Genomic DNA, 56,849 nt, shown 5'->3' on the forward strand with positions numbered 1-56,849 from the left:
TATAGGTTTTATTATGTGAAATCTGCCATGGCCGGTCTGTATCCCTCGCTCAGGAAATCGCAAACGCGTTGTACATTTACCGGTTTCGCCAGCAGCTTGAGGCCCAGCCGTTTGCAATGCGCCCTGAGTTCCGTGGTGCGGTCGGCGGAGACGATGGCGGCGGGTACATCGCCGTAGCGCCACAGGATGTCCTCGTAAAGCTCAACGCCGGTCATACCGGTGCCGAGTTGGTAGTCCAGCAGGAAGACATCGGGCACGAGGTCGATCTCGGAAATCGTCGCGAGCGCTTCTTCACCTGTTTCGGCTAGGATCACCTCGCCACCGCAGCTTTCGATCAGATGCATGATGGCTTGCGCCACGCTGCGATTGTTTTCGACCAGCATGACAAGAAGGCCGCTGAGGTCGCGCAAGGCGTTGGATGGTGCTGCGCGGTGCGGGTCGAGCAACCGTGCTGCAGGTGCTGACACGGGCACCATGAGAGAAAAACAGCTGCCGGTGCCGGGCTTCGACCACAATTCGAGCGGATGGCGCAGGCCCTTGCAGGCGCGCTCCACAATGGCGAGGCCGAGGCCGAGGCCAGCATTCGCGGCCCCCGGCGCAAGCTGTTTGAATTCTTGAAAGATCGCATCCTGATCTTGTTCCGGGATGCCGCAACCGGTGTCCCAAACCTCGATCCGGGCATAGTCGCCGACGCGGCGCACCCCGGCCAGCACGCGCCCTTCATCGGTGTAGCGGATGGCGTTGGACAGCAGGTTTTGCACGATGCGGCGCAGGTAGCCGGGGTCGCTGACCACCGTCAGGCCGCTGTGGACCATTGAAAAGCTCAGCCCCTTGGCCCGCGCGCTCGGGGCCAGTTCGTCGCGCAGCGGGTTGAAGATTTCGGTGAGCGAAACGGGTTGGACATCGAACACCGCCTTGCCTGCGTCGAGTTTTGAGATGGCCGACAGCGCCTCGATTATCTGTTCGACCCCTTGCAAGGCGGTTTCGGTCTTGGCCACCACTTGTTTGATGGACCGGTTGTCGGTCTGGTCGGCGATGGAGGAAACGAACAGCTTGGCCGCTGACAAGGGCTGTAGCAGGTCGTGACTGGCGGCCGCGACAAAGCGGGATTTGGAGGCGTTGGCGCGTTCGGCCTCGCTCAGCGCTTCTTCCAGTTCGGCGGTGCGTTCCTCGACCCACCCTTCGAGGCGTTCGTTCACCTCGGACAAAGCGCGGGTGGCGGCGCGTTCAGATGTGACGTCCGTCAGGCTGATCACGAACCCCCGGTCGGGCATTTCCTGCGCGAAGATGCTGTAGATCTGGTCGCCCTTGCGCGTCACCTCGAAGGCGATGGGTTCGCGGGTGCGGGTGCGGTTGGTCCAGTCGATGAACCGTTCGGCAGGAAAGCTGGTATCGAACACCAGCTCTTCGCGGAACTGTTCCATGAGGTCGTCGAAGTTCAGCGTGTCGCGCAAGCGAATGGGGGCGATGTCGAGTAAACGGTCCATCCGCTTGTTCCAGCCCACCAGTGTCTTGTCGTGGTCGAAGATGCAGACGCCCTGGTTCAGGTGGTCGAGCGTCGCTTGCAGTTTGCGCGCCTCTTGGTGGCGCATCTTATCACGTTCCTGCCGCTCCATCCTGATGATGTCGGTCACATCCGTTTGCAGGATCACGGTGCCGTTGCGCGACGTGCGGTGCTCGGAGGCTTGCAACCAGCGGTCCCAGATCAGGCTGACGTTGAACACCACGTGTTCCTCGCGGTGCCGTTCGAGGCGCAGCCTTGCCCACTCGTCGGCGGTCTGACCGTCTGGCAGGGCCAGGAAACGGCTGGTCGAGATGTAGTTTACGTAGTCCTTGAATGTCAGACCTTCCTTGAGAAGTGGCTCCACATCCTGCAAATCCCGGCAAAAGCGGCTGTTGTAGAGGACGAGCCTGTCGTCCTGATCAAAAAGCGCAAAGCCTTCGTTGATGGTCTCGATCGCTTCGGTCAGGTTAGCCTGCGCGTTTTCAGTTTCACGGTTGGCCTGTTCCAGCCGGGCGTTGGAGTCCTGCAACAGGTCCAGCGTGCGTTCCAGATCGCGGGTGCGGTCGCGCACTTCGGATTCGAGCAAGGCGGCGCGTTCGAACTGCTGGTAGGCAAAGCCGGATTGTTCCGTCTTCTGCTCCACCCGCCGCATCAGGGCGTGCGAGATTTGCAGCAGCTTTTCGTTCTGCCGTTCGAGCGAGTCGTTGGGGTTGATTAGCGACATCAGACGCCCGCCTTGCCCGGCACCGTTGGGTGGTAGAAGGCAACGCCGCTCATTGTGTGGTTCACGTGCAGCGGGCCGATCTGTTCACCATAGGTGGAAAAGCCGGTGACACGGTGCGCGCTGAGCACGTCAGAAATTTGGCGGGTCTGTTGTGACTGCTCGGCCTCGATCCGCCGCAGGATACAGTCGCAGCCAATGATGTTTGCAGGTGCGTCCGGGCGGCCCAGGTCCGACAGCTTGTCCTGCAGGTGGGCCGACAGGTTTTCCTGCGACGCGACGGTCAGCACCATGCCTTCGTCGATGGCGGAGAAGAAGACCAATTCGCCTTGGTCGTTGACCTGCTGGATAGCGCGGACATGGTGCGTGTCGCCGATGCGCACGACCACGGGGTGCGAGGCAAAAGTGAAGCGATCAAGCTGGTCAGGATCCTTGCCGACTAGTCGCGCATATTCGCGCGCGGCGGGTTCGGCGTTGATTTCCTTGACGATGCGTCGGGCAGGATCAGCGCCTGTCACGACCATTTGCGTGTCGCCCGGCACAAGGTGGTTCAGGCTGAAGACCCGCGTCTCATATTTGCTGCGCGCAAGCGTAAGGATGGCCGCGTTGCTGACCACCTCGCCGTTCAGCGCGACAAAGGTCTGGGAAAAGGCGGTGCCGTCCCCGGCCGAGCCGCCAAAAATCGGGAAATCACGCAAGGCGGGCGCGATGGTTGCGGCGAGCGTATCCTCACTGAGCGACAGGCCATCGACGACGAGAAAGGCGAAGTTTTCGTTGAGGTCGGGCGTCTTGTCCCTCAGGGCGATCCGTTCCAGTGTGATCTGGTCAACGGTTTCCTGTATGTCGAGCGCGTCGAGGTCGTGGATCATCAGGGAGGTGGTGGCAAACCCGTCCTCGGGAAAGCCAACGGCGACCACCAGACCTTCTTCGTAGCCTGTCGTGCCGATCTCGCCCGCTGTTGTGCAGGCCAGTACGTCGACGTCTGGAAACAGCGCCTCAGCCTCGGCCACGACGCCGTGAAAGTCGACGGCTGGGGTGACAAAAAGTGCGACTAGCGCAAATGGGCCTTCGCCCAGCTTGCGTTTCAGGTGTTTGACGGGCGACGTCGTTGAAGCGCGCACTTCTGCGGTATGAAGGATGTCATACCTGTCTGCCACAGCACGTCCTTCGAGCCTTCCGGCCTTGGACTGCAATGTCATTTACTCTCTCCCTGACGCTAAAGATATGAGCGTCAGTCGCCGGTTGGCAAGACATTTGAGTATTTGGCTTCCTGCGCGACAAGCACCGCCTGTGTCCGGCTTTGCACCCCGAGCTTACGCATGATGGCGGTCACGTGAGCTTTTACCGTGGTTTCCGCAATCGACAGGTCAAAGGCGATCTGCTTGTTCAGCTTGCCCTCGCAAATCAGGTCTAGGATGCGGGCTTGCTGGTTCGTAAGGGACGACAGGCGGGTAAGGTGGTCGTCCGTGGCATCGGTCCCGTTGCCTTCGACAAACCCGGCGGGTTTATAGATGTCGCCCGCTGCGATGGTTTCGATGGCGTCGCGGAACACCGACCGGTGCGAGTGTTTCGGTACAAAGCCCTGCGCCCCGGCCACGATGGAATTCGCGATGATCGAATTGTCGGTCATGGACGACACGATGATCACCGGCGTCGCCTCTGCCGTGCGCTTGAGCCGCATCAGCCCGTCAAGGCCGTCGACGTCTGGCAGGTTCAGGTCCAGCAGGATCAGCGCGGGCGGGGTGTCATCGACGAGCCGTTCAAGCCCGCGTTCCAGGCTGTCGGCTGTCACCACCTTGTCGAAATTCGCAACCGACCGAAGCGTGAGTTCCAGCGCGTCGCAGAACAGTGGATGATCGTCGATCACCAGCGCCCAGCCTTGCGGCATCTTGGTTTCGGACGGATCGGACAGGGGTGATGTTTGTAGCGCCATACATGCAGCTTAGCCTGCGTGGCTTCCTGCGGTCACCTGTCAAAAGGTCTTACATCACAAGACAAAACGCCCCCGCTGATGCGAGGGCGCTTCGGTGGTGTCAAAGGATCAGTTGGCGGAGGCCAGCTGTTCCGGCAGACGGAAGGTCCAGAGCATGCCGCCTTGGTTCAGGTAGTTGACCTTTTTGGCCACTTCCCCACCCCAGAGCGGAACCGCACCGCCCCAGCCGGAGATGATCGTGACGTATTGCTCACCGTCCTGCTCCCAGGTGATGGGCTGACCCACGATGCCCGAGCCGGTCTGGAAGGACCACAGTTCTTCGCCGGTCTCGTCGTCAAAGGCGATGAACTTGCCCTCTGGCGTGCCGGTGAACACCAAGCCACCTGCGGTCGTCATCACGCCACCCCAAAGCGGTGCGTCGTTCTTGAACTCCCACTTGGTTTCACCTGTGTCGGGGTCGATCGCCTTCAGGCTGCCGATGTGGTCCTCGTAGTTGGGCTTGATGGTAAAGCCCGAACCCAGATAGGCAGCACCTTTCTTGTAGGTGATCGGCTCGTTCCAGATGTCCATGCCCCACTCGTTCGAGGGTACATAGAAGTTGCCAGTGCGCTGGCTGAAGGCCATCGGCATCCAGTTCTTGCCACCCAGGAAGCCTGGGGAAGAGAACACAACCTCACCTTTCTTTCCATCGGCAGAAGCAGCGGGATCGCCGGGACGGTTGGCTTCGGCAAAGATCGGTCGGCCGTTCTCATCAAGCCCTTCGGCCCAGGTGATGTCTTTGACGAAGGGGACGCCGCGCACGAACTCGCCGTCTTCGCGGTTCAGCACATAGAAGAACCCGTTGCGGTCGGCGGTGGCAAAGCGCTGCTCGCCCGCGCGGTTTTCGTAGGCCACAACCTCGTTCACGCCGTCATAGTCCCAGCCTTCGCGTGGGGTGGTCTGGAAGTGCCACTTGATCTCGCCCGTTGCAGGGTCGATCCCCAGGCGCGATGCGGCATAGAGGTTGTCGCCCATGCCATCTTCGCTGGGTGCACCGGCACCGCGCAGGTGGCTATTCCAGGGTGCGGGGTTACCCGTGCCAAAGACCAGCGTGTCGGTGTCGGCATCGTACGACCCGCCGAGCCAGGTCGCACCACCGCCCGTTTTCCACATATCGCCCGGCCATGTCGCGTTCAGCGTGCCGGTCATGGTGCTTTCTTCGCCGTTGAGCATCCCCATGTGACCTTCGATCACGGGGCGTTGCCAGACCAGTTCACCTGTTTCGGCGTCGCGCGCTTCGACGGCACCAACGATCCCGAACTCACCGCCGGAGTTGCCGGTGATGACCAGACCGTTCACGATCAGCGGCGCAGCGGTATAGCTGTAGCCCGCCTTGTAATCGGCGATCTTCTTGTTCCAGACCGTGTCGCCCGTTTTGGCGTTCAGAGCCACGATGCGGGCATCGAGTGTACCGAAATAGACGTTGTCGCCATAGATGGCAGCGCCACGGTTCACCACGTCACAGCAGGGCAGGATCCCTTCAGGCAGGCGGGCGTCGTATTGCCAGATCTCTTCACCCGTTTTGACGTCGATCGCGTACATCCGGGAATAGGAGCCGGTGATGTACATCACGCCATCATGCACGATGGGCTGCGTTTCCTGACCGCGCTGCTTTTCCCCGCCTAGCGAGAAGGCCCAGGCTGGCACGAGGTTTTTGACGTTGTCCTTGTTCAGCGTGTCGAGCGGCGAATAGCGTTGCAGGTGGCGGCCCATGCCGTTGGTCAGCACGTCGCCCGTGGACGCGGCATCGTTGGCCAGCATGTCTTCGGTGACGCCTTCGGCAAATGCGGCTGAGGTCGCAAGGACCCCCGCAACTGCGGCGGCGATAAATCTGTTCATATGTAGTCCTCCCAAAACCCTTTGCTGGGCAGTTCTTGCGAAAGCAGTGAACAGATGTGGCACCGCCCTCGCCATGCCGAGAGTATTTGCGCAAACGGGTCATGCAGGTATTGGCCAATGGTCGTAAGACCCCAAGGAACTTGACAGATGGCGTGCGACTTTGGTCGTGGAGCGAGTCGCGAAATCGGGTTTTGGGCTTCAAAAGGATAAGTTTGCGCACATCGGTGGCAACACGTTATGGCATGCGACTCCCCGGCAAAGTTGCGGCTTTGGTCGTATTCCAGCGCGCGCCGATATTGGTAGGTTTAAGGCGATACGGGAGGATCAACGCATGTTTTTCAAAGCATTTGGCGGGGCCATCGCCGCTGCTCTTCTAGCTGCCGCTGCCTTGGCAGACACGCCTGTGTTGCGCGCGTCGGTCCTGAAGTTCGGCACCGTGAATTGGGAACTCGACACGATCAAACATCATGGCTTTGACACCGCCCATGGTTTCGACTTGCAGGTGCAGGGTGTCGCGGGCGGGTCCGCAGCCAAGGTCGCCTTTCAGGGTGGAGAGGCCGATGTGATCGTCTCTGACTGGCTGTGGGTCGCGCGCCAACGGGCGGCAGGCAAGGACTATGTTTTCATCCCCTACTCCAAGGCTGTGGGTGGTGTGATGGTGCCGCAAGACAGCCCCGCGCAGTCGCTCGCTGATCTGGCGGGATCCAAGATCGGGATCGCCGGTGGACCCTTGGACAAGAGCTGGTTGATCTTGCAAGCCTATGCTGCCCAAGCCCAAGGCGCTGATCTTGAGGCGCAAACTGAACAGGTCTTTGCCGCGCCGCCGCTGATCTTCAAGTCGGCGCTCTCGGGCGAGGTCGATGCTGTCATCAACTTTTGGCACTTCCTCGCCAAGATGGAAGCGTCGGGCATGCGCAAGCTGGTCGATGTCGCCGATGCGGCCACAGCGCTCGGTCTTGATCCGAACACGCCACTTCTCGGGTATGTGGTCAAGGGTGAGATGCTGCGCGACAATCCTAATCTCGTGAATGGTCTGGCCGCTGCGTCGCGCGACGCCAAGGATCTGCTGGCCGCCGATGATACCGAATGGGACCGCCTGCGCGACCGGATGAATGCTAAGACCGACGCGCAGTTCGACGCGCTTAAGGCCGGGTTCCGCGCGGGCATTCCCGACGCTGGTCCGGTCGATGAAGACGCCGCCGCCCGGATGCTCGCCCTGATGGTCGAGCTAGGAGGTGAAGACCTGGTGGGCGATGCAAGGGAACTGCCTGCCGGCACTTTCCTGCACTCCGGCAGTTAGGTGATTGCCCCACTGCTTGATCTGCGATTGCAGGCGCTGGCCTATCAGGGCAAGCCCGTTCTGCGGGACATATCCTTTCAGCTGGATCGTGGTGACACGCTTGCGCTGGTCGGGCCATCCGGGATCGGAAAGTCATCCTTGTTGCGCGTCATTGCAGGGCTGAATACGGATTTTGATGGCAGGTGCGGTGTGCGCGGCACCTGCGCGATGGTGTTTCAGGAACCGACCCTCCTGCCCTGGCGGACTGTTGCCGACAATATTGCACTGCCCACCGGGGCATCGGATCAAGACGTTATGGCGGCCTTGCAGGATGTGGGTCTGAAAGGGCGCGGCGCCGATTTTCCGGGCCAGTTGTCCCTGGGCCAGCAACGGCGCCTCTCCCTTGCCCGTGCTTTTGCCGTGAAACCTGACCTTCTGCTGATGGACGAACCCTTTGTCTCGCTCGATCCCGATCTGGTGGAAGAGATGATGGCGCTTTTTGCCCGTCTCCGAGAGGCGCACGGTGTTGCAACGATCCTCGTGACGCATGCGGAGGAAGAGGCGAAACGCCTGGCTGACCGCATTGTGACGCTGGGCGGTCAGCCCGCGACAATTGTGAGTGACATGGCGCCCTAGCCCCTGCGCCCGATCCGAGTCCGCGCGGGATCGTAGCCGACCAGCGCGGCAACCGCGAAGATCGCAGTCGCCAGCAGGGTCCATCCCAGTGCGCCCGGGTTCAATTCGACATAAAGCGCAAAGCGGATCAGCTCGACCGCGTGGGTAAATGGATTCACCGCGCAGATGTCATGCAGCAGTTCCGAGCTTTCGGCCATTTTCCACAGCGGGTAGAGCGCCGATGATAGGAAGAACATCGGGAAGATGACGAAGTTCATCACGCCCGCGAAGTTTTCAAGCTGCTTGATGAAGCTCGACAGGAGCAGGCCAAGCGCGCCCAGCATCAGCCCCGCCACAAGCAAGGCAGGCAGCGCGGTGACGTAGCCCCACGCGGGCATTCGAATGTCGAAGAGGGCGGCGATGGCGAGGAAGGCATAGACCTGCAGGATCGAAATAGCTGTCGAGCCCACCAGCCTGCAAAAGAGCAGCCACCCGCGCGGCAGTGGCGAGGTCAGCAGCAACTTCATCGACCCCATCTCACGGTCGTAAACGAGGCTGAGTGATGATTGCATCCCGTTAAACAGCAGGATCATGCCGCACAGGCCGGGGACAATATACGTCTCGTAGGTGATATAGGTCTGGTATGGAGGGATGATACTGAGGCCGAGGGCCGCGCGGAACCCGGCGGCAAAAACGAGCAGCCAAACTAAGGGGCGGACAAGGGCCGCGATGAACCGTTCACGCTGGTGGATAAACCGCAGCGCCTCGCGCAGCACGATGGCGCGCATGGAGGTGAGGTAGGCGCTCACGCCTCCGCTCCGGTCATGGACAGGAAGCGGTCTTTCAAACTCATGTCGCCTGCAACGTCACGCGCTTTGCCGTGTGCCAATACCTTTGCGCGGTGCAGGACGATCAGGTCATCGTCGGGTCGCACCTCGTCCGTCAAATGTGTGGCCCACAGGACTGTCTTGCCCTGATCTGCCAGTGTATGCGCATAGTCCGTGATCGACGCACGCGCAGCAGCGTCTAAACCCACGGTCGGCTCATCCAAGAGCAGCACACTGGGATCATGCAGCAAGGCGCGCGCAATCTCGCTCCGCCGCCTGTGCCCGCCGTTCAGGGCGCGGGCCTTCTCCCCTGCCCGCTCGCGCATATCGAGTTGATCCAGTGCGGCGTCAATGTGGGCGCGTGCGGCGCGGCCCGACAGACCATGCAGCGCTGCGAAGTAGTTCAGGTTCTGTTGGACCGTCAGATCGAGGTCGAGGGTCGTTTGTTGAAACACGATGCCCAACTCGGCCAACGCTGCACGCGGGTTCGTGCGCAGATCGTGGCCTGCAATGATAATCCGCCCCTCTGGCGCCACGAACAACCGGGTCAGCAGGTTGAAGAGCGTCGACTTCCCCGCGCCGTTCGGCCCGAGCAGCGCGCAGAACGCACCAGAAGAGACGCTGAAGGAGACATCCTCCAACGCCTTTTTCGCTCCGTATGAATAGGTGAGGCCCGTGGCCTCAAGCCCTGTCATTTAATGGTGATGTCCAACCGTTGCGTTTCGCCCGATGTCCCCGGGATCTTGATGTAGTATGCGCCGGGTTTGATCGCGACGAAACCGATCTCCATTTCGCCCGCTTCGTCAAACTCGATGCTGTCGAGGCCGAGGGGGCGGATCTCAAGACCCTCCACCACAATCTCGTCAATCCAGATCGCGCGGAAGAACTCGGGGCCAACCAGCGCCAGTTCCTGACTGCCGTCACCTTGGATTTCAAACTCGTAGTAGGTGCCGGATTTCAGCTCCCACGCGCCTTCGGGTGCGATGGGTTCACCCGCCGACAGGATGATCGGCGGCAGGTCTTCCTTGTTGCTGCCGCCCAGCAGGCCCGCAGCGCCAAAGCCTGCGTCGTCATCATCATTGTCCGCCAGGGCAAATGTCGGTGCGGCAAGCGCCATTGCGGCGATCAAAGCCAGGGTCTTCATTGGGTTTCCTCCCGAAATGTAGTGAGTATTAGGAACCGGTGGGCCGGAACGCGGCCCCCCAGGGAAAGCGGCCTACCTTGATGGACTTGATGGCCTCGCGTTTTTCCACGTCGATAACCGTGACATCGCCCGACACACCGTTGGTGGTGAACAGCATCGACCGATCCTCGTTGAAGTCCATGTGCCAGACGCGGCGGCCGACGAGGATGTAATCCTCAACCTCATACGTTTCGGCGTTGACGACCGCGACGTGGTTCGATGGCCCAAGCGCGACAAAAGCGTGGGTGTCACCGGCTGTGAACTCGAACCCCACGGGCTGCACGCGGTCGGGGTGGACACCCTGCACCTCAAAGCTCATCTTGGCCTTTTCGGTTTGCGTGGCGGTGTCGAACACGGTCAGCGTCCCGCCAATCTCGGAACTCACCCACATCTCGGCACCGTCCTTGATGAATTCGGCGTGGCGCGGGCGGCTGTCGACAAGCGTGTTGGCAAACAGCTCCTGCGTTTCGGTGTCGATCCAGTGGGCCATGTTCGTCGTCTCAGACGTGGTGATGGCGATCTTACCATCGGGGGAAACGGCCATGCCCTCCGGCTCCACGCCCACGTCGATCTGGGCCACGACCTTGCGGGTTTCCACGTCCACAACAGTTGTGATCGCATCATCCTCGTTCGCTATATAGAGGTGCCGGTCATCCGGGTGCAGCACGAATTGCTCCGGGTCATCGCCGGAGGGCAGTTCATGCAGGATCTCGCCCGAGTTCGGGTCCATCACCTGCACCGCATTGCTGTCGGAAGCGCAGATATACAGGCGGCTGTAGTCGCTGTTGAACAGGATGCCACGCGGGCGCTCGCCCACATCATAGGTCTTGATGACCTCAAGCGTCTCGGTCGAGATGACAGAAATCGTGTCGTCTTTCTCATTCGTCACCCAGATCTCGCCCGCCATCGCGGTGGACGCCAACAGGGAAAACATCGCAGTCAAACGGATCATTGGAAGGCCTCGCAGTTGCTTTCGGGGCGGTCGAGCCCCAGGCTGTCAAGTTCGTTGGTCTGGTGAAGGAACCCCTCGAGCGGGGCTTGGGCCACCAGCGCACGGGGGTGCGCGATGGCAATGGGTTGGCGCAGCTGACCATTCCAGTCGCGGTAAGTCAGGGGCCGGCCCTTGAAGCCCGCCAGTTCGAACTGGTCGGACATGATGTATGCGCGCAGTGTTTCGGGGTCGGTCGCATTGGTGCGCGTCACCGCCTCGCCCAGCGTGCGCACGGCGGCCCAGGCTGCGTAGTCTTGCGCCGTCATCTCGCGCTCGTGTTCTTCCTCGAACCGGGAATGAAGTTGCGCCGCGCCCCATTGCTCGATGACGGGTGACCAGCCAACCGACGACAACCCTTCGGACCCGACAACGGGCCGGGCTTCCCAAGTGTTGTAAAGGACGTAGCGCCCGAAATCGTGCACCTCATCCGCGATGATCAGCGCGTCGTAGTCACCGAAGTCCTGGGTGAACAGCGGCACTTCCTGGCTGGCATTGCGACGCATGTCGGCGTCGAAGGCCCATTCCTTCTCTGCCTCCAGCGAAAGACCGAACTTGGTCAGCGACCGGCGCATCGCCTCGGCATAGCTGGTGTCGGCTGCGTGCGTGCCTGTGATCATGACCAGATCATCCCAGCGCTTCTTCACAAGCATCTGAGCCAGCGCATCCGTACGCATCGCATCTGAGGCGAGCGTGTGCAGCAAGTTGCCTCGGCACTCTGCATCGCGCAGGGCCAGATCACCGGCGGACGTATTGAACAATACTGCACCTTCCGCCTCGGCCAGATCGGCAATTGCAGTGATGTCTTCCGGGCCCGCGTCGATCACAAGATAGGGCGACGCGGTTAGCAAATCGCGCGCGGTGGCCAGTGGGTCTTCGCCTTCGTACACCTCTGCCACGGTTAATTCGTATGTCTGGCCGAGAAACTTGCCCGTTGTCAGATTGTCCGCCAGCCCCGTCTGCGCCCCCGCAAGACCATTGCTTTCAGGGATCGGATCAAGGTTGGACAGAGTTGGGGGTGCAGGCTGCTCGACCCGCAAGTACCCGATATTCAGTGTAATTTCCGCACAGACAGGTACGGCCAGCGCACCCCCAAAGAGCGCACCCAAGACAAGGTGTTTCACGTATTTTCCTCCCGTTCCCTCAAGGCTAACTTGAGCGGGAATTGGGTGTGTATAGGACCATGGTCTTACTCCCTTTGGCCCACAACCAAAGTCGAATATCCCGCCCCCGCCCCGTGCCTTAGGACAGAAGGCAAGAGGAGCACTCATGTCAGGGAGGCATGTGATGAAAAGCACATCCAAGAATAGATTTCTGCTGGCCGGCGCGTTGACGGCTATTGCAACACTTGCCGTCGCCCATGGCGATGTCGCACCGCAAGCCGTGGACACCTCGGACCTGCCCGCGATCGAAGGGGATTGGCTGACCGAGAACCCCTACCGCGCCGACAAGGTGGGCGAGGAAACCTGGCTGCGCGCCATCGAAATCGGCGCCTCGGGCTACAATCAGAACTGCGCGCGCTGCCACGGGCTGGAAGTCGTCTCGGGCGGTCTGGCACCCGACCTTCGGTTCCTTGAGGCCGAAGAATACGGCGACGAATGGTACATGGAACGCTTTGTCGAGGGCTACACCCAGAACGGCATCACCAAAATGCCCGCTTTTGGTGAGCTTCTGGGGCAAGAAGCCGCCTGGGCCATCCGCACGTATATCGAGGCGCGACCAGATGACGTTGCGATGGAAGAGGTTGCGGACGAGCTGAAAACGCTGCGTGACGAATTGGCGGGATACATCAGCGATGCCAGCGGTGCCGATGCCGACGCTCTCAAGGCGCGGCTTGGTGAAATCGCGGGCGAAATCCCGACGCTGTCCGGTGCCCCGGTGGCCGACAGCGTGGCCTTCCGCGCGGCCAACCTGATCGACGGGACGCCCGGCGCATACAAGTCGGCCTCCGAAGCCTTGACGATTGGTCTGTCTGCCGCAAACTGACGGCATGACATTTCGACAAACAATCTTCTCCCTGGTGGTTGTGGGTCTGTCCTTGGGGCAGGCCCACGCTGCTGATCCATGCGCGGATCACGTGCCGCAACCTAAGCCCCAGAACGTGGGGCGGGACATCGTGGGCAAGGAGCTGGACCAGATCCAGGACCAGGGGCACATGCTGTTCGCTGTCTACGAGGATTACCCGCCCTATTCCTGGAAAGAGAATGGCGAGCCGATGGGCGTAGACATCGAGATTGCCCGTATCATTGCCGAAGATCTGGGGGTCGATGCGCGGTTCAACTTCGTGGCTGCGGGCGAGAACCTGGATGCGGACCTGCGCAACAATATCTGGCGCGGTGCCCTGATCGGCGGACGCATCGCGAACGTAATGATGCGCATCCCTTATGACAGCGCCTTTAAGTGTCGGGTCGAGCAGGTGGTGTTCACCGGCCAATACGCGGGCGAGAGCATCGCGATTGCCTATGACAAGGCGACCTACCCCGAAGAAAAGCCGGTTCCGGCCTATTTCCGCTTCGACACTGTAGGGGTCGAGAACGATTCGATCTCTGACTTCTACCTGTCAGGTTTTGTAGGCGGTCAGCTTCAGCCAAACATCCGCCGCTTCACCACAACGGCAGAGGCGATGGAGGCGCTGAACGCAGGCGAGGTGAAGGCGGTCATGGGTCCCTTGGGAGAATTGGAGCACGGACTGAGCGACACAAGCGGTGTGCACCAGCCCCCGCTCGCAGGCTTTGCCGTCAGCCAGTGGACCCTCGGCGTGGCCGTGAATTTCCGCTACCGACCGCTGTCCTATTCCGTCGATGACGCGATCAATTACGCGCTGCAAGACGGGCGGATTCCGGCGATTTATGAGAAATACGGCCTGACCCACCAAACCCCTGAAAGATAAGCACGACTTTGGTCGTACACACTTGGTCGAATGGTGCATGGGCCCCCTGCGCCATAGGCTTTCAAACAAGCAAAAGGGGGGCATTCCATGAATCTCAGCGACTCACGTGTCATCGACGCCGACCGGGCCACGGTCTGGGCCGCGATCCTCGATCCAGAGGTGCTGAAGGCCTGCGTGCCCGGCTGCCAGGAGATGGAGGGCACGGCGGAGGAAGGCTTTACCGCGACAGTCGTGCAAAAGGTCGGCCCGGTGAAGGCGACATTCAAAGGGGCAGTCACCCTGTCGGATATGCAGGCCCCCGAGAGCGTGAACATCGCGGGCGAGGGCAAGGGTGGCGCCGCGGGCTTTGCCAAGGGCGGCGCCAAGGTGCGGCTTGAGGCGCAAGGTGACCAGACCGTGCTGCACTACGATGTCGAAGCAAAGGTCGGCGGCAAGCTCGCCCAGCTCGGCAGCCGTATTATCGATGGCTTTGCCAAGAAGATGGCGGACCAGTTTTTCAACAATTTCCAGGACCACGTGGGCGCCCCTGCGCCTGCCGAAGAACCAGAGCCGGAGACGTCAGAAGACGCACCCAAGAAGGGCTGGCTTAAGCGCCTCGTCAGCTAGGCGCGGACCAACATATCAGACATTCCAAGGGAGGAACGAATGACCAAGGTAACCATGACGGTGAACGGCAAGACCGTTTCCGGAGACGTGGAAGGACGCACATTGCTGGCGTCCTTTCTGCGCGACGATCAGGGCCTGACGGGCACGCATATCGGCTGTGACACATCGCAATGTGGCGCCTGCGTCGTGCATGTGGACGGCGTGGCCGTAAAGTCCTGCACAATGTTGGCGGCGGAAGCCGACGGTGCGACCGTTGACACCATCGAAGGGCAAGCGAATGCTGATGGCTCGCTGAATGTGATCCAGCAGGCGTTTCAGGATCACCACGGCTTGCAATGCGGTTTCTGCACACCCGGCATGGTGATGTCGGCGGCGGCCCTTCTCAAGGAGAACCCCAAGCCGTCAGAGCAAGAGATCCGCGAGTACCTCGAAGGCAATATCTGCCGTTGCACCGGCTACCACAACATCGTCAAGGCAATCATGGCGGCGTCCGGTCAGGACGTCACAGCCATCGCCGCTGAATAAGGGGAGGATAGACAATGCCCAAGGACACAGGGATTGGCGCCGCCACAGTGCGCCGCGAAGACGTCCGCTTCCTGACCGGAACCGGCGAATACACAGACGACATCACGCTGGCGAAACAGACCTACGCGGTCTTTGCTCGCTCGACCGTCGCCCACGGCACGATCAAATCCATCGACACCTCTGCCGCCGAAGTGATGCCCGGCGTGCTGGCCGTGTTCACCGGTGAAGACTTCGCCGAAGTGGGCGGCAACCCCGCTGGCTGGCTGATCAACTCGCGTGATGGTGAGCCGATGAAGGAACCCAAGCGGCCCGTCCTGGCACACGGCAAGGTGCGCCACGTGGGTGACGCCTATGCTGCTGTCATCGCCGAAACAGTGCAGCAAGCTCGTGATGCAGTTGAGGCCATCGAGGCAGATATCGAAGAATTCGACGCCATCGTCGACATGAACGCAGCCCTGTCTGGGTCCAACTATGTCCATGACGAAATCGGCACCAACCAGTGCTTTGACTGGGGTTGGATCGAAGATAATCGCGAGGCAACGGACAACGCTATCAAGAACGCGCATCATGTCACCACGCTGGAGCTGGTGAACAACCGCCTCGTCCCCAACGCGATGGAGCCGCGCGCGTCCATCGGTAGCTATAAGGCGAGTACGGGTGAATACACCCTGCACACAACCTCGCAGAACCCACACCTGACGCGGCTGCTGATCTCGGCCTTTGTCCTCGGCATCCCCGAGAACATGCTGACCGTCATCGCGCCCGACGTGGGCGGCGGGTTCGGCTCCAAGATCTATCACTACGGTGAAGAAGCGCTGGTGCTGGCGGCGGCCAAACGGCTCAATCGCCCGGTGAAATGGACGGCAGATAGGACGGAGTCGTTCCTGACCGATGCTCATGGCCGCGACCACGTGACCAAGATCGAACTGGCGCTGGACAAGGACGGAAAATTCCTCGCCTTCCGCACCGACACCAAGGCGAATGTCGGTGCGTATCTGTCGAACTTTTCGACCGCGACGCCGACCTTCCTGCACGGCACGCTGATGGCCGGGAACTACACGGTGCCGCTGGTTTATGTGAACGTGAAGGCGGTGTTCACCAACACCGCCCCTGTTGATGCCTATCGCGGTGCCGGACGGCCCGAGGCGACCTATTCCATCGAACGGGTCATCGACAAGGCCGCGCGCGAGTTGGGGATGGACCCGATCGAGCTGCGGCGCAAGAACTTCGTGAAGCCTGACCAGTATCCCTTCGCTTCTGCGGCAGGGCTGGAATATGACGCGGGCAACTACGACGCGCTCATGGACAAGATGGAAGAGGTCGCGGATGTGGCCGGCTTTGCCGCACGCCGGGCCGAAAGCGAGAAGAACGGCAAGCTACGCGGCTTTGGCGTGAACGCATACATCGAGGCTTGCGGCATCGCGCCGTCGAACCTCGTCGGTGTGCTTGGTTCTCGCGTGGGTCTCTACGATGCGGCCACGGTGCGTGTAAACGCCACTGGCAACCTGAGCGTCATGGTCGGCGCGCACAGCCACGGGCAAGGACATGAAACGGCCTTCCCGCAAGTGGTGGCCGAGATGCTGGGCATCGACCCCGCCGTCATCGACATCGTGCACGGCGACACATCCAAGATCCCCTTCGGCATGGGCACCTATGGCTCGCGTTCGCTGGCGGTCTGCGGCTCTGCCGTAGTCCGGGCCACCGAAAAGATCATCAACAAGGCCAAGAAGATCGCAGGTCATATGTTGGAAGCGTCCGAGCACGACATCACGCTCGCGGACGGCGTGTTCTCGGTCTCGGGCACCGACAAGTCGGTGACCTTTGGCGAGGTCGCGCTCAAGGCGTACATCCCCCACGAGTACCCGCTCGAAGACATCGAGCCGGGGCTGGAGGAGACGGCGTTCTACGATCCCGCGAACTTCACCTATCCCTCTGGCGCCTATGCCTGCGAGGTTGAGGTCGACCCGGAGACCGGCAAGGTAACCGTGGAGCGGATGACGGCCGTGGACGACTTCGGCAATGTCATCAACCCGATGATCGTGACCGGTCAGGTGCAGGGTGGTCTGGCTCAGGGCATCGGGCAGGCGCTGCTGGAAAACACGTCCTACGACGAGAACGGCCAACTGCTGAGCGCGTCCTACATGGATTACACCATGCCGCGCGCCGATGACTTGCCGATGTTTGCGGTGGATCACAGCCAGGGCACGCCCTGTACCCACAACCCGCTTGGGGTGAAGGGCTGCGGTGAGGCTGGTGCCATTGGTTCGCCGCCCACGGTGGTGAATGCGGTGATCGACGCGTTGCAGTCGGGTGGGAAGGATGTGACCCATATCGACATGCCCGTTTCGCCCGCCCGCGTTTGGGAAGCGATGCAATGATCTGAGAGGGCAGGACCGGGGGCCAGCCCCCGGACCCCCGGGATTTTTTGAAACAGGGAAGGGGGGAACCCACGCCCTGTTTCAGATGAAAGGACAAAAAATGTACAACTTCGATGTTGAAAAGCCGGGCACGGTTGCAGACGCCGTCGCAGCCATGAGGACAGAGGACGCGCAAGCGCTGGGTGGGGGGCAGACCCTTATTCCCACGCTGAAGCAGCGGCTTGCCAGCCCGTCCACGCTTGTGTCGCTGAAAGGCGTGGCCGAGATGCAAGGGATCACGCGGGATGGTGACAGCCTGCGCATCGGTGGGGCCACAACCCACGCGACTGTCGCAGCGGATGGCAACTACGCGGCGCTGTCGGCGCTGGCCTCGCATATTGGCGACCCTGCGGTGCGCAACCGGGGAACCATTGGCGGCTCGCTCGCTAACAACGACCCCGCGGCCTGCTATCCGGCGGCTGCTCTGGCCTCGGGTGCGACGATCGTCACTACCTCGCGCGAGATCGCGGCAGACGACTATTTCCAGGGCATGTTCGACACCGCCTTGGAAGAAGGTGAGATCATCACTGCTGTCAACTTCCCGATCCCGCAGGCGGCAAACTACCAGAAGTTCGTCCAACCTGCCTCGCGCTTTGCCTTGGTGGGTGTGTTCGTTGCCAAGTATGCAGACGGCGTGCGCGTGGCGGTCACCGGTGCTTCGAACGAAGGTGTGTTCCGCTGGACCGAGGCCGAAGCGGCGCTGAGCGCTAACTTCGCTGCCTCGGCGCTCGAAGGGCTGAGCGTTTCGGCGGACAACATGATTGCCGACCTGCACGGATCCGCCACATACCGCGCGCATCTGGTCAAGGTGATGACGGGCCGGGCCGTGGCTGCTGCAAGCTGATCCTCGGTGACATCAAACAGAGAGGGCGGGGATCATCCCCGCCCTTTTGTCATTTCAGAGTGTGATAAGGTCACCGCTCGGATCCACCAACGTGATCCGGTGCACATAGGGTTCGCGGCGCACCTGTTTCACCTGCTCAAGATCTGCCAGCACCAATCCGGTCGACAAAGCGTCGGCCATCGCAGCAGTATCTGCTTCGACTGACACAGTAGACCAGCGCGGCGACTGAACCGAATGGACGATGTGACCGTTCGGGCCGACCGGCGTTGCCATGGGGCTCGACGTGGCTACTGCCCGATTTTCGATGGTGCGCATGGCAAGCATGCCATGGATCGGATCAGACAGGCCCAACCGCCACGGCCCGCCCGTACCGCGATGCTCACCGATGTTGACCAGCGTTCTTTCAAAGCCTTGCGCCCGCAGCATGTCCGACACGAGGTCGGTCGCAAACCCCTGTGCGATGCCGTTGAAGGTGAGCGACTGTCCCGGCGCAAGCGTCACATGGGAACCCTGACATGTGACCTGATCCCATCCGATGCGCGCGTGAGCCGCCTCGACATCACCGCCGTCGACCAGCGCGCGCCAGAGGGGCTGAACCGTCGGGTCAAATAGGCCGCTGGTAACCTGATGCGCCGCATCCGCAATCCGCATCAGGTCAATAAACCGCGTGGGAACCTTCCGTGCGCCTTTGGCATTAAGCCTAGCCAGCTCCGACACCGGGTCGTAAAGCGAAAACAGCCCTTCAACCTCGGCAATCAGGGCGCGCGCCTCTTCCAATGCAGGACCGGCGATATCTGCAGGCCCATGCAATTCGATCGACACCTCGGCACCAAAGGCCCGACCCGTCCACGCATGCCGTTGCGCCAACGCAGGTGTGGCAGCGAAACAAGCGGCAACAGCCAGGAAACGACGTCGAACCATCATTCCGCGGCCATCCCCAGCTTGCGCCCCTTCGCGGCGAGGACCAGCGGCACGCATTTGCGTTCATCCTCGTGAATCGTCACGCAATCCAGACACTGGAAGCACTCCGAATACTGGACCTCGCCTGTCTTCTTGATGGCGCCGTAGCTGCACTTGACCTTGCACAACTGACAGGGCGAGCCACACTCGGCCCGCCGCGCGATCCAGTCGCGGCCCCGCACCAGTCCACCTATCGCCATGACCGCACCCAGTGGGCAGAGGTAGCGGCAAAACCCTTTGAACAGGACCATCGACAGGAGCAGCAGTGCGACGGCATAGACGACATAGTACCATTCGCGGATAAAGAAGGTCGTGATGGCCGTCTTGAACGGCTCCACCTCGATCGCCTTGTCCAGCGCGGCGGGCGCTGTGACCATCAGCGTCACCAACACCGCTAGCACGACATATTTCAGGTTCTTCAATTGCGCGTCCCAGAACGCATTTGGCTCGATTTGCGGCAGGCGCAGCAGGCGTCCCAGATGGTTGGCGAACTCTTGCAACGCACCGAACGGGCACAGCCAACCGCAAAATAGCCCCCTGCCCCACAGGACAAAGCCGAGGACTGTTACGCCCCAGACCGCCAGTGAAAACGGATCATAAAGCAGGAAGGCAAAACTGCCGCCATCGAGCACGGTGCGGCCAACGGCAAGTGGCGTCGCGATAGACAACTGCCCCTGCCCCCACCAGCCGATGAAGCCCACGACAAAGGCCAGTACACCCAAGCGCAGCGGTGTGAACCAAGGCGACCCGGCCAGACGGTTCTGCCCAAAGAGCAGCAAGGCGACAAGGCCAGCCAGAAACAAACCCAGCACCGCCAAGTCCACCGCCCGATTGCGCAGCGCATCGACCCAGGGCGGCGCTGGCTTGATGACCTCGGGACGTTTGTAAAACCGCTCGGGCGTCACATGCGGCACGTCCAGTGTAACCGATCCGATCTCGGGCTGGAAAGACCCGTGCTCGCGCAGCGCTTTGACCTTCAGCACCCACTCACTCGCCGGATCAAAGCCCAGCCGCCGGTCTGTTCGCAGGATCAGCGCCGCCCCGTCATAGACCGCATTATGCAACTCGTTCGGCAGCGCGTCGTTCAGCTCGACATAGATGTCGCTGTCGCGAAACGCGATGGGAAAGCCACCTTGTTCCGCGCTGATCAGGTTGGGCGCGGTGTTGCGCACGAACTCGTCGGTGACCAGCCCGTGCCGCCCGGCCTCGATCACCAGAACCGGCTCGTCCGTATCCGCAATCTCCATAAAGCTTTGCAGCTCTTCGAAACTGCTGGGGCTCAACACAGCCTCAGCGACGGAGGGCGCACCGATGTCGACCACCCAAAGGTCCAGATAGGTGCCGTCAGGATCATCTTTGGCCTCCGGGTCGTCATCCTCCCAAAGCGTGCCGTCAAAGGCGACATCCATGTCAGCATTCGTCACCACCTTGCGCGTGGCGATCCCCTGTTTAACCAACGCATCCCAGGTCAAATCCTCGCGATACTCCGGGTCGGGATAAGCCGGCGGACCGGATGAAATCCCACCCATCTTCTCTCGTGCGACCTGCAAGGCGGCGGCCAGAATGCTCTCGTGCGCGATCCGAACCGACGCCGTCCCCTTGGTCACGCCGTCCAGATAAACCAGCGCCGATCCGTCCCCGCCCGCGCCATAGGGCGAGCCGACAACCAGCGTGTCCGAAATCGAATGTCCACGATACTGCTTGAAAAAATCGTAAAACAGCTTCTCCGGCAGGCCGGAGACAAAGATCGGCTCGTTATGAGAGATCAGCTGCACGTCCAGAAACCGGCCGTCCAGATCCAGCACCACAAGCATGTTGATCGCCGCCCCGGAAAAGCCGGGCAGAGGCGCCATCGGCTCAGTCTCGAACACATATCCCGCCTCGGCCCCGCCCGAATTCAAAAGCTGCCAGACGCCCTGATCGTTGATCTGTTCACCAAGTGACATGGGCGGCACGATGTAGGGCTCGAGCACCTCGCGCGTCAGCGGTTCCGCCATGCTCGCGATCAGCGACATACTCCACAGTATGGCACTCAGCAGACAAGCAGATATGCGTTTGATCCCTGACATCTTGCGCAGCCTATTCCGGTGCGCCATGCGACCCTATGCGACTAAGGTCTCACCAAGGCCCGACACGCCTTTGGCGCAGGTCACATTTGTGACAGGCTTGGCCCATGAACGACGCCCGCTTCGACATCACGGCCCTCGCTCTTTCACTGCTCGGCTTGCTTGCCCTGTGGTGGGCGGTAGCGTGGCTCGGCAGCGACCCAACGGTCCTGCCCTCCCCGGCGGACGTCTGGCGCATCTTCCTCGGCGAAGTTGCAGACGGCGAGATGCAGGTCCACTTCACCGCCACGCTTTTACGGGTCGCCGCGGCCTTCTCACTCGCCATGGGTTTCGGGTGTCTGATCGGCCTAGCCATGGGGTTCAACGACGGGGTCAACCGCTGGTTTTCGGCCTGGCTGGTCGTGCTTCTGAACGTGCCAGCGCTGGTAGTGATCGTCCTGTGTTACCTCTGGATCGGCCTGAACGAAGTGGCCGCCATCACCGCCGTCGCCCTCAACAAAACAGCCATGGTCGCCGTCGCCATCCGTGAGGGTGTCCACGTACTCGACCCCAAGCTGCGCGACATGGCACAAGTGTTCCGGATGTCACCCGTGACCCGGCTGCACCACGTCATCCTGCCGCAGCTTTGGCCTTACATCGCGACCTCTACCCGCAACGGGCTCGCCATCATCTGGAAAATTGTTCTGGTGGTCGAGTTTCTGGGCCGCAGCAACGGCATCGGCTTCCAGATCCACCTCTATTTCCAACTGTTCGAAACGGGATACGTACTGGCCTATGCGCTCAGCTTCGTTGCCTTCATGCTGCTCTTGGAATTCACACTTCTGCGCGCGATGGAGGTCCGCGCCACCCGCTGGCGCCAGCGCACGGCTTAGAACAGCAGGTTGCAGCCCAGCGTCCGGTTCATCGCCGCGATCAACTCGTCCACCGTCTCAGTCCCAACATATTCCCCGCCCGTCTGGTTGGCGAGGCACTGGGCCACGCTGACCGAATTCAGGTAATCGGTATCCCCTTCCGTCTCCCAACCGAAATGCTCACCCCGAACTTTGAAGCCAATGACATGGACCGTCAGCGCGGTGCCTGAAAGCTGCGCTGCCAGCGCACAGGTTTGCCCGCCACAGGTTTCCTTGCCATCGGTGACCAGAACAACGGTCCCCGGTTTCTTCGGCGACCCTAGGGTTTTGGCCGCCAACGCCACGGCTTCGGTCAATGCCGTGCGCCCCTCCGGCTGCAAATTCTCGACGGCAGCAATCACGGCCTCCGCCGCACCAGCGCGCGGGCCAAAGCGTAACTCAATCCCCGAACACTCACCCACACCGCCCGCGCCGCCGGGGCCATAGACGATCAACCCGATGCGTCGGAATTGCTCCACCTGCGGCATCACGGTCCGCATGGCCCTGCGCGCTTCAAAAATGCGCGGTTCGTCAATCTGGTTGAACCCCATTTCCGCCATGGAGCCGGAGCCATCGAACACGATCATCGCGTCATCCGTGCAGTCGGCATGCGCAGCGGTGGACACAAGAACTGCCGCAATGCCAAGCGTCGCTGCAATCCTCTGTCTCATGCCAGCCCCCCTACCGCCGATACACAAACGCGGGTGCAGCAACCTCCTGCACCTCTTCCACCAATAGCGCATCCAGTGCCGCGCGTCCCGGTGACTTGGTGCACACCGGATCGGGGGCGGCGGCATCGCCCAGTAGCGCCATCGCCTGACACCGGCACCCGCCAAAATCAATGTCGCGCCGGTCGCAGGACTGGCATATGGAAGGCATCCAATCGGTGCCGCGATAGGCGTTGAAGGCATCACTTTTATACCAGATGTCCGACAGCGCCCGATCCGTCACCTTTTCGAACCGCAAATGCGGGATAGTCTCTGCCGCGTGACACGGAAGTACGGTGCCGTCCGGTGTGACGTTCAGGCCCGTCGATCCCCACCCGTTCATGCAGGCCTTGGGAAAATCGGAGTAGTAATCCGGCGGCACAAAGTCGATCACCAGCCGGCCCTTAAGCGTCTCAATGGCCCGCGCCACCGTCCTCTTGGCCGTCTCGACCTGCTCCCTGCTGGGCTGCAACACCGCACGGTTGATCAGCGCCCAACCCTGGAACTGCACGCACGCCACTTCGATCCGCCGCGCGCCCAGGCGCAGCGCCATATCGATGGTCTGCGGCAGATCATCCAGGTTATCGCGGTGCATCACAGCGTTTAGGGTCAGGGGAAAGCCGATGTCCGCGATGATCTCGGCCACGTGCATCTTGCGGTCAAACCCGCCTTTGTACCCGCCGATGCGATCAGCCATGGAAGCGTTTACGCCCTGCAAGGACAGCTGCACATGGTCGAGACCCGCATCATCCAACTCACGCAACCGTCGTTCGGTCAGCCCGATGCCCGAGGTGATAAGATTCGTGTAAAGCCCCGCCTCACGCGCTGCGATGACCAAGCCCACCAAATCACGCCGGGACGCAGGTTCACCCCCTGACAGATGCAATTGCAGAACACCCAAGCGCGCCGCTTGCTGGAACACATCGGCCCAAGCCTCGGTACTCAACTCGCTCTCTTTGGCCAACAACTCCGTCGGGTTCGAGCAATAAGGGCACGCGAGGGGACAGCGATGCGTCAACTCGGCCAGCATTGCCATGGGGGGATCAACGCGGACGGACATGCACCATCCCCCGGTCCCGCAAATCCTCGACAAAGGCCGTCACATCCGGCGCGATGGCGTCCAAGGGGGCGTCATAGATCTGCGCCAGATCGGCTGAAATCTCGGCCAGACTCGCTTCGCCATCGAGCCGCCCAACCACAGCCTTGCCCACCTGATCCAACACCAGCACCCGTTCTGGCCCAAGGATCACGTCGACATTCCGCACCGCATCAAACTGAGTGCGCACGCCGCGCGGCAGGTATGGGACGTCGTCCTGCGTCACCGCGCCAACCCCTCGCCCGGTTGCCAGCCACCGGGCGGAATGCGCCCCGGCTCCACATAGGCCGACCAAAGCGCATCGAGCTGCGCCCAAAGCACCTCGGTCTTGAAGGTCAGCGCGCGGACAGCAGCATCCTGATCGGCCTTGGTCACGGCGTGATCCATCACCCAGCCAAGGCCAAACGCCACATCCTTCGGCGCCTCGCTCAACCGGTTCTGGAAGTAAGACAACGTTTCGGAATTGGCGAACTCATAGTGCTCCAGCAACCCCGCAATCCGGTTCTTGTGAATGGCGGGGGCGAAGAGCTCTGTGAGCGATGAGGCCACCGCCGGCAGCAACGGCTCGTCCCGCACGAAGCGCACATACGCGTCCACGGCAAAGCGCGTCGCAGGCAGTATCCCGACCTCGGAAGCGACATAATCCGGGTCTAGCCCCACGCCCTCGGCCAGCTTCAACCAGCGGGCAATACCGCCCTCGCCCGGAGCCGAGCCATCATGATCCTCGATCCGCGACCGCCACGACCGACGCAGCGCCGGGTCGTTCACGCGCGACATGAAGGCCGCGTCCTTCATCGGGATCCGCGTCTGATAGTAATAACGATTGATCACCCAAGCCCGCACCTGATCAGGCGTACAACCGCCGGAGTGCAGCTTGTGATGAAACGGATGCTTGTCATGATACTGCGCCTCGCCCACGGCGCGCAGCCGTGCCTCAAAAACCTCAGGGCTGTCCGGCATGTCCATCACAGCGCAATCTCCATCCCGTCAAAGGCAATGTCCCACCCTTTGGCCGTTACTTCCGCACGCTCCGGGCTGTCCGGCTGCAGGATCGGGTTCGTGTTGTTGATATGGATGAACACTTTGCGGCCTTCCACACCCGATAAACGCTCAAGACTGCCCAGCTCACCGTTCAGCGGCACGTGGCCCATCCGTGCGCCCGTTTTCTCTCCGGTGCCGGTGCGCTGCATGTCATCATTGTTCCATACGGTTCCGTCAAAGAGCAGCAGATCAACACCGCCTAAGCGGTCGAGCAGCCAATCCGGAATAGCCGCACAGCCTGGTACATATGCTGCCCGCGACGTCCCGCTATCCAAGAGCAACCCCACGGTCTGCTCCCCCACCTCTTCCAGGTTCAGCGTATCGCCTTCCAGGAACAAGGCCACCTTTCCCGGCACCGCAAAGGGCGTGATGGTCAGGCCACGCACCGGCTCGAATGGCATATCCAACGCAATCTGATGCTGCGCCACAAGCGCCGGGTCCAGCACCCCAAACACCGAATTCGACCTCAGAATATCCAAGCCCGCAGATGTCGCATAAACATCAAACTCGGTCTTCTCCCGCAGGGTCAGCAGGCCCGCAATGTGATCAATATCCCCATTCGTCAGCACCACCGACACAATCGGCGAGCCGCGCAGTTCGGGCGGGTGCATCGCGGCACAAGCGTCCACCTGCGCCCGGATATCAGGCGAGGCATTCAGCACGACCCAAGCCGTCCCGTCCACCGACACCGCAACCGACGATTGCGTCATGCGTGGGATCACCCCGGCACGCGCATCGGCGCAATTGCGGCAGCCACAATTCCATTGGGGCAGCCCCCCACCGGCGGCTGCCCCAAGAACAATCAGTCTCATGAACTGAAAAGTGGTTTAGATCACGTCACGCTCGGCGCCGCGGTCATCATCTTCACCGGGGCCATACATGTTGATCTCCATGCCGCACTTCACTTCGCGCGCCTTGGGTTTTGTCCATGCCATTGCAGATTCCTCCTCTTTCACTCAGCCAAGATAGCGTCGCACCCCGCACCACCATATGCGACTTTAGCCCTAGGCCGTTCACAATCACTCGAGCCAAGCCGCCATGCGGCGATCAATGGTCTTGCGCGACACGCCCAAACGGCGGGCCGCCTCGGCCCGGTTGCCATCGCACAGATCCACCATGCGCAGGATGTGGCGCTGCACCACCAGCTCCAGGTTCTCGATGGCCTGCGCGCCGGTGACGGTCCCTTCGCCCGCAAATTCCTCGGGAAAGGCGCCAAGGATCACGGATCGCTCAATCATGTTGCGCAGCTCCCGCACATTGCCCGGCCAGTCGTAGCGCCGCAGCTTCAGCAGTGTTTCCTCGTCCAACTCCAGCGACGGCATGGCAAGCGAGGCCGAAAACTGCGCCATGAAATGCGCGGCCAGTTCGACGATGTCGTCCATCCGGTCCTTTAGCGGCGGCATGTCGATCTTGACCACATGAATGCGGTGATAAAGGTCCGCACGGAAGCGACCCGCCGCCACCGAGGCTTCGATGTCGTCATTTGTAGCGAACAGGAAGCGGACATTGAGCGGAATCTCACGCTCTGCCCCGACCGGGCGCACCTTCTTGTCCTCAAGCACACGCAACAGAGCAGCCTGCACCGTCTCGGGCATCTGCGCAATTTCATCGAGCAGCAGCGTGCCGCCATCGGCCAGCAGCAGAAGCCCCGGCTTCAACCGATCTTCCGACTCGACCACGCCAAACAATTCCTCGGCAAAACGATCCGGCTGGATCGTCGCGCAGTTCACAGGAACAAAGGGCGCTTCCGCCCGGTCCGACAGGTCGTGTAGGTGCCGCGCCGCCATCTCCTTGCCCGTGCCGCTGGCCCCGGTGAACAGCACCGGCGTGGGCAAGGGGGCCAACCGCGCCAGCATCGCGCGCACATCTTCCATAGGTTCGGAATTGCCCAACAGCTTGCCATGCCCCTGGCCCGAAGACAGCTCACGCCGCAGCAAGGTGTTGTCGCGCTGCAAATACTTCCGGTCCAACGTTCGCGCCACAGCGCTCAGGATCTGGTTCGCCCGAAACGGCTTCAGCACAAAATCACTCACACCCGCCCGCAGCGCTGCAATCGCCGTCTCAAGATCAGCATAGGCGGTGATCAGGATCGCATCGGCAAAGAACCCCTTGCGCTTCTGCTCCGTCAGCCAATCCAGCCCCGTGCCCCCCGGCATCAGGTTGTCGAGGATCACCAAATCATACTGCGCCTCGTCCAGTGCCTTGGTTGCCTGCGCGGGCGAGCCCACGGCATCGACGCGCTTCACGCGGGTCTCAAGCGTTTTGACCAGGAAATGGCGCATCCCCGGCTCGTCATCGATGACCAGCACCTTCGCGCCAGCCAGCGACTTGCCGTAAATGTCCGGAGTGGAACGAGGCGCGTTCATGCGTTCAATCCAGCCTCACCGCATCGCCCGAGCCAACGGCCCCTGCCGTCAGACCCAGCTCCTGCAAGCCAAAATACGCTCCCACCGAAATCACGATCATCACGGCAAAGCCCATCATCATGGCCTTCATTCTCTACTCCTTGTTCGTTGCTCCGCGCAGGTACGCGATCAAATCGGCGCGGTCCTGCGGTGCGGCAATCACCTGCATCGGCATTTTTGAGCCGGGGATATAGTGATCCGGCCCCTCGTCAAACAGCGCGTCAATGGTGGTGTCGTCCCACACTATGTCCGACCCGTCGAGCGTTGGCGAGTAGCGATAGCCCGGCACCACCCCCGCCTTGCGCCCAAACACCCCATGCAACGTTGGCCCCGCCTTGCGCGACGGGCCATCCTCAAGACTGTGGCAGATCGAGCATTTGCGCATGAACTGCCGTTCGCCGTTGCTCATCGTCTCGGCATCGCGCAGGAAGCTGCGCGTCTCGCCCCCTGCAGGATCATATGTGTCCAGCAGCGCCACCGGCCAAGCATAGATCACGTCGTCGATCCCCCCGGCATGGATCACAGTCCCGTCGGTCGAAAAGGCCAACGCCCAGACCGGCCCCTGCCGCATCGCGCGAAAGTCGCGGGTGATGCGCCAGTCATTCGTGTCCACCATCATGATGTGGCCCTCGCCATCGCCAATGGCAAGTTGCCCGGTCTGCACGTGGTGGTCCATCGACAGGATCGGACGGCGGTCTAAGGTGAAATCATAGAGCGCTTCACCCGTCTCCGCATCAATCACCCGCGTGCCGCCATCGACGGCGCCATAGGCCAGCCAGCCATCGCCCACGATCAGCCTGTTCACCCCGAACCCATGCCGCACCAACGGGCGCGGCGTGTCGCGGGTGGCCATTTCATAGCGCAGCACATCACCCTTGGACGTCGCCGCATACAGAAACGCACCATCCGCAGAATAGGCAACCGCGTTCACCCCGGCACCGGGATAGGGCAGCGTCTCTGCCTCCCCTGCCCCAAGCGGCCACAGCACGATGTCCCCATCCCACGACCCAGCAGCTACTGCTGCCCCATCGGGCGACGGGGCAAGCGACGTCACCTTGCCCTTGTGCTGGCCGATCTTGCGCGGGGTCTCACCCCAGTGCCAGACGGCGAAATCGTCACCGCCAGTCACAAGCGCACCGTTCATAGCTTCAGAGATAGCTGTCACAGCAGCATCATGACCCTCAAGCCACGCTGGCACCGCACCGTCCCATACCCCGACAGAATTGTCGAAACTGGCAGACGCAAGCGTGCCATCCCCGGTCACGATCAGCCCCATCACGGGTCCGCCGTGGCCTTTATATGTGGTAAATTCCTGTGCCCCGACCGGCAGGGCAAGGCACAGAAACAGGCTACTCAGCAGGCGTCGCATCTTTGGGCGCGGCCTTGTCCTTTGCCTGCAATTCCTCCAGCCACAGCGAGTGGTGCTGGCGGGCCCAGGCCTCGTCCACCTCGCCCGACCCCATCGCGTCATACGCACCTTCCATGCCGACCGACCCGATGTAGATATGCGCGATGATGATCGCCATCAGCACGAACGCGACGATGGCGTGCCAGGCTTGGGCGTACTGCATCTCTTCATGCGGGGCCATCGCCGTGGGCAGCGGCCCATAGATCGGCAGGCTCTCGATCCCGACGCTGCGCATCAGGTCAAAGGTTTTCATGAACATCGGGAATTCGAAGGGGAAGAGCAGCGACACGCCAGACAGAGAAATCGACCCCCCGAGCAGGATCACCGACCAGAAGATGATCTTCTGTCCGCCATTGAACTTCTTGGCGGGCGGGTGCTTCGACCCGACGATACCACCCGCTTGGGCAAACCACGTAATGTCGGTGCGGTTAGGGATATTATGCCAGACCCACATGACAAAGATGGCGACCAGAGCGACCATAAAGGCCCAGGCGACATTGTTGTGGATGTATTTCGATACCATCAGCAGCGTCGCATTGAATTCCTTGGAAATATACGGCGCGATGAACATCCGACCGAACAGGGTCAGCAGCCCGGTGATACCCAGCAGAATAAACGACCCCGCCAGCAGCCAGTGCGCCGCGCGTTCAAAGCTCTTGAAGCGGGTGACAGTGCGCCCGGTCTTTTCATAGTCCAGCTTCACCTTGCCGCGCAGGACGAAGAAGACAAGCAGCAACGCAATCGTCCCAAGCAGCAGGTAACCACCATAGGTCGCCAGCGGCCCCTTGCGGAACTCCAGCCAGCCCATGCCACCATCCTGCACCAGAACAGTGGCCACCTCACCGCCCGACGACACGGTGATGTCAGCCGACCCGTAGCGCAACGCACGCCACAGGTCGGGGTCGGAAGAACCACCCAACGTGCCAAGCTGCCCCGACAGATCGCGGGCCTTGCTTGCGGCATCGCCGGTCTTCGGCGCCACCTCTTCCCCGCGCTGACGGGCCAGGATGTCTTCGAGCGTTTGCGCCCCGCCAGTGGCGGAGCGGTCAATTGTTTCTTGCGTCTCTTGAGCGGCGGCATAAGGCGCTGCAAAGGGCATCAGCCCCAGGCAAAGCACCAAAACCAGAAATGCGCGTAGCATGTCATGTATCTCCATATGCCGCGCAAGGACGCGGCGTTAGCTGTCGATGCTGATCAACTCGATGGTGAAATTCAGCACTTCGTTGGGGCCAATCGCCTGACCCGCACCTTGGGGGCCATAGGCAAGCTCGGACGGAATCCAGACCTCCCACTTGGCACCCGGTTTCATAAGTTGCAGGGCCTCCTGCCAGCCCTGAATGACGCCGTTCACGGGAAAACTCGCAGGCTCCCCACGCTCGATCGAGCTGTCAAAGACGGTCTCGTCCAGCAGACGGCCCTCATAGTGCACAGTCACGGTGTCGGTCTCGGCCGGGGTTTCGCCTGTGCCTTCCTCGACCACCTGATATTGCAGGCCGCTGTCGGTTGTGGTGACGCCATCACGCGCGCCGTTTTCTTCTAGGAATTCCGTATTCTCGGACAGCTTCGCCTCAGACGCGCGGGCATTCAGTGCCTCGAACGCAGCAACAATCGTTTCCTGATCCAGACGCGGATCGGCACCCGCCTCGACGTCCGCAATGCCCTGCACAAAAGCGTCGAGGTCAAAGTCCAACTCATCATTCTGAGCCAGGTTTTCGCCGATCTGGAGGCCAAGCCCATAGCTGACACGGGAATCCACGGACTCAAGAGCTGGCGTATCCTGCGCCACAAGCGGAGCGGCAGACAAAAGCAGGGCGCTGACAGTCAGCGCAGAGGTAAGACGATGCATGGTGAACCTTTCACGATAAGAAAACATCATGACGCCGTTGCTAGTCCCTGCATGGGTCAAACCCAAATCAACAGAAGCGGAGCGCGCGAAACCTCGCTGCACACCGGTGCGGAAACGGGCATGCGCCCGCTGTTAAGTCTTGTGAGTGCCCGGACGACCTTGCCGTCGTCCGGGCCAGAGGGGATCACCGTGGCTGGCTAAGCGCACTGGCCAGTGATCCCCCGTCGCTTAGCCGTCCTGACGGCCGTAGGCAGAGCCCCAACCCCAGGCGCCGGAGCCGAAGCCACGCGCCACGACGCGCTCGCGGTAGATGGCCGACACAACGTCGCCGTCGCCAGCGAGCAGTGCTTTTGTCGAACACATCTCGGCGCAGATGGGCAGCTTGCCCTCTGCGATCCGGTTGCGCCCGTACTTGGCGAACTCGGCGGTCGAGTGGGTCTCTTCGGGGCCACCAGCGCAGAAGGTACATTTGTCCATCTTGCCGCGGCTGCCAAAGTTGCCGGCCTGCGGGAATTGCGGCGCGCCGAAGGGGCACGCATAGAAGCAATAACCACACCCGATGCAGAGGTCCTTGGAGTGCAGAACCACCCCTTCCTCGTTCTGGTAAAAGCAGTCTACCGGGCAGACCGCCATACAAGGTGCATCAGAACAGTGCATGCAGGCCACGGAAATCGACCTCTCACCGGGATCACCATCATTGATGGTGACCACGCGGCGACGGTTGATGCCCCAGGGCACTTCATGCTCGTTCTTACAGGCCGTGACACAGGCGTTGCATTCAATGCAGCGCTCGGCGTCGCATAGGAACTTGGCTCTCGCCTGTCCTCCTAATGCCATGTCGTCTCCTCCTTACGCTGTCCAGATTTTGCAGAGAGTCGCTTTGGTCTCCTGCATCTGGGTTACTGAATCATAGCCATAGGTCTGGGCGGTGTTCGTGGATTCACCCAGCACGTAGGGGTCAGCCCCCTCCGGATACTTGCTGCGCAAATCCTCGCCCTGGTAATGACCACCGAAGTGGAAGGGCATGAAGGCCACGCCTTCGCCCACCCGGTTGGTGACCATCGCCATCACCTTGACCTTGCCGCCTTCGGGCCCTTCGACCCAGACCTGCGCACCGTCCCGCACACCAAGGTTGTTGGCGTCACGCGGGTTGATCTCGATGAACATGTCCTGCTGCAGCTCGGCCAGCCACGGGTTCGAACGGGTCTCGTCCCCGCCGCCCTCATACTCGACCAGACGGCCAGAGGTGAGGATGATCGGGTAGTCCTTCGAAAAGTCCTGTTTCTGGATCGACGCATACAAGGTCGGCAGCCGGTAGGCATGACGGTCCTCGTATGTCGGATAATCCGCAACAAGATCCCTGCGGTTGGTATAGAGCGGCTCGCGGTGCAGCGGCACCGGATCGGGGAAGGTCCACACGACCGCGCGGGCCTTGGCGTTCCCGAAGGGCGCACAGCCATGCTTGATCGCCACCCGCTGAATGCCGCCCGACAGGTCGGTCTTCCAGTTGGTCTTGGGTCCCGCGATGGCGTCGATGGTCGCCCGCTCTTCGTCGGTCAGGTCACCGTCCCAGCCAAGATCCATGAGCATCTGCATCGTGAATTCAGGATAGCCATCCTGAATTTCCGACCCAACACTGTAGACCCCTTCGGCCAGCAGGTTGTCACCGTCCCGTTCCACACCGAAACGCGCGCGGAAGGTGAGACCACCTTCGGCCACAGGCTTCGACATGTCATAGAGGTTCGGCGTGCCCGGGTGCTTCATGTCAGCTGTGCCCCATGCGGGCCATGGCATGCCATAATAGTCACCGTCGGCAGGACCCCCGATGGCTTGCAGCGTCGTCCGGTCGAACGTGTGCTGATTGGCCATGTGGGTCTTGATCCGCTCAGGGCTTTGACCGGTGTAGCCGATGGTCCACATGCCGCGATTGATCTCGCGCAGCGTGTCCTCGGGGTTCGGGGTCAGACCATCCTCTTCCAGCTGGATGTTGCGGAACATCCGGTCGTGATAACCGAACTTCTTCGCGAACAGCGCGATGATCTCGTGATCGGGCTTGGACTCGAACAGCGGATCAATGATCTGCTCACGCCACTGGATGGACCGGTTGGATGCAGTGACAGACCCGCGCGTCTCGAACTGGGTCGAGGCGGGCAGCAGGTACACCCCATCGGTGCGGTCATGCAACACGGCGGAGACGGTCGGGAAGGGGTCGATGACAACCAGCATATCCAGCTGCTCCATCGCCTTCTTCATTTCCGTCATCCGGGTCTGCGAGTTAGGCGCGTGGCCCCACAGCACCATGGCACGGACCTTGTTCGGGTTGTCCGTGTTCTCCGGATCTTCAAGGATACCGTCGATCCAGCGCGATACCGGGATACCGCTCAGGTTCTGCAGCGCCTTTTCCTTGCCATCCGCACCGGTGGTGGTGGCGAACTGAGCGGCCAACCATTCGGGGTCTTCACCCCAGACGCGGCTCCAGTGACCCCAGGCCCCTGCCGACAGACCATAGTAGCCGGGCAGCGTGTGGGACAGAACGCCAAGGTCCGTCGCACCCTGCACGTTGTCGTGGCCGCGGAAGATGTTGGTGCCGCCACCGCTTGTGCCCATGTTACCCAGGGCAAGCTGCAGGATGCAGTAGGCACGGGTGTTGTTGTTGCCGTTGGTGTGCTGCGTGCCACCCATGCACCAGATCACGGTGCCGGGGCGGTTGTTGGCCATGGTGCGGGCCACACGTTTCAGCTGCGAACCGGGGGCGCCGGTCACACGCTCGACTTCCTCGGGCGTCCACTTGGCGACTTCATCCTTGATCTGGTCCATGCCCCAGACGCGGGTGCGGATGAACTCTTTGTCCTCCCACCCGTTCTCGAAGATGTGCCAGAGGATGCCCCAGACCAGCGCCACGTCGGTGCCGGGACGGAAGCGCACATACTCGTCCGCATGAGCTGCGGTGCGTGTAAAGCGCGGGTCACATACGATGACAGGGGCGTTGTTCTGCTCCTTGGCGCGCAGCAGGTGCAGCAGGGACACGGGGTGTGCCTCGGCCGGGTTGCCACCGATGATAAAGATCGCCTTGGAGTTGTGGATGTCGTTGTAGCTGTTGGTCATGGCGCCGTAGCCCCATGTGTTCGCAACACCCGCAACGGTGGTCGAGTGACAGATACGCGCCTGGTGATCCACGTTGTTCGTGCCCCAATAGGCCGCGAACTTGCGGAACAGGTACGCCTGTTCATTGTTGTGCTTGGCTGAGCCCAGCCAGTACACGCTGTCCGGGCCACTTTCTTCCCGGATGTTCATCATGCCGCCGCCGATCTCGTCGATGGCTTGCTCCCACGAGATACGGACCCATTCGCCGTTCTCTTTCTTCATGGGATACTTCAGGCGGCGTTCACCGTGGGCGTGCTCGCGCACCGCGGCGCCCTTGGCGCAGTGGGACCCGAGGTTGAACGGGCTGTCCCAGCCGGGCTCCTGCCCGGTCCAGACGCCGTCCTGCACCTCGGCCACGACCGTACAGCCGACCGAGCAGTGCGTGCACACCGATTTCTTCAATTCCACCTTGCCCGCTGCCGCTGTGGCAGCGTTGGCCTGGGTGACGGTTCCGCCCGTGGCGGCAATGGCCGAAAGGCCTCCGATCACCAGTCCCGATCCACGCAAAAACGCGCGCCGGTCTACCGAAGCGTTGGCTGCTTCAGTCAGGATACTTGTCCGCTGGGGGCGTCGCGCAACCCCGTTGGTCTTTTTCCTAAGCATATCGCTCTCCCTTGCTTGCACCCCCGTGTCGGGGCCGCTCGCTTGGTTTCTTCTTTGGCTCTCAGCAGTCGGGCGTCACGCAACCAGTCGCTGATCCCCTGCCCCGTCCGGGCTTATTCCCGGGCGCGGCGTCCTCCCATCCGGCGTTAGAACCGGGCGCTGTCAAAATACGCGCGGGTGTGCGCGGTATCCTGCATGGTCTCTTTGCTCAGGTCGGGCTCTGCCGCCTCGGCCTGCTGCGCACCGGTCGCAACCGCCACCGCCGCAACGGGCGCCGTAGTTCCGGCCAGCTTCAGAAAGTCACGGCGCGATGCCCCGTCCTCTTTCTTCGTCATGCGATCGTCTCCTCTCGCTGTTTCGGGCAGGTCACCCCACCCCTTCTGACGCCTCAGTCGGCGCCGCTCATCCGGAAGGCTTCCGCCTCCACGGCCATGAAAATCTTCCCCACTGTCCCGACCGGCGTGTAGAAAACGGACGTCTTCGCCTCTTCCAGATCGGTAAAGAAGTGGCCCCCCCAGGAGCCGATATGCTTGTTGAAGAACTCTTTCTGCGCGCCCAGATCGGCGGGCGTGCCAAAGCGGCCCACGATCATGGCGGCCATCATCTCCATAAGGCTGGCAATGCTGTCTTCGGGCTCGAACACCGTTTCCGACCGCTGCATCCCGATGCGGCTCATGTCCTGACGAAGCACGGCCAGCGGCTTTTCATTCAGGAACCCGGTCAGGTAATAGCTGGCAAAGGGCAAGAGCTCGCCACGACCCAGACCGATGAACAGTTTGTTAAACTCGGACTGCGCCGCGCGTGGCTTGGTCACGCGCGCCAGCTTGGCAAGTGTGCCAATGGCCTGCCCCAGCTCCGTCTCGTCCCCGGACAGACCCGCTGTCTGCGCCAGCAACATCTCGTCTGGCGGTCCGGCCAGCAGCGCGCCCAGAAAGTTGTAAAGATCGGCGCGGGCCCGATCCATGTCTGCGATTTGAATGTCTTCAGCGGCTGTCATTTTCGGGTCGTCCATCATGCAGTGTCAAAGGCAAAGCGCATCCGGCGTTGCGGCATCGCTGTGGGTTCGGGGTCTGGGTCTGGAAGGGGCGCAGGTTCGGCGGCCAAGATCATCGGCGCCTCGTCCTCGACGTCTTCTATCTCTTCGGCGGGGGCCTCTTCGGTGTCCTCATCGGCCTCGTCCTCAAGGAACGCCGTCGCCATGCCCTTACCTACCTGATACACGGTCTGCATCTTCTCGATGACCATGGCCGCGTCGGTGAAGTCCTCACCGTAGTCCACCAGCCCATCCAGATTGGCGAGCACTGGGTTCAACCGCCACAGACGGCGCAGCGCGCGTGTCTTGAGGCGTTGGGGCAATTCAGCCTTGAGAAAGTCACGGACCGCATCGGGGCTATCCAGCGCCTCCGGTTCCGGCAGGTTCAGTTCGGCGAGGATCTCTTCATCTGGCCGCTCTTCCAGCTTGGCCGCTTCAGCCTGAACCGCACGCGCCTCCAACGCCTGCTCTTCGGCTTCCACGCCAGCACGACGCCGAGACCAGAAATCCCGTGGTTTATGTGTTGGGGCGCTCAATGCACCCGCCTCCGCTGACGCGCGGGCGACGCATAGATATCCGCCGCCGTCGCAATCCGCGGATCGCCGATGCCATCCTGCGTCAGATCTGTCCGCTTCTTGTCGCGCTTGCGTTTGATGAACACCTCTTCCTCGTGGAAGTTGGTGACAAAATTCTGCACCCAGGCCACGAGACCAGCAGGCATCGCGACCTTCTCGACGATCTCTTCACCGCTGTCGGTGTAATCCTGCGCCTCATAGGGCGACGCCGTGACCAGAACGACGTCCAGCGGCTGATCACTCACACCCTCGCGCATCACCACGTAGATGCTGGGTACCTCGGCAGACAGGCCATGCAGATACGCCTCTGTCTCCGCCCCGTGCAGGTCCAGCGGCAGGGTCGCGGCATGGTATTCCACCGCCTCGCCCTCGCGCCGCAGCTCCTGCCAATCGGCAGGACTGGCACCGGGCAACACGGCCACAGCTTTCCAGGAATAGGAGGCCCAACGCGTCACGCCGGGCAGTCGTCGCAAAACAACGCCCAAGGGCATAGATTGGTACTTGTCTGGGTTTCGGATCAACCTATCTCCTCCGTACAGTTATCAAACTGCCTAATTTCTGATCCGAGAAGCGTCTTATGTGAGGTTTCACGGTGTTTGCGAAAGCAAAGGCAATTTGGCCACCCTGTCCCACCGATCCGCAACGCAATGGACGAATTGTCCATCATGAGCGTTTCAGTCGGGAATACCGCAGTATACCGAATCACGAATCACTTGAGCCAATTCGGCACCGTCTGGCCCGGTCGCGACACAAGAAATCGGTTTGTGAACGCCTACGAATCGGGGCTACGCTACGCCAAACATCAAGCCGGACGACGGGATTTTCAGCCGTCGCAGCAAGGGGAAAACACGTGGCCAAGTCACTGATTACATGCGATTGTTTGGGCACCCAGACCATCGACGCCGAAGGGTTGTCACAGGCCACCGGCCTCGACGTCCGCCCCCCCTGTTCGGCGCTTTGCACCACTCAGCTAGACCGCGCCCAAGCCGCGCTTGAGGCGGGCGATGCAGTTTTTTGCTGCACCCAGGAGACACGGGTTTTCGAGGAGTTGGCAGAGGGTCTGGACCTGCCTGCACCCCCCACCCTCGACCTGCGCGACCGGGCGGGGTGGAGCGGTGATGACGTTCCAAAACTGCCCAAAATGTCCGCACTCATCGCCGATGCGATGCTGCCGGGAGAGCCGGAAAAGACCCTCGATGTGGTCAGCGAGGGGCTGTGCCTCATCCTCGGCCCCGCTGAGGTGGCGTTGGACGCCGCCGCGCAGCTCAAAGATCACCTCGGCGTCACAGTCCTACTGAACGATGCGAATGACGTCCCGGACACCCGCGATTTCGACGTGGTCGTGGGCAAGCTGCGCCGCGCCTCTGGTGCCTTCGCCAACTTCGAAGTAGTCATCGACGCCCTGCAACAGATCGAACCGGGTGGGCGCGGGGCCTTCACCCTCACCGACCCGCAAAACGGCGCGAAATCGCAATGCGACATCATCCTCGACCTGCGCGGCGACACACCCCTGTTTCCGGCCCATGAAAAGCGCGACGGCTACCTGCGCGCCGACCCCAGCCACGCACCGGGCGTCGCGGCGGCCATCCTCGCCGCCTCGCACCTGACCGGCACGTTTGAAAAGACACTCTACGTCAAAACCACACCCCTGCTCTGCGCCCATTCCCGTGCGGAACAGACCGGCTGCACCAACTGCCTCGGCCTCTGCCCGACCGGGGCCATCACCTCCGCCGGCGAACACGTCGCCATCGACCCGATGATCTGCGCGGGCTGTGGCGCATGTTCCGCCGCCTGCCCTTCCGGCGCCATCATCTACGATGCGCCACCGGTCGACCTGACGATGCGCCGGGTGCAGACGATGGCTAAAGCCTTCCTCGACGCAGGCGGCACAGCACCCCGCCTGCTGGTCCATGACAGCCACGGGTCCGAGATGATCCGCCTCTCCGCTCGTCACGGACGCGGCCTGCCCGCCGACGTCATCCCGCTGGAGATGTCAGCCATCGGCGCCTTCGGCCATGCGGAAGCGGTCGCCGCCCTCGCCGCAGGCTTTGCAAGCGTCACACTCCTGCCCGGCCCCAAGGCCGATGTCCCCGCACTAGAGACACAAGTCGCACTCACCAACGCCATCGCAGGCGCGGGCAAAGCGACCCTACTCGACACACCCGACCCCGACGCGATGAGCGATGTACTCTACGACGCCGAGGCCCCTGCCCCCGTCGCAACGCCTGTCCGCCCCATGGGCACACGGCGGCAGATCACCCGGCAAGCGGCCAAGGCCCTGCACCCGGGCACCGACACCATAGCCCTGCCCGACGGCGCACCTTACGGCGCCGTGTTGGTCGATACCGATGCCTGCACGCTCTGCCTGTCCTGCGTGTCGCTCTGCCCCTCAGGTGCGCTTGGCGACAACTCCGACAAGCCGCAACTGCGCTTCCAGGAGGACGCCTGCCTGCAGTGCGGACTGTGCGCCAACATCTGCCCCGAGGATGCGATCACCTACGAGCCACGCCTGAACCTCACCGACGCGGCGCTGACGCAAGAGGTATTGAACGAGGAAGAGCCCTTTCCCTGCATCGAATGCGGTGCGCTGTTCGGCTCAAAATCCGCCATCGACCGGATCACCGAAAAGCTGCAGAACCACGCCATGTTCTCGGGCGACAAGTTGCGGATGATCCAGATGTGCGACAATTGCCGGGTGCAAGCGCAGTTCCACGCAGACGACAACCCGTTCCAGGGCGGCGAACGCCCCCGCGTACGCACCACCGACGACTACCTGTCAAAGCGGCGCGATCACTGATGCTCCAGCGGCTTGCCAAGATCGGCGGGGTCCAGCACGGCCACGTAGGCCAGGATCGCCTCAAGGTCATCGAGCGTCAGCTCGATGGGTGCAATGGGCGACGGACGGTCGATGGGGAACGGGTCGGTCACGCCCTCAAGCTGGGTAAAGGCGGCGTGCGGCTTCAACACATAGAAACTCGCAAAGCGCGCCTGCCAGTCTTCAAACCCGCGCATGACGAAAAAGCTCGGCGTAGAGCCTATTCCAAAACTGTCCTTGCCCCGCTCAGTCACGTGACAGCGCCCGCATTTGTCCCACGAAACCCCCTGCCCCGCGATAGCATCACCGGTCATCTCGACCTTCGCCACGACGCGCTCCTGCACCTGCGGCTCGGTAAACAGCGGCTCTCCGTCGGGCGAAAAACCCTGCACCGTGCGACGCCCAACATCGGACGTCAGCCAGTCGGCAAAGCGCTGCGCGCCCTTGCCTTCGCCACGCAAATCCATGTGCCAGGTCTGACCGAGACCCGAAAACAACGCGCGCCCATCAGGGCCCAACACGAGATCGGCCGCAGCAGGGTCATCCACAATTTCGACCCTAACCTGGGTTTTCAGCGAAAAACGCGGCGCGATGTGCTTGATCAACCCGCTTTCAACCAAGGCAGGCGGAGCATAGAACACCACCCGTTTGTCATCGGCCATTGCCAAACCGGGCAACAGGGCCAAGATCAGTACCAACATGCGCATGGGTCCAGCCTACGGCCCGCCCACGCGCTGCGTCAACAATAGGGAGGGGGAAGCCCCATGAGCGACGATTTCAACATGTCCATGCGCAAGTTCCTGAAACAGGTGGGCGTGACGTCCCAGCAAGCCATCGAGGAAGCGATGCGCGAGGCCGAAACAGGCGGCAAGACCTACAAGGTCAAGGCCGTAGTCACCATCGAAGAGCTTGATATGACACATGAAGTGTCGGGCGAGATCACCGGACAGGACTGACACGTGACGACAAGCAGGGATGAGGTGCTGGAGGTCCTAAAAGGGATCGAGGCACCGGGCGGTGACATCGTATCGACAGGTGTGATGCGCGCGCTGAATGTGGACGGCAGCACGGTGCGCTTCGTGATGGAGATCAACCCGGCGCAGGCCTCCGCCTATGAAGGCGTGAAGGCGCAAGCCGAGGCGGCCTTGGGTGCGCTGAACGGGATCGAGAGCGTGGCGATTGTGCTGACCGGTCATACCGAAAAAGCGCCCCCGCCTGATCTGAAACCACAGCGCCCGGCCGAGCCGAAAGGGCCACAAAAAGTGCCGGGGATCGACCGCATTCTAGCGGTGGCCTCTGGCAAGGGCGGCGTGGGCAAGTCGACCGTGTCCGCGAACCTTGCCTGCGCATTGGCTCAACAGGGTCGGCGCGTGGGCCTGCTGGACGCGGATGTGTACGGACCGTCCCAACCGCGGATGCTGGGTGTATCCGGTCGTCCTGCTTCACCCGATGGCAAGACAATCCTGCCCATGCGAAACCACGGCGTCACGATGATGTCGATTGGCCTGATGATGAATGACGATCAGGCAGTCGTCTGGCGCGGGCCTATGTTGATGGGCGCGTTGCAGCAGATGATGTCTCAGGTGCAGTGGGGTGCGCTAGATGTGCTGATCGTGGATCTGCCGCCGGGCACCGGGGATGTGCAGATGACGCTCGCGCAAAAATTCGCGGTGGATGGGGCCGTAATCGTCTCTACACCGCAGGATGTGGCCCTTATCGACGCGCGCAAAGGCGTCGATATGTTCCAGCAACTCCACGTGCCCATCGTTGGCATGATCGAAAACATGAGCACGCATATCTGCTCCAACTGCGGGCATGAGGAACACGTATTTGGCCATGGCGGGGTGAAGGCCGAGGCTGAAAAACTGGGCGTGCCCCTGCTGGCCGAAGTGCCCTTGCACCTGCAGATCCGCCTCGCCGCCGATGGGGGCGCGCCGATCACTGTCAGCCAGCCCGACAGCGCGCAGGCGCGCGCGTTCCAAGAGGTCGCGGCCGACCTGGTCAAGAAGGGTGCCGCATGAGCCAGCCAGCCGTCACCTTCCCCCCGCTGATGTGGGGCGAGGAAGCGCCGGACAGTGCGTTTGACCACGCCGTCATGCGGGCGACTTTGGGCTGTGACGCGGGCCTGATCGCTTACAAATTGGGTGCAGCAGAGATGGAGGCGGCGCTTGTCTTCGCCCCCGAAGTGTCGCTGTCGAAGGCCATGACGATGCTGCCGCTGTGCGGTGTGGGATTTCAGAACGCGCTTGGTGCACTGGCCCCGCCGGAGGTCGCCGTGCACCTGGATTGGTGGGGCGGCATTCGCGTAAACGGCGCGCGCTGCGGTGGGTTCAGGGCGATGGCGTCAGGGACCGATCGCGATGCTGTGCCCGACTGGCTGGTCATCGGATTTACCCTGCCGCTGATCCCCGCCTCCGAAGACATGGGACACACGCCGGATGAAACCGCGCTTTTCGCGGAAGGCTGCGCCGAGGTTGATCCCCCTACCCTTCTGGAAGCTTGGGCGCGGCATACACTCAACTGGTTGAACCGGTGGGAAGATGAAGGGTCAGCGCCTTTACACTCAGAATGGCGCGGGTTGGCGCATCGGATTGGGGAAGATGCGGAAAATCAGTCTCTAAAAGGGACGTTTTTAGGCGTAGACGAGGATTTCGGAATGCTTCTGCGCGACGATACCACCACCCACCTGATCCCGCTGACCAAAGTGCTGGAGGCACAGACATGAAACTCGCCCGCGCGATCCATTTTGACGAAAGCGACATGAACGTCTTCGCCTCCCCTGCCCGCACGGGCGAGTGGTGCATTTCAGGCGGGTTCGAGTTTTCAAACTGGGGCGAAGGCGACCTGACCGGGAAGGCACGGCAAGCCTTTGCCAACGGCTGGTTCGGGCTGGAAACCGGCGGGCGCGTGACCTTTGTCGCGGTCACACAACTGGAACAGACCGAGCTGGAGACGCTGATCGAATTACTGGCGCAGCACTTTGTCACCTACTACGGCGCGCCGTCGGTCGAAGCCGCACGCCCCGTTGCGACTGAAGAATTGTCCCAGATGATCGAGCTTTGCGAGGACCACGACCCCAATACGCTGCTGACTGTCGCGCGGGAACTGACCGAGGCAGGGGTGCGCGAAGCCTACCGCACGATCCAGCCCCAAGATGCAGGGCTGGATCAGTTTGCGGTGCACGGGGATACCGGGCACGAGCACTGAGATCTTTGATTTCGAATTGGCGATGCAAATCCGACCGACGCGGGGGCCAGCCCCCGCACCCCCGTGGTATTTTTGGTCAGAAGAAGACGAAACCGCTCAGTTAGAGACGGGTTCAGCATTGAAGACGAACAGGGTTTCTCCGTCGATCATGTATCCGTCGATCAAGATTTGTGCCCGTTCTGACGTGAGCCATGTTTCGAGTTTGGACACGAGTTCAGTTTTTACATGGGGGTGGCGTTGCGGGTTCACGGGTAGATAGGCGTATTGGTTGAACAGGACCGGATCGCCGGCAAAGAGCAGTGCCAGATCGCCCTTGTTCCCGAAATTCAGCCAACTTGCGCGGTCCGAGAGGATATATGCATTAAGTCCCGACGCGGTGTTGAGCGCAGCCCCCATGCCAGCCCCCACGGCGCGATACCATTCGCCGAATGTGTCGGCCGCCAGATCCGCATTTGTCCAAAGGCTGAGCTCTTTCTTGTGGGTGCCGCTATCGTCGCCGCGGCTGACAAAGGCCGCATTGGATGTGGCGATCGCCTGAAGCGCCTCGCCCGCCGTTTCTGCTTCGGCAATGCCAGCCGGATCATCTGATGGGCCAATGATTACGAAGTCATTGTACATGATCTCGCGTCGATGCGTGCCATGGCCGCCCTCCACAAATGCTTCCTCGGCTGTGCGCGAATGAACGAGGATCGCATCCACGTCACCCGCCTCACCCAGCCTGAGGGCCTGACCGGTGCCGACGACGAGCAATTGCACTTCGAGGTCCAGATCATTGGCGATTTCCGGCAATAGCACGTCGGCAAGCCCGGAATTGTGGAACGAGGTCGTAACGGCCATGCGCATCTGATCGGCGGCATGCGCCATACCTGCGGCCATAACTGCCAAAACGGCCAACAACAGTCTCTGTTTCATTCCACGATGTCTCCTTGCAAAAAGGCGCGCGCTTCGGGAGTTTGCGGCGCCTCGAAAAATGCGGGTGCGGTGCCGGTTTCGTGCACCTTGCCGCCTAACATGAACACTACCTGATCTGCGATACGGCGTGCTTGACCCATGTCATGGGTGGACAGGATCAAACGTGTTCCGTCTGCCTTGGCCTGCAGCAGAATCGCCTCGATCTCGCGCATGGCGCGACCGTCGAGAGATGCGGTTGGCTCGTCAAGAAATACGAGGGCCGGGTCCGTGATCAGGGCGCGCGCGATGGCCAGCTTTTGCTGTTCACCGCCCGACAGCACCATGGCACGGCGCTGCAGATGCGGCCCTAATCCGACCTTTGCCGCCCACTTTTGCGCGGATGCACGCGCCGCTTTGCGTGCGACACCGCGCAACTGCAATGGGTATGTTAGATTTTCCTCAACCGTGCGGCGCAGGACGACGGGCTGCTGAAAGACAAAGGCCTGATGATGCCGTGCCGTCGCGGTATCGCAGGCCCACGTCACCTCTCCGCCCGTCAGACGGGCTGTGCCGTGCATCAGCCGCAACAAAGTTGTTTTGCCGGACCCGTTAGGGCCCATGACAACGCACAGCCCCTGCCCGTCCAGCGACAGATCAATCGGCCCCACAAGCCGCTTGCCACGCCGAGACGTCTCCGCCCCTTTCAGCATCAGTGGAAAGAGGTCGCTTACCATCGGCTGTCTCTTTCCGTCTGGCCGACCCAGTGGATCAACAGGTTTACCCCAAGCGCCAGAGCGATAAGGACAAAGCCCAGGGCCAATGCCAGAGCAAACTCGCCCTTGCCTGTCTCAAGGGCGATGGCAGTGGTCAGCACGCGCGTGGCATTGTCGATGTTGCCGCCGACGATCATGATTGCACCGACCTCTCCGATGCCCCGTCCAAAGCCCGCCAATGCGGCCGTCAGCAGCGCCCGGCGCGCGTCCCAGAGCAGCGTACGCACCTTTTGCATCTGCGTGACGTTCAGGGAGATCAGGAGGTCGTGATATTCGGCCCACAACTCGCGCAAAGACTGGTGCGCGATGGAGGCGATGAGGGGCACGATAATGATGACCTGCGCGATGATCATGGCCGTGGGTGTGAACAGCAGGCCAAGCGCCCCGAACGGACCGGAGCGGGACAGGAATATGTAGACGATGAGGCCGACGACAACCGGCGGCAGGCCCATCAGTGCGTTCAGCATAGCAATGGTTGCGCGACGCCAGCGGAAGCGACGGACCGCCAGCAAGGCAGCGAGCGGCAAGGCAATCAGGCATGCAATGACCAAGGCCGTGAGAGTGACGCGCAGCGACCGCAACGCAATGTCCGCCAGTTCGGCATCGAACGTGACGATCAGCCAGAATGCGTGGCGCAGACCCTCCCATAGATCGACGATGGCCGATCCTCCCCTTGCTTGTTTTGCCTGAAATTGGACGGTTTTGCAGGGGGATACCAGCCCTGTTCTAAAGGCGCGCCAGCTTGTCGCTGGCGGTTCTTGTCGTCGGCTGATCTGTGGTCAGATTGTCCAGTGTGAAAAATTGCCCACGGGCAATTCTCGCCCGTGGCATCCGAAATTGCCCGTGGGCAATTTCCGGGATCAGTCGCCGAACTCAGCACTCAGGTAGGCATCAAACGCACCCTTGAGCTGCGCTTTGGTCATGCCCGCTTCGAACTCGATCCGGACCTTGCGACCTTTTTGAACCACGGCGATGCCTTTGTCATGGGTGCTGCGGCGGTAGACTTTGCCGTCCACCTCTGGCTTGGGCTGCACCGGCTTTCCGGCGCGAGTCAAACGACGCATAACCGTCACCGCGTCCACGAACGACCCGCGCCCGGCCCGCGCGCGCTCTTGCTCGCGCCCGATGGCGCCAGCCTCTTCCAGCACGGCGCGAGATGTGTCGGATTGCGACAGAAGCGGCTTCAGCTCGCGCGCGTTCCGCTCGCGGATTTCGCGGATGTTTGGGAAGGCTTCGACAATGGCTTGCGGCAGCTTCGCCAGTTGCAGATAGCGGGACAGCCAGGGTTGGCTGACCTCCAGCCGTTCGGCCATCGCCTTTTGCTTGCCGCCATAGTAGCGCGCGACTGCATCGGCATAATCCAACGCACGTTCATAGTCCGAGATATCCTCGCGATCGCGATTCTCAATGTCCGCCAGCCGGAACGCTTCTTCGTCGGACAGTTGCCGCGCCTCGACCAGATATTTGAACTGCGTGTAGTTGTTGTTGCGCAGCCAGGATACGGCGAAGTGGCGACGTGCGCCGCAAATCACTTCGAAATCATAGTCATCATCGTCTACAGGCCGCACAATAGCTGGAAATTCCTGTTGGCCTTGGCTGCGAATACCGTCGATCAAGTCGCGGCAATTGTCCTCGGTCAGTAGCGCGTAATCACGGTTGTGCCGCGCCCACATGCGACAGCGGCCGGGATCGACCCAGCGCAGGGTCTTTTCCTCGATCTCTCCGGCCAGCCGGTCGCTGATCGCTGTGGTCCGTTTCAAAAACCTCGCACCCGCGCGGTCCGAGGCATCGGGAACGCCCTCCAGATCGCTCAGAACATCGTCGAAAATGGCATCGTGCTTGCGGGTCATAGCAGTCCCTCCTTGCGCAATTGCGCGTGATGGCTTGGCCAGGTCTTGCGGATCAGCACCTCGATCTCGCGACAGACGGCATCCAGATAGGCGCGGCAGCGTTTATGCGTTTCGGTCCGGGTGGCCGGACCAGTCAGCTCGTAGACGGTGGACAGGTTCGCCGCGGCATTGTCGATCTCGGCGCTGTCCTTGAGCACCGATTGCAACATGTCCATGGGAAAGACCGCGTCCATCATCCGTTTGATCGCCATATGCGCCGATTTCGAGTCGTTCATCTTGGTTGCGAGGATCTTAACGAAAGCATAATCGCGCGTACCGCCGTGGCGGGCGAGTTCGTTGAGCGTGGCGCCGAGCATCTTGAGGAAATGCGCAGTAGAGCCGAAATCGATGTTGTTGGGTGGGGCAGGAATGACCAATGCATCTGCCGCGCGCAGCACCGACAGCGACAGCATCCCGAGGGCAGGGGGCGGGTCGAGTAGGATTACATCGAAGCGGTCTTTGATCGTCTCTAACCCGTTGCGAAGTCGGTCCAAGACGAAGACCTGTTCACGCGCCATGCGGGCGGCGAATTCGTATTCGGCATCGTAAAGGCCGAGGTTCGCTGGGATCAGCGCAATGTTCGGCCAGTAGGTCGCGCGCAGGGCGTAGGACAGGTCTTGCGGCCCGCCATGACGGAAGAAGGGGTAGAGCGTGTCCTCTTCCTCATCGACATCCACATCGGGGTTGAGGCCAAAGACGGAGGTTGTGCTGGCCTGACTGTCACAATCCACGACGCAAACGCGGTAGCCTTGCAGGGCGAGGTGTTGGGCGAAGTGGCAGACCATCGTGGACTTGCCGACCCCGCCCTTGAAGTTCTGGATGGCAAGAACCATCGCCGGGTCGCTGTCGGCGCGGTGGGGCAGGGTGCCGAACACCTGCCGCATGCGGTTCACGTCAGCGAGGCTGTAGCCCGTGCGTCGACCCGTCGTCGGGTCTTTTTCAGGCATCGGCAAACGGCCATCCGCCTCGGCATCACGGATCAACTTGTCGCTGCGCCCGACCATGTCAGCAGCGCGTTTGACGTTGAACCGCAGGTCGAGCGACTTTTGTGCGCCGGGGGCATAGAGCCGATCCCGTAACCGGTCGATCACCGTAGACGCGCGGGTGGCGAGTTTGTCTAACTCCTCGAGGGAGACGGGGGGTAGGGCGGACTGCTCCATTTCGGACCTCTTACAGGGGTGTTAGTCCGAATCATGACGGGTGTGGGCGATTGCCTCAAGTGCAAACTTTTAGGGATTGGCTCGAAAAAAGCGGAAATTTGTGGGAGGGCTGCAAATGGTCAGAAGATGGGACTAAATGCTCCGATGTATGTAATTTTTACGCCGACTATATCGTAGCCTAACCCGAATGTACGCGTTTAGAGAGGTATCACAGACGGCTGCTCTGAAATCCCCTTAAGATCCAAATCTAAAGACACGCCTTATTCAAAGTTCTTAGTGTTCTATGTTCAGGCTGCGCAAACCCTTGTATTTTAAAGTTCAAACGGCTCTATCGCTTACGTTCCGGGGCGGTTTGGCTTACGGATCGGGATGGCAATTCCTACGTTTTGGGGCGCTTACTCTTACGTCTTGGGTGGGCTCTAATCCTTACGTTTCGGGTGAATCCACGCTCCGACTCAGGCCCTTGATTTTCTGGTGTATTTCGAATCACTTGCCCGACGCGTCGATTCCGCTCCACTCTTTTAACCTTACAAATTGGGTGCCCCGCTTTTTGTGGACGCCCCCGGCCAGCCCCGTTATTCTTACGTCACACTGCCCGTCAGAGGTAAGAGAAGAGCAGCATGGCGGAACGCCCGACCCAATCCTACCGGACCATCGACGCCCGGCCAAACGCGCAAAGCCTGGTGAAGCCGGGCGAGCTGGTGGATCTGGTCGAGGTCACGCCGCTTACGCTGGCAGACCGGCGCATCTACAATCAGCTTCTTGAGAATGCGTGGGACGCGATCGAGAAGCCGGTGACGCATGTGATCTCGAAATCCGATCTGCGTGGGTCGCACAATTCCAATGATAGGGTAGGGGAGTCGGTCGAGCGGCTGATGTCGGCCATCGTCAAGGTGAAGGTCACGCATGAGGGCGAGGATGCCATTGAGCGGGTGCAACTCCTGGGCGGGAACATCGAGACGACGCGGCGCGACGGGGTGCTGGAGTACGAGATCCCGCAGCGGCTGCGCAAGATCATCAAGGACTCGACCGTCTTTGCCCGCCTGCAGCGCGAGGTGATGTTTGCGCTGAGTTCCAAATACGCGCTGACCCTCTACGAGATGATCCAGAAGCGGGGCAACCTGCGCTATCGGTCGTCGGAGAAGTTTGCCCTCGACGATCTGCGGGGCGTGCTGGGGGTGCCGAAGGGTAAGCTGACGTCGTGGTCGAACCTAAAGTTGCGGGCGATCGAGCCGGCGGTGGCCGAGGTGAATATGCTGTCGGACTACGTGGTTGGGATTGAGCCGGTGAAGACCGGGCGGCGGGTGACCCATATCGAGTTGAAGTGGTGGCGCAAGGATGGGGCAGGGACCGTTGAGGCGGAGCGGGAGCTGACCTTTTCCAAGGTTGGTCGCAAGGCGCGCATGACGAACACGAGCGAAGACCTCAAACCCCGGCCTGCGTGGTTGGAGTCAGCAGGCCCTGCGTTGCGCACTGAAACCTACGAGACCGCGCGGCTGCGCTATCCGGGCTACGACATATACCATGTGGAAAAGGAGTGGCGCGCCTGGGCCGCGTCGAAGGAGCCGCCGCGCGATGCGGACCGCGCCTACCTCGCTTTTTTCCGGAGCTTTGCGGAAAACAACCCGCTGCGCTAGCGTATCCCCATGAACTCCGTCCGTTTCCGTCTGTTGATCCTGGCCCTCGCGCCGATGGTCGTGCTGATGCCGCTGCTGCTGTTTCTCGGCATGACGCGTTGGACGGCGGATTATGACGAGGTGCTGATCGCGAATGTGGAAAGCGACCTGCGGATTGCCGAACAGTACCTCTCGCGCCTCATGGTACAGACCGGGGACGAGTTGCAGGCGGTGGCCGGGTCGGTGGAGTTCGCGCAGACGCCGCCATCCGGGCGCGATGCGTTCTTTGACGAAAAGCGCGCGGCGCTTGAGTTAGATTTTCTCTATTTCCTGGCGCGCTCTGCAATCACCGAAGAGTGGCCTGTCATTCAGAGTGCTGCGCAAGGGCGCGGGCAGACCGAGATTGATGTTTTCTCGGCCCAAGATCTGGCGGGGATCTCGCCTGAGCTGGCGGAACAAGCACGTCTGCCGTTGATTGATACAGAGGCGGCGCTGCCGACCGACCGTCTGGTCGAGGATCGGGGGATGGTCATCCATTCCGCCACCCCGGTCACATTGCCGGGACGGGATGGGGTGCTGGTTGGGGGCATCCTGCTGAACCGGAACCTGAGCTTTATCGATACCATCAATGCGCTTGTTTATCAGGACGGATCCACTGGAGGCTTGCGGCAGGGCACAGCGACGCTGTTTCTGGAGGATGTGCGCGTGTCCACGAACGTGCGTCTGTTCGAAGACGTGCGTGCCCTTGGTACCCGCGTGTCGGCTGCGGTGCGCGGCAAGGTGCTGGGTGAGGGGCGCACGTGGCTCGACCGGGCCTTTGTGGTGAACGACTGGTATATCTCCGGCTATCTGCCGCTGACCGACAGCTTTGGTCAGTATGTCGGGATGCTTTATGTCGGGGTGCTGGAAGAGCCGTTTACCATCGCAAAGCGCAATGCGTTTCTCGTCATTCTTGCTGCTTTTGTTGCGGTGCTGCTTCTGTCGGCGCCGGTGTTCCTGCGGCTGGCGAAGGGGATTTTTGCCCCGCTTGAACGGATGACCCACACGATGTTTCTGGTGCGCCGTGGCAACCTGTCGGCACGGAATGGGCAGGGCGGTGGCACGGGCGAGATTGGGGAAGTGGCAGGCCACCTCGATGATCTGCTCGACCAGGTGCAGGAACGGGATGAAGAGTTGAACGTGCGCGTGGCGCAGCGAACGGCGGAGTTGCAGAGCGCGAATGAAAAGCTGGAAGAGACGTTCCGGCAGTTGGTTATGAGCGAAAAGCTGGCCTCCATCGGAGAGATCACGGCAGGCGTTGCACATGAGATCAACAATCCGGTCGCCGTCATTCAGGGCAATGTCGATGTGATCCGCGAGACGCTGGGCGACGGCAGTTATGCGATCCGGACCGAGTTGGGTCTGGTCGACCGGCAGGTGGCGCGTATCCAGACCATTGTGGGTAAGCTGCTACAATTCGCGCGTCCGGGTGAGTTTGCGGATGTGGAACACAGTGTGCCGGTAGGACCGGTGATTTCGGATTGCCTGGTGCTGGTTAATCACGTGATTTCGCAGACTGAGATTGAGGTCGTGACGGAGCTGAACGCGCTGAACGACGTGCGGATTGATCCTGGCGAGATGCAGCAGGTCCTGATCAACCTGATCATGAATGCGGTGCAGGCGATGGCGGGGCAGGGGACTTTGTCCATCGTGGCTGATGATGCCGCGCAGGATGGGGTGCAGGGCGTGCGCGTGGCGGTGTCGGATACTGGCCCAGGCATTGCGCCGGAGCGGGTCGATGATGTCTTTGCCCCGTTCTACACGACCAAGCAGGCGGAGGGGACCGGGCTGGGCCTGTCGATTTCCCAAACCCTGATCCAGCGTGCTGGGGGGCTTATCCGGGCGCGGAACCGTGATGTCGGCGGTGCCTGTTTTGAGCTGTGGTTGCCTGCGGCGGAGCCGGGTGAGGCGCGGCTGATGGGCAGCGCCTGACGCGCGACTCATCGCGGCGCAAACTACGTGATTCTGGGTATGAGGCGTGCCTGTCAGATCAGATTGACAATTTGTCACAGGGCAGGGGTCAGAACTGTTGTTCGCTAACAGTATGCAAATGGATACCGTTCCCGTTTTGCGGGAAATTGCTAGAGTGCAGAAAACCTTGGAAAAAATGAGACGAATATAAGAAAATTTACAAGCCATCTGCCATTATAGATCAAAAATTTACAAAAAAATCCAACAACACCAGCAGGCAAAGCACGATTTTACAGAAACGTGTATGGTGATCCTCAACAGGCGCATATCAAAACGCCCCGGGTGACGAAGCCGATGCAAAGCGGATCCGAGCCCAAACCGGAGGAGAACCCATGAATATTCAAAGCACGCCGAATGCGGCCACTTTCCCCCCGTCGGAAGAGGTTAAGGCCCGCGCGCATCTGGATGCTGACGGCTATGCCAAGATGTACGCCGCGTCCGTCGCTGACCCCGAAGCGTTCTGGGGCGAGCAGGGCAAGCGGCTTGACTGGATCAAGCCCTATACCAAGGTGAAGAACACCTCGTTCGAGCCGGGCAATATCGACATTCGCTGGTTTGAGGATGGCACACTGAACGTGTCGGCCAACTGCATCGACCGGCATCTGGAAACACGTGGCGATCAGACGGCCATCATCTGGGAACCGGATGACACGTCGAAGGTCGAACCGAAACATATCACTTACCGCGAACTTCACAGCTCTGTTTGCAAGATGGCAAACATCCTGGAAGAGCTGGGCGTTCGCAAAGGCGACCGGGTTATCATTTACCTCCCAATGATCCCGGAAGCCGCTTATGCGATGCTGGCCTGTGCCCGCATCGGTGCCATCCACTCCATCGTGTTTGCCGGCTTCTCCCCGGACGCGCTTGGGGCGCGGATCAACGGGTGTGACGCCAAGGTCGTCATCACCGCTGATTACGCGCCCCGAGGCGGACGGGAGACACCCCTGAAGTCGAACACGGATGCAGCGCTGCTGCATTGCAAGGACAGCGTGAAATGCCTGGTGGTGAAGCGGACGGGCGGTCAGACGACGTGGACCGACCGCGACTATGATTACAACGAGATGGCGCTGGAAGCGTCGGACTATGCAGCGCCCGCCGAGATGGGTGCCGAGGATCCGTTGTTCATTCTGTATACGTCCGGCTCGACCGGTCAGCCGAAGGGTGTTGTGCACACGACCGGCGGCTACCTGACCTATGCGGCGCTGACCCATCAGTACACGTTCGACTATCACGAGGGGGATGTGTTCTGGTGTACCGCCGACGTGGGCTGGGTGACCGGCCACAGCTACATCGTCTATGGCCCGCTGGCCAATGGTGCAACGACCATCATGTTCGAGGGCGTGCCAACCTTCCCCGATGCGGGCCGCTTCTGGGACGTGTGTGAGCGTCATAAGGTGACGCAGTTCTACACCGCGCCGACCGCGATCCGTGCGCTGATGGGTGCGGGCAACGAATGGGTTGAGAAGTACGATCTGTCGTCCTTGCGCCTGCTCGGTTCGGTTGGTGAGCCTATCAACCCCGAGGCCTGGACCTGGTACCATGAAGTGGTTGGTAAGGGTGCTTGCCCGATTGTCGATACGTTCTGGCAGACCGAAACCGGTGGGCACATGCTGACCCCACTCCCGGGGGCCACAGACCTGAAGCCTGGCTCGGCGCAGCAGCCGTTCTTTGGCGTGCAGCCGGTTGTGCTGGACCCGCAAAGTGGGATCGAACTGGATGGCAACGGGATCGAAGGGGTCCTGTGCATCAAGGACAGCTGGCCCGGTCAGATGCGTACCGTTTGGGGTGACCATGAGCGGTTCGAAAAGACCTATTTCGGGGACTACAAAGGTTACTATTTCTCCGGCGATGGCTGCCGTCGGGACGAGGATGGCGATTACTGGATCACCGGTCGCGTCGATGACGTGATCAACGTGTCCGGTCACCGGATGGGGACGGCCGAGGTGGAAAGCGCCTTGGTCGCACATGCCAAGGTCGCGGAAAGCGCGGTCGTGGGCTATCCGCACGATGTCAAAGGGCAAGGTATCTACGCCTATGTCACGCTGATGAACGGCGAAGAGCCCAGCGACGCGCTGCGCAAGGAGCTGGAAACCTGGGTCCGGACCGAGATTGGCCCGATTGCTAAGCCCGACCTGATCCAGTGGGCGCCCGGCCTGCCCAAGACACGCTCGGGCAAGATCATGCGCCGTATCCTGCGCAAGATTGCTGAAGATGATTTTGGCTCGCTCGGGGATACCTCGACCCTGGCCGATCCGTCTGTGGTCGATGACCTGATCGAGAACCGTATGAACCGGAGCGACGACTGATGGACGGAGCGACGGTAGATACGCAAACGCGGCCCGTGAACGTGATCCTGCTTGGCCCTCCGGGGGCAGGCAAGGGGACACAGGCGCAGCGGTTGGTCGACACGCACGGCATGGTGCAGCTGTCGACGGGCGACATGCTGCGCGCGGCCAAAGACAGCGGCACCGAGATGGGCAACCGTGTGGCCGAGGTTATGGCGCGCGGTGAGTTGGTTACGGACGAGATCGTTATCGGGTTGATCGAAGAGAAGCTGATGGGTGGCGATGCCGCGGGCTTCATCTTTGACGGTTTCCCGCGGACCCTGGCGCAAGCCGATGCGCTGGGTGCGCTGCTTGAGAAGACGGGGCACCGGCTGGATGCTGTCATCGCGCTTGAGGTCGATGACGAGATCCTGGTGAACCGGATCGTGGGCCGTGCGGAAGATGCACGCGCTGCGGGCCAGCCGGTACGGGCTGACGACAATGCCGAAAGCCTGAAGCTGCGGTTGACGGAATACTACAAAAAGACAGCGCCGCTGCTTGGCTATTTCCATGCCAAGGGCGTGCTGCAGTCCATCGACGCGATGGGAGAGATCGACGCGATTGCGGAGACCCTGTCGGCGATGGTGAAGGACGCCGCCACCTGACGATCGGCGTGTCCTGACAGAGTTTCACGCGACACGTGTTTTGTCGCGCCCGACCCTTGTGTGCGTGAGGGGCGGGGTGGTCCCGGCGTGCCCGGGGCCGCGTATAGGCACCCATGATCTGCATCAACACATGTCGGATCAAGCGTGCGCAAACTGGAGGAAACACGCAGTGCCCGGCCTGGCCGGAGCACTTGCACCGACCGATGGGGCCCTATGCGGCCCTGCATTGGAAACCAAAGGAGGAGCCGCCATGGCGGAAGAAACCACAAACATTGCCCGAGCGTCCGAAACGGACAAGGGCTACTGGGCGGCCAACGTCCGCATGATCCTGATTTCACTGGTCATTTGGGCGCTTGTGTCCTTTGGCTTTGGCATCATCCTGCGTCCGCTTCTCAGCGGCATCGAGGTCGGCGGGACCGACCTGGGCTTTTGGTTCGCACAACAGGGATCGATCCTCGTCTTTCTGGCGCTGATCTTTTTCTACGCCTGGCGGATGAACAAGCTCGATAAGCAATACGGCGTGGACGAGGAGTAATCGCCATGGATCAGTTTACACTTAACCTGCTGTTTGTCGGCGCATCGTTCGCGCTGTACATCGGCATCGCTGTCTGGGCCCGCGCGGGTTCGACAAGCGAGTTCTACGCTGCCGGTCGCGGCGTGCACCCAGTTACCAACGGCATGGCCACGGCGGCGGATTGGATGTCGGCGGCGTCCTTCATTTCGATGGCGGGTCTGATTGCCTTTACCGGCTATGACAACTCGTCCTTCCTGATGGGTTGGACGGGTGGCTACGTGCTCCTCGCGCTGCTCCTCGCCCCTTACCTGCGCAAGTTTGGCAAGTTCACGGTGTCCGAGTTCATCGGCGATCGGTTCTACAGCTCGACCGCGCGTCTAGTGGCCGTGATCTGCCTGCTGGTGGCTTCGATCACTTACGTGATCGGTCAAATGCAGGGTGTTGGCATCGCCTTTGGTCGCTTCCTTGAGATCGACACGACCTGGGGTCTGTTGATTGGTGCCTGTGTGGTGTTTGCCTATGCCGTGTTCGGCGGCATGAAGGGCGTGACCTACACCCAGGTGGCGCAATACTGCGTGCTGATCACCGCCTACACCATTCCGGCGGTCTTCATCTCGTTGCAACTGACGGGCAACCCGATCCCTGCGCTGGGTCTGTTTGGTTCGACCGAAAGCGGTGAGCCGCTGCTGGCGAAGCTGGACCAGATCGTGACCGACCTTGGCTTTGCTGAGTATACGGCAGCGCATGGGTCTACCCTGAACATGGTGCTTTTCACCCTGTCGCTGATGATCGGTACAGCGGGTCTGCCCCACGTCATCATGCGCTTCTTTACGGTGCCCAAGGTGTCTGACGCCCGCTGGTCTGCCGGTTGGACGCTGGTGTTCATCGCTCTGTTGTACCTGACGGCCCCTGCCGTTGGTGCCATGGCTCGTCTGAACATCTCGGAGCTGATGTGGCCCAATGGGACCGCAGGTGAGGCCGTGACGGTCGAAGCCATTGAAAACGATCCGGAATATGCATGGATGGCGACGTGGCAGAAGACCGGTCTTCTGGATTGGGAAGACAAGAACGGCGACGGCAAAATCCAGTACTACAACGACGCGAATGCCGAGTTGCAGGAACGTGCTGCGGCCAACGGCTGGGAAGGCAATGAGCTGACCAACTTCAACCGCGACATCCTTGTGCTGGCCAACCCCGAGATTGCGTCCCTTCCGGGCTGGGTGATCGGCCTTGTGGCGGCAGGTGGTCTTGCGGCGGCCTTGTCCACGGCGGCGGGTCTGCTCTTGGCGATCTCGTCGGCGGTGAGCCACGACTTGCTGAAGGGTCAGCTGACGCCGAACATGTCCGAGAAGTCAGAGCTGCTTGCGGCCCGGATTTCGATGGCGGCGGCGATTGTTGTGGCTGTGCTCTTGGGTCTGAACCCGCCGGGCTTTGCCGCCCAGACGGTGGCGCTGGCCTTTGGTCTGGCTGCGGCCTCGATCTTCCCTGCGCTGATGATGGGCATCTTCTCGACCCGCATCAACAATGTGGGCGCGGTTGCGGGTATGCTGGCCGGTCTGGTTGTGACCTTGCTGTACATCTTCCTGCACAAAGGCTGGTTCTTTATCCCGGACACCAATTCGTTCACGGATGCTGATCCGCTCTTGGGGCCGATCAAGTCGACATCGTTCGGTGCGATCGGGGCCATGGTCAACTTTGCAGTCGCCTACGTGGTGTCCGGCATGACCAAGGAGACCCCGCAAGAGATCAAGGACCTGGTGGAAAGCGTGCGCATCCCGCGTGGAGCGGGTGCGGCAGCCGCCGACCACTAAGGCCCTTTGGGCGCATCGCAGCCCTCTCTTCCCTGCGATGCGCCTTGAAAATGACGGCCTGTCCGCGATGCTCGTGGGCAGGCCATGTTCTTGACCGGGAGGTAGCTGATGTCGTCGCAGGATCTGACCGTTTTGCCGGTGGACGAGTTGATGACGCGCGATCCGGTCATTTGTGGGCCTGATGCCACCATCCGCGCGGCGGCGGAGTTGATGGCCGGGCGCCGGATTTCATCGGTTTGTATTGTCGATGCACAGGGTTTTCGCGGCATCGTCACGGTGCGCGACATCAATGCAAAGGTGGTTGCCGGGGGGCTGAGCCCGGAAGAGCCCGTGGAGCGGGTGATGACGCCCGCGCCTTTGACGTTACCGCCCGATGCGCTGGGTCTGGATGTGCTGCACATGATGATGGAGCGCCACATCGGTCATGTGCCGATAGTCGATGCTGGGCGGTTGGTGGGCATCGTGACCCAGACCGATTTGACACGCTTTCAGGCGTTGTCTTCGGCAGAGTTGGTGCGATTGGTGGCTGAGGCGCCGGATGTGGCAGCGATGGCTGAGGTGACGGGCCGTATTCCCGGGTTGCTGGCGCAACTGGTCGGGGCGGGCACGCGGCATGATGGGGTGACGCGCCTGATCACGGACATTGCCGATACCGTCACGCGCCGTTTGTTGACCATGGCCGAAGAGGAATTGGGCGCGCCGCCTGTGCCATATCTTTGGCTCGCTTGCGGCAGTCAGGGGCGGCGCGAACAGACCGGGGTGTCGGATCAGGACAACTGTTTGATCCTGTCGGATAAAGTCTCTGACGCGGATATGCCCTACTTTGCCAAGCTGGCGCAGATCGTGAGCGACGGGCTGCACGCCTGTGGCTACGTCTATTGCCCCGGCGACATGATGGCGACGAACCCGCGCTGGTGTCAGCCCTTGTCGAAGTGGCGTGCCTATTTCGAGGGCTGGATCGCCAAGCCAAATCCGGAGGCGCAGATGCTCGCCTCTGTCATGTTTGATCTGCGGGCGATTGGTGGGGATGAGAGCCTGTTTTCCGACCTGCAGGCTGAAACACTGGCGAAGGCGTCGGGCAACTCGATTTTCGTCGCACACATAGTGTCGAATTCGCTGAAGCATGCGCCGCCGCTGGGTCTGTTTAACCGGTTGCCGCGCACGCCGCTGGATCTGAAGCACACGGGCGTTGTGCCAGTGGTCGATCTGGGCCGCGTCTATGCCCTGCAGGGGCAGGCGACGGCGGTGAA

The 56,849-nt window shown here is 61.4% G+C and carries 55 protein-coding genes (1 of these 55 running past the window's edge); 21 read left to right on the top strand and 34 right to left on the bottom strand.

The features are described 5' to 3' along the window. Positions 1–11: 11 nt before the first annotated feature. From RA29_RS20320 to RA29_RS20335, 4 genes are all read right to left on the bottom strand, one after another. Positions 12–2,228: a PAS-domain containing protein gene (locus RA29_RS20320; RefSeq protein WP_039689530.1), complete on the bottom strand. Its 2,217-nt coding sequence runs from the start codon at positions 2,226–2,228 to the stop codon at positions 12–14. Next, positions 2,228–3,424 (bottom strand): FIST N-terminal domain-containing protein, encoded by a 1,197-nt coding sequence (locus RA29_RS20325; protein WP_039689532.1) that lies wholly within the window; start codon positions 3,422–3,424, stop codon positions 2,228–2,230. The genes RA29_RS20320 and RA29_RS20325 overlap by 1 nt, the downstream gene beginning before the upstream one ends. Before the next feature lie 32 nt (positions 3,425–3,456). Beyond that, complete coding sequence (locus RA29_RS20330; protein WP_039689534.1) at positions 3,457–4,158, bottom strand: response regulator transcription factor; 702 nt, start codon at positions 4,156–4,158, stop codon at positions 3,457–3,459. A gap of 108 nt (positions 4,159–4,266) precedes the next feature. Beyond that, positions 4,267–6,036: a PQQ-dependent methanol/ethanol family dehydrogenase gene (locus RA29_RS20335; protein WP_039689536.1), complete on the bottom strand. Its 1,770-nt coding sequence runs from the start codon at positions 6,034–6,036 to the stop codon at positions 4,267–4,269. A 331-nt stretch (positions 6,037–6,367) separates the two neighbouring features. Here RA29_RS20335 and RA29_RS20340 point away from each other — a divergent pair, with 331 nt between their 5' ends. Then, complete coding sequence (locus RA29_RS20340) at positions 6,368–7,336, top strand: ABC transporter substrate-binding protein (protein ID WP_039689539.1); 969 nt, start codon at positions 6,368–6,370, stop codon at positions 7,334–7,336. Next, a complete protein-coding gene (locus RA29_RS20345; protein ID WP_241462671.1) occupies positions 7,337–7,951 on the top strand; it encodes an ABC transporter ATP-binding protein in 615 nt (204 codons plus the stop codon). It abuts the gene before it with no gap. On the opposite strand, the gene RA29_RS20350 is transcribed toward RA29_RS20345, so the two are convergent. Genes RA29_RS20350 through RA29_RS20370 form a run of 5 tightly spaced genes read right to left on the bottom strand, consistent with a single transcriptional unit; the run spans position 7,948 to position 12,052 of the window. Then, on the bottom strand, positions 7,948–8,739 hold the full coding sequence (locus tag RA29_RS20350; protein ID WP_039689540.1) for an ABC transporter permease: 792 nt from the start codon (positions 8,737–8,739) through the stop codon (positions 7,948–7,950). The genes RA29_RS20345 and RA29_RS20350 overlap by 4 nt on opposite strands. Next, positions 8,736–9,452, bottom strand: a complete 717-nt coding sequence (locus RA29_RS20355) for an ABC transporter ATP-binding protein (protein WP_039689542.1) — start codon at positions 9,450–9,452, stop codon at positions 8,736–8,738. Before RA29_RS20355 ends, RA29_RS20350 begins: the two co-directional genes overlap by 4 nt. After that, positions 9,449–9,901: a hypothetical protein gene (locus tag RA29_RS20360; protein ID WP_039689544.1), complete on the bottom strand. Its 453-nt coding sequence runs from the start codon at positions 9,899–9,901 to the stop codon at positions 9,449–9,451. The genes RA29_RS20355 and RA29_RS20360 overlap by 4 nt, the downstream gene beginning before the upstream one ends. A gap of 28 nt (positions 9,902–9,929) precedes the next feature. Continuing rightward, positions 9,930–10,892 (bottom strand): YVTN family beta-propeller repeat protein, encoded by a 963-nt coding sequence (locus tag RA29_RS20365; RefSeq protein WP_039689546.1) that lies wholly within the window; start codon positions 10,890–10,892, stop codon positions 9,930–9,932. Further along, positions 10,889–12,052 carry an ABC transporter substrate-binding protein gene (locus RA29_RS20370; protein ID WP_039689548.1) on the bottom strand — a complete coding sequence of 388 codons (1,164 nt, stop codon included), beginning with the start codon at positions 12,050–12,052 and terminating at the stop codon, positions 10,889–10,891. The genes RA29_RS20365 and RA29_RS20370 overlap by 4 nt, the downstream gene beginning before the upstream one ends. Before the next feature lie 163 nt (positions 12,053–12,215). Between RA29_RS20370 and pedF the strand changes: the two genes are divergently transcribed. The 6 genes from pedF (at position 12,216) to RA29_RS20400 (ending at position 18,210) form a co-directional block, all read left to right on the top strand. After that, positions 12,216–12,914 carry a cytochrome c-550 PedF gene (gene pedF / locus RA29_RS20375; RefSeq protein ID WP_039689550.1) on the top strand — a complete coding sequence of 233 codons (699 nt, stop codon included), beginning with the start codon at positions 12,216–12,218 and terminating at the stop codon, positions 12,912–12,914. Between the two features lie 4 nt (positions 12,915–12,918). Then, positions 12,919–13,818, top strand: a complete 900-nt coding sequence (locus tag RA29_RS20380) for a transporter substrate-binding domain-containing protein (protein WP_039689552.1) — start codon at positions 12,919–12,921, stop codon at positions 13,816–13,818. An 87-nt stretch (positions 13,819–13,905) separates the two neighbouring features. Further along, positions 13,906–14,424 carry a carbon monoxide dehydrogenase subunit G gene (locus RA29_RS20385; protein WP_039689554.1) on the top strand — a complete coding sequence of 173 codons (519 nt, stop codon included), beginning with the start codon at positions 13,906–13,908 and terminating at the stop codon, positions 14,422–14,424. Positions 14,425–14,463: 39 nt separating this feature from the next. Beyond that, complete coding sequence (locus tag RA29_RS20390) at positions 14,464–14,949, top strand: (2Fe-2S)-binding protein (protein WP_039689556.1); 486 nt, start codon at positions 14,464–14,466, stop codon at positions 14,947–14,949. A gap of 14 nt (positions 14,950–14,963) precedes the next feature. After that, entirely contained in the window at positions 14,964–17,327 is a 2,364-nt protein-coding gene (locus RA29_RS20395; protein ID WP_039689558.1) for a xanthine dehydrogenase family protein molybdopterin-binding subunit, read from the top strand. A 100-nt stretch (positions 17,328–17,427) separates the two neighbouring features. Next, positions 17,428–18,210: a xanthine dehydrogenase family protein subunit M gene (locus tag RA29_RS20400; RefSeq protein WP_039689560.1), complete on the top strand. Its 783-nt coding sequence runs from the start codon at positions 17,428–17,430 to the stop codon at positions 18,208–18,210. Between the two features lie 54 nt (positions 18,211–18,264). Here RA29_RS20400 and RA29_RS20405 read toward each other — a convergent pair whose 3' ends face one another. After that, complete coding sequence (locus RA29_RS20405; protein ID WP_052249838.1) at positions 18,265–19,134, bottom strand: FAD:protein FMN transferase; 870 nt, start codon at positions 19,132–19,134, stop codon at positions 18,265–18,267. Beyond that, positions 19,131–21,185 (bottom strand): 4Fe-4S binding protein, encoded by a 2,055-nt coding sequence (locus tag RA29_RS20410; RefSeq protein ID WP_241462672.1) that lies wholly within the window; start codon positions 21,183–21,185, stop codon positions 19,131–19,133. Before RA29_RS20410 ends, RA29_RS20405 begins: the two co-directional genes overlap by 4 nt. Positions 21,186–21,343: 158 nt before the next feature. Here RA29_RS20410 and RA29_RS20415 point away from each other — a divergent pair, with 158 nt between their 5' ends. Then, positions 21,344–22,108: an ABC transporter permease gene (locus tag RA29_RS20415; protein WP_039689565.1), complete on the top strand. Its 765-nt coding sequence runs from the start codon at positions 21,344–21,346 to the stop codon at positions 22,106–22,108. Here the strand turns inward: RA29_RS20415 and RA29_RS20420 are convergent. From RA29_RS20420 to RA29_RS20495, 17 genes are all read right to left on the bottom strand, one after another. Continuing rightward, a complete protein-coding gene (locus tag RA29_RS20420) occupies positions 22,105–22,797 on the bottom strand; it encodes a vWA domain-containing protein (protein ID WP_039689566.1) in 693 nt (230 codons plus the stop codon). The genes RA29_RS20415 and RA29_RS20420 overlap by 4 nt on opposite strands. 10 nt (positions 22,798–22,807) lie before the next feature. Next, positions 22,808–23,893: a pyrroloquinoline quinone biosynthesis protein PqqE gene (pqqE, locus tag RA29_RS20425; protein WP_039689568.1), complete on the bottom strand. Its 1,086-nt coding sequence runs from the start codon at positions 23,891–23,893 to the stop codon at positions 22,808–22,810. Next, positions 23,877–24,155 (bottom strand): pyrroloquinoline quinone biosynthesis peptide chaperone PqqD, encoded by a 279-nt coding sequence (gene pqqD, locus RA29_RS20430; protein WP_039689570.1) that lies wholly within the window; start codon positions 24,153–24,155, stop codon positions 23,877–23,879. The genes pqqE and pqqD overlap by 17 nt, the downstream gene beginning before the upstream one ends. Further along, entirely contained in the window at positions 24,152–24,889 is a 738-nt protein-coding gene (gene pqqC, locus RA29_RS20435; RefSeq protein ID WP_039689632.1) for a pyrroloquinoline-quinone synthase PqqC, read from the bottom strand. The genes pqqD and pqqC overlap by 4 nt, the downstream gene beginning before the upstream one ends. Before the next feature lie 5 nt (positions 24,890–24,894). Beyond that, a complete protein-coding gene (gene pqqB / locus RA29_RS20440; RefSeq protein WP_039689572.1) occupies positions 24,895–25,782 on the bottom strand; it encodes a pyrroloquinoline quinone biosynthesis protein PqqB in 888 nt (295 codons plus the stop codon). 15 nt (positions 25,783–25,797) lie between these two features. Beyond that, the gene (gene pqqA / locus RA29_RS20445; protein ID WP_076630733.1) at positions 25,798–25,905 is read right to left on the bottom strand and encodes a pyrroloquinoline quinone precursor peptide PqqA; all 108 of its coding nucleotides are present in this window, start codon (positions 25,903–25,905) and stop codon (positions 25,798–25,800) included. A gap of 84 nt (positions 25,906–25,989) precedes the next feature. Then, the gene (locus tag RA29_RS20450; RefSeq protein WP_039689575.1) at positions 25,990–27,336 is read right to left on the bottom strand and encodes a sigma-54 dependent transcriptional regulator; all 1,347 of its coding nucleotides are present in this window, start codon (positions 27,334–27,336) and stop codon (positions 25,990–25,992) included. Positions 27,337–27,340: 4 nt separating this feature from the next. Beyond that, positions 27,341–27,466, bottom strand: coding sequence for a hypothetical protein (locus RA29_RS23810; RefSeq protein WP_255450674.1), 126 nt, complete (start codon positions 27,464–27,466; stop codon positions 27,341–27,343). A 3-nt stretch (positions 27,467–27,469) separates the two neighbouring features. Then, positions 27,470–28,744, bottom strand: coding sequence for a c-type cytochrome (locus RA29_RS20455; protein WP_039689577.1), 1,275 nt, complete (start codon positions 28,742–28,744; stop codon positions 27,470–27,472). After that, positions 28,725–29,924: a formate dehydrogenase subunit gamma gene (locus tag RA29_RS20460; RefSeq protein ID WP_039689634.1), complete on the bottom strand. Its 1,200-nt coding sequence runs from the start codon at positions 29,922–29,924 to the stop codon at positions 28,725–28,727. Before RA29_RS20460 ends, RA29_RS20455 begins: the two co-directional genes overlap by 20 nt. Before the next feature lie 36 nt (positions 29,925–29,960). Beyond that, positions 29,961–30,629, bottom strand: a complete 669-nt coding sequence (locus RA29_RS20465) for an FKBP-type peptidyl-prolyl cis-trans isomerase (protein WP_082029650.1) — start codon at positions 30,627–30,629, stop codon at positions 29,961–29,963. A gap of 228 nt (positions 30,630–30,857) precedes the next feature. Then, positions 30,858–31,466 carry a formate dehydrogenase FDH3 subunit beta gene (fdh3B, locus tag RA29_RS20470; protein WP_039689579.1) on the bottom strand — a complete coding sequence of 203 codons (609 nt, stop codon included), beginning with the start codon at positions 31,464–31,466 and terminating at the stop codon, positions 30,858–30,860. Between the two features lie 12 nt (positions 31,467–31,478). Further along, positions 31,479–34,376, bottom strand: coding sequence for a formate dehydrogenase subunit alpha (locus tag RA29_RS20475; protein ID WP_039689581.1), 2,898 nt, complete (start codon positions 34,374–34,376; stop codon positions 31,479–31,481). A 146-nt stretch (positions 34,377–34,522) separates the two neighbouring features. Then, a complete protein-coding gene (locus RA29_RS20480) occupies positions 34,523–34,711 on the bottom strand; it encodes a twin-arginine translocation signal domain-containing protein (RefSeq protein ID WP_039689583.1) in 189 nt (62 codons plus the stop codon). Positions 34,712–34,764: 53 nt separating this feature from the next. Continuing rightward, positions 34,765–35,373: a molecular chaperone TorD family protein gene (locus RA29_RS20485; RefSeq protein WP_039689638.1), complete on the bottom strand. Its 609-nt coding sequence runs from the start codon at positions 35,371–35,373 to the stop codon at positions 34,765–34,767. A 14-nt stretch (positions 35,374–35,387) separates the two neighbouring features. Then, positions 35,388–35,945, bottom strand: a complete 558-nt coding sequence (locus RA29_RS20490) for a DUF3306 domain-containing protein (RefSeq protein ID WP_039689584.1) — start codon at positions 35,943–35,945, stop codon at positions 35,388–35,390. Next, positions 35,942–36,475, bottom strand: coding sequence for a DUF3305 domain-containing protein (locus RA29_RS20495; RefSeq protein WP_039689586.1), 534 nt, complete (start codon positions 36,473–36,475; stop codon positions 35,942–35,944). The genes RA29_RS20490 and RA29_RS20495 overlap by 4 nt, the downstream gene beginning before the upstream one ends. Before the next feature lie 359 nt (positions 36,476–36,834). On the opposite strand from RA29_RS20495, the gene RA29_RS20500 reads away from it, so the two are divergent. Continuing rightward, positions 36,835–38,781 (top strand): 4Fe-4S binding protein, encoded by a 1,947-nt coding sequence (locus RA29_RS20500; protein WP_039689588.1) that lies wholly within the window; start codon positions 36,835–36,837, stop codon positions 38,779–38,781. Here RA29_RS20500 and RA29_RS20505 read toward each other — a convergent pair. Continuing rightward, complete coding sequence (locus RA29_RS20505) at positions 38,775–39,500, bottom strand: hypothetical protein (protein ID WP_052249845.1); 726 nt, start codon at positions 39,498–39,500, stop codon at positions 38,775–38,777. The two genes, RA29_RS20500 and RA29_RS20505, sit on opposite strands and share 7 nt — an antisense overlap. A 63-nt stretch (positions 39,501–39,563) precedes the next feature. On the opposite strand from RA29_RS20505, the gene RA29_RS20510 reads away from it, so the two are divergent. From RA29_RS20510 to RA29_RS20525, 4 genes are read left to right on the top strand one after another with little or no spacing between them, the layout of a single operon-like run. Continuing rightward, positions 39,564–39,755 carry a DUF6494 family protein gene (locus RA29_RS20510; protein WP_039689592.1) on the top strand — a complete coding sequence of 64 codons (192 nt, stop codon included), beginning with the start codon at positions 39,564–39,566 and terminating at the stop codon, positions 39,753–39,755. Between the two features lie 3 nt (positions 39,756–39,758). Then, positions 39,759–40,820: an Mrp/NBP35 family ATP-binding protein gene (locus RA29_RS20515; RefSeq protein ID WP_039689594.1), complete on the top strand. Its 1,062-nt coding sequence runs from the start codon at positions 39,759–39,761 to the stop codon at positions 40,818–40,820. Then, positions 40,817–41,524: a biotin/lipoate--protein ligase family protein gene (locus tag RA29_RS20520; protein ID WP_039689596.1), complete on the top strand. Its 708-nt coding sequence runs from the start codon at positions 40,817–40,819 to the stop codon at positions 41,522–41,524. The genes RA29_RS20515 and RA29_RS20520 overlap by 4 nt, the downstream gene beginning before the upstream one ends. Then, complete coding sequence (locus tag RA29_RS20525; RefSeq protein ID WP_039689598.1) at positions 41,521–42,006, top strand: DUF6505 family protein; 486 nt, start codon at positions 41,521–41,523, stop codon at positions 42,004–42,006. The genes RA29_RS20520 and RA29_RS20525 overlap by 4 nt, the downstream gene beginning before the upstream one ends. Positions 42,007–42,102: 96 nt before the next feature. On the opposite strand, the gene RA29_RS20530 is transcribed toward RA29_RS20525, so the two are convergent. The 5 genes from RA29_RS20530 to RA29_RS20550 all read right to left on the bottom strand — a co-directional run bounded on the left by RA29_RS20530 (position 42,103) and on the right by RA29_RS20550 (position 46,719). Next, positions 42,103–42,918 (bottom strand): substrate-binding domain-containing protein, encoded by an 816-nt coding sequence (locus RA29_RS20530; protein WP_039689600.1) that lies wholly within the window; start codon positions 42,916–42,918, stop codon positions 42,103–42,105. Further along, positions 42,915–43,631 carry an ATP-binding cassette domain-containing protein gene (locus tag RA29_RS20535; protein ID WP_039689602.1) on the bottom strand — a complete coding sequence of 239 codons (717 nt, stop codon included), beginning with the start codon at positions 43,629–43,631 and terminating at the stop codon, positions 42,915–42,917. The genes RA29_RS20530 and RA29_RS20535 overlap by 4 nt, the downstream gene beginning before the upstream one ends. Beyond that, positions 43,625–44,329 (bottom strand): ABC transporter permease, encoded by a 705-nt coding sequence (locus RA29_RS20540; RefSeq protein WP_039689604.1) that lies wholly within the window; start codon positions 44,327–44,329, stop codon positions 43,625–43,627. Before RA29_RS20540 ends, RA29_RS20535 begins: the two co-directional genes overlap by 7 nt. Before the next feature lie 201 nt (positions 44,330–44,530). After that, the gene (locus RA29_RS20545; protein ID WP_039689606.1) at positions 44,531–45,520 is read right to left on the bottom strand and encodes a ParB/RepB/Spo0J family partition protein; all 990 of its coding nucleotides are present in this window, start codon (positions 45,518–45,520) and stop codon (positions 44,531–44,533) included. Beyond that, complete coding sequence (locus RA29_RS20550) at positions 45,517–46,719, bottom strand: AAA family ATPase (RefSeq protein WP_039689608.1); 1,203 nt, start codon at positions 46,717–46,719, stop codon at positions 45,517–45,519. Before RA29_RS20550 ends, RA29_RS20545 begins: the two co-directional genes overlap by 4 nt. 620 nt (positions 46,720–47,339) lie before the next feature. Here RA29_RS20550 and RA29_RS20555 point away from each other — a divergent pair. From RA29_RS20555 to RA29_RS20585, 7 genes are all read left to right on the top strand, one after another. Continuing rightward, the gene (locus RA29_RS20555) at positions 47,340–48,356 is read left to right on the top strand and encodes a replication initiation protein (protein ID WP_039689610.1); all 1,017 of its coding nucleotides are present in this window, start codon (positions 47,340–47,342) and stop codon (positions 48,354–48,356) included. Positions 48,357–48,365: 9 nt separating this feature from the next. Next, on the top strand, positions 48,366–50,306 hold the full coding sequence (locus RA29_RS20560) for a cache domain-containing protein (RefSeq protein ID WP_039689612.1): 1,941 nt from the start codon (positions 48,366–48,368) through the stop codon (positions 50,304–50,306). Between the two features lie 371 nt (positions 50,307–50,677). Next, positions 50,678–52,651 carry an acetate--CoA ligase gene (acs, locus tag RA29_RS20565; protein ID WP_039689614.1) on the top strand — a complete coding sequence of 658 codons (1,974 nt, stop codon included), beginning with the start codon at positions 50,678–50,680 and terminating at the stop codon, positions 52,649–52,651. A 35-nt stretch (positions 52,652–52,686) separates the two neighbouring features. Next, positions 52,687–53,274 (top strand): adenylate kinase, encoded by a 588-nt coding sequence (locus RA29_RS20570; RefSeq protein ID WP_039689640.1) that lies wholly within the window; start codon positions 52,687–52,689, stop codon positions 53,272–53,274. Positions 53,275–53,524: 250 nt separating this feature from the next. Further along, a complete protein-coding gene (locus RA29_RS20575; protein WP_039689616.1) occupies positions 53,525–53,809 on the top strand; it encodes a DUF4212 domain-containing protein in 285 nt (94 codons plus the stop codon). A 5-nt stretch (positions 53,810–53,814) separates the two neighbouring features. Continuing rightward, on the top strand, positions 53,815–55,599 hold the full coding sequence (locus tag RA29_RS20580; protein ID WP_039689618.1) for a sodium:solute symporter family protein: 1,785 nt from the start codon (positions 53,815–53,817) through the stop codon (positions 55,597–55,599). A gap of 108 nt (positions 55,600–55,707) precedes the next feature. Next, a protein-coding gene (locus tag RA29_RS20585; protein WP_052249840.1) for a DUF294 nucleotidyltransferase-like domain-containing protein crosses the window boundary here: on the top strand, positions 55,708–56,849 show its 5' portion. It continues 262 nt past the right edge of the window; 1,142 of the gene's 1,404 nt are visible here — the first part of the coding sequence; its start codon is at positions 55,708–55,710; the stop codon falls past the right edge of the window.

It is taken from the genome of Tateyamaria sp. ANG-S1 (assembly GCF_000814025.1).
Lineage (GTDB): Bacteria > Pseudomonadota > Alphaproteobacteria > Rhodobacterales > Rhodobacteraceae > Tateyamaria.

Bases quoted from the DNA above. Each gene is read 5' to 3' on its own strand.
- RA29_RS20415 (WP_039689565.1), top strand. From the start codon at position 21,344: ATGAACGACGCCCGCTTCGACATCACGGCCCTCGCTCTTTCACTGCTC.
- RA29_RS20395 (WP_039689558.1), top strand. From the start codon at position 14,964: ATGCCCAAGGACACAGGGATTGGCGCCGCCACAGTGCGCCGCGAAGAC.
- RA29_RS20360 (WP_039689544.1), bottom strand. From the start codon at position 9,901: ATGAAGACCCTGGCTTTGATCGCCGCAATGGCGCTTGCCGCACCGACA.
- RA29_RS20320 (WP_039689530.1), bottom strand. From the start codon at position 2,228: ATGTCGCTAATCAACCCCAACGACTCGCTCGAACGGCAGAACGAAAAG.
- RA29_RS20535 (WP_039689602.1), bottom strand. From the start codon at position 43,631: ATGGTAAGCGACCTCTTTCCACTGATGCTGAAAGGGGCGGAGACGTCT.
- pqqC (WP_039689632.1), bottom strand. From the start codon at position 24,889: ATGCCGGACAGCCCTGAGGTTTTTGAGGCACGGCTGCGCGCCGTGGGC.
- RA29_RS20335 (WP_039689536.1), bottom strand. From the start codon at position 6,036: ATGAACAGATTTATCGCCGCCGCAGTTGCGGGGGTCCTTGCGACCTCA.
- RA29_RS20580 (WP_039689618.1), top strand. From the start codon at position 53,815: ATGGATCAGTTTACACTTAACCTGCTGTTTGTCGGCGCATCGTTCGCG.
- RA29_RS20520 (WP_039689596.1), top strand. From the start codon at position 40,817: ATGAGCCAGCCAGCCGTCACCTTCCCCCCGCTGATGTGGGGCGAGGAA.
- RA29_RS20575 (WP_039689616.1), top strand. From the start codon at position 53,525: ATGGCGGAAGAAACCACAAACATTGCCCGAGCGTCCGAAACGGACAAG.
- RA29_RS20330 (WP_039689534.1), bottom strand. From the start codon at position 4,158: ATGGCGCTACAAACATCACCCCTGTCCGATCCGTCCGAAACCAAGATG.
- pedF (WP_039689550.1), top strand. From the start codon at position 12,216: ATGAAAAGCACATCCAAGAATAGATTTCTGCTGGCCGGCGCGTTGACG.
- fdh3B (WP_039689579.1), bottom strand. From the start codon at position 31,466: ATGGCATTAGGAGGACAGGCGAGAGCCAAGTTCCTATGCGACGCCGAG.
- RA29_RS20485 (WP_039689638.1), bottom strand. From the start codon at position 35,373: ATGACAGCCGCTGAAGACATTCAAATCGCAGACATGGATCGGGCCCGC.
- RA29_RS20460 (WP_039689634.1), bottom strand. From the start codon at position 29,924: ATGCTACGCGCATTTCTGGTTTTGGTGCTTTGCCTGGGGCTGATGCCC.
- RA29_RS20560 (WP_039689612.1), top strand. From the start codon at position 48,366: ATGAACTCCGTCCGTTTCCGTCTGTTGATCCTGGCCCTCGCGCCGATG.
- RA29_RS20450 (WP_039689575.1), bottom strand. From the start codon at position 27,336: ATGAACGCGCCTCGTTCCACTCCGGACATTTACGGCAAGTCGCTGGCT.
- pqqB (WP_039689572.1), bottom strand. From the start codon at position 25,782: ATGAGACTGATTGTTCTTGGGGCAGCCGCCGGTGGGGGGCTGCCCCAA.
- pqqE (WP_039689568.1), bottom strand. From the start codon at position 23,893: ATGTCCGTCCGCGTTGATCCCCCCATGGCAATGCTGGCCGAGTTGACG.
- RA29_RS20475 (WP_039689581.1), bottom strand. From the start codon at position 34,376: ATGCTTAGGAAAAAGACCAACGGGGTTGCGCGACGCCCCCAGCGGACA.
- RA29_RS20400 (WP_039689560.1), top strand. From the start codon at position 17,428: ATGTACAACTTCGATGTTGAAAAGCCGGGCACGGTTGCAGACGCCGTC.
- RA29_RS20550 (WP_039689608.1), bottom strand. From the start codon at position 46,719: ATGGAGCAGTCCGCCCTACCCCCCGTCTCCCTCGAGGAGTTAGACAAA.
- RA29_RS20545 (WP_039689606.1), bottom strand. From the start codon at position 45,520: ATGACCCGCAAGCACGATGCCATTTTCGACGATGTTCTGAGCGATCTG.
- RA29_RS20355 (WP_039689542.1), bottom strand. From the start codon at position 9,452: ATGACAGGGCTTGAGGCCACGGGCCTCACCTATTCATACGGAGCGAAA.
- RA29_RS20340 (WP_039689539.1), top strand. From the start codon at position 6,368: ATGTTTTTCAAAGCATTTGGCGGGGCCATCGCCGCTGCTCTTCTAGCT.
- RA29_RS20405 (WP_052249838.1), bottom strand. From the start codon at position 19,134: ATGATGGTTCGACGTCGTTTCCTGGCTGTTGCCGCTTGTTTCGCTGCC.
- RA29_RS20420 (WP_039689566.1), bottom strand. From the start codon at position 22,797: ATGAGACAGAGGATTGCAGCGACGCTTGGCATTGCGGCAGTTCTTGTG.
- RA29_RS20480 (WP_039689583.1), bottom strand. From the start codon at position 34,711: ATGACGAAGAAAGAGGACGGGGCATCGCGCCGTGACTTTCTGAAGCTG.
- RA29_RS20385 (WP_039689554.1), top strand. From the start codon at position 13,906: ATGAATCTCAGCGACTCACGTGTCATCGACGCCGACCGGGCCACGGTC.
- RA29_RS20390 (WP_039689556.1), top strand. From the start codon at position 14,464: ATGACCAAGGTAACCATGACGGTGAACGGCAAGACCGTTTCCGGAGAC.
- RA29_RS20325 (WP_039689532.1), bottom strand. From the start codon at position 3,424: ATGACATTGCAGTCCAAGGCCGGAAGGCTCGAAGGACGTGCTGTGGCA.
- acs (WP_039689614.1), top strand. From the start codon at position 50,678: ATGAATATTCAAAGCACGCCGAATGCGGCCACTTTCCCCCCGTCGGAA.
- RA29_RS20365 (WP_039689546.1), bottom strand. From the start codon at position 10,892: ATGATCCGTTTGACTGCGATGTTTTCCCTGTTGGCGTCCACCGCGATG.
- RA29_RS20455 (WP_039689577.1), bottom strand. From the start codon at position 28,744: ATGCGACGCCTGCTGAGTAGCCTGTTTCTGTGCCTTGCCCTGCCGGTC.
- RA29_RS20555 (WP_039689610.1), top strand. From the start codon at position 47,340: ATGGCGGAACGCCCGACCCAATCCTACCGGACCATCGACGCCCGGCCA.
- RA29_RS20530 (WP_039689600.1), bottom strand. From the start codon at position 42,918: ATGAAACAGAGACTGTTGTTGGCCGTTTTGGCAGTTATGGCCGCAGGT.
- RA29_RS20510 (WP_039689592.1), top strand. From the start codon at position 39,564: ATGAGCGACGATTTCAACATGTCCATGCGCAAGTTCCTGAAACAGGTG.
- RA29_RS20505 (WP_052249845.1), bottom strand. From the start codon at position 39,500: ATGTTGGTACTGATCTTGGCCCTGTTGCCCGGTTTGGCAATGGCCGAT.
- RA29_RS20525 (WP_039689598.1), top strand. From the start codon at position 41,521: ATGAAACTCGCCCGCGCGATCCATTTTGACGAAAGCGACATGAACGTC.
- RA29_RS20465 (WP_082029650.1), bottom strand. From the start codon at position 30,629: ATGCATCGTCTTACCTCTGCGCTGACTGTCAGCGCCCTGCTTTTGTCT.
- RA29_RS20380 (WP_039689552.1), top strand. From the start codon at position 12,919: ATGACATTTCGACAAACAATCTTCTCCCTGGTGGTTGTGGGTCTGTCC.
- pqqA (WP_076630733.1), bottom strand. From the start codon at position 25,905: ATGGCATGGACAAAACCCAAGGCGCGCGAAGTGAAGTGCGGCATGGAG.
- RA29_RS20410 (WP_241462672.1), bottom strand. From the start codon at position 21,185: ATGTCGCTGATCGCGAGCATGGCGGAACCGCTGACGCGCGAGGTGCTC.
- RA29_RS23810 (WP_255450674.1), bottom strand. From the start codon at position 27,466: ATGAAGGCCATGATGATGGGCTTTGCCGTGATGATCGTGATTTCGGTG.
- RA29_RS20495 (WP_039689586.1), bottom strand. From the start codon at position 36,475: ATGCCCTTGGGCGTTGTTTTGCGACGACTGCCCGGCGTGACGCGTTGG.